Here is a 53062-nt window from a genome sequence, read left to right on the forward strand (position 1 = left end):
TCGAACATGCCGAGAGATGGCGGGAATCTACGAAAGGGATTGTGAAACGGCGAGCGAGCGAGGAGGAGTTTCCGGCGTCAGACCACGTCTCCTCGAACGGTCGCGCCCTCCTGGCGCTCGCGGTAGGCCTGGAGGGTCTCGGCGGCCTCGCTCGCCTCGTCCTCGTCCATGCCGAGCATTTCGAGGGCCTCCGGTAGGGTGGGGAGGACGAGTTCGCCCGACCGGAGCTTCCCGAACGCCTCCTCGCTACGCCTGCCGTCGACCCACAGACAGACCCCGCGGGGGTCGAGGATCTGCTCGTAGTCGTTTCGCATCCTTGCGCCCTGCAGGCGCTGGGTGACGTTGTCCTCGAAGCTCGCGTTACAGACCTCGAGGTGGATCGGCTCGTCGCGCTCGGTGAGGTGGGCCGCGAGACACTTCTCGGGGGCGGCGTAGCCGTTGTCGTTGGCTCGAACGAACTCGGGGAACTCGGCCGCCCACTCGCTTCTGATCGTTTGTCCGATCCCCTTCACGCCGTATCGCTTCTCGAACTCCCCGCTCCGGTCGCCCCCGTTGTCATCGCCCAACAGGATGTCCTTCGTGAGGTAGACGTCGAGGCGTTCGATCGGGTCGAGTCCCAGGGAGACCTCGCCGTAGACCCATATCTCGCGAACGGGGACGGGCATGGGATCGGATTCGACCGTCTCGACCAGCCGTTCGACCCGCTCGACCGCCGCGCTACGATCCATTGTCCTCTCTTGCTCGCGGGAGGCCAAAACCCTCTCGGAGCGAAACCGTCATACGCGGAGGTAGGCAAGGGTCGGCCGATGGACTGTACGAAGTGCGACCGCGAGGCAGTTATGCACGCGGCGTACTCCGGGGCCCACCTCTGTGAGGCCCACTTCCTCGAGTCGGTCGACCGCCGGGTCAGAAAACGGGTCCGCGAGGACTCACTGCTCTCCGAGGGGGCGACACCCGAGGATCCCGAGACGTGGGTGATCGGCCTTTCGGGAGGGAAAGACAGCGTCGTCCTGACTCACGTCCTCCACGAGACGTTCGAGGAGGACCCCCGCGTCGAGTTGGTCGGCCTGACGATCCACGAGGGGATCGAGGGCTATCGCGATAGGAGTCTGGACGCCTGTGTAGAACTCGCCGAAGAGATCGGGATCCGCCACGAGGTCGTCAGCTATGGCGAGGAGTTCGGCGTGCGGATGGACGATGTCGTCGAGGACGACCCCGAGAACATGGCCGCGTGTGCGTACTGCGGTGTGTTCCGCCGGGACCTCCTCTCGAAATACGCCGAAAAGCTGGGCGCCGATAAGCTGCTGACGGGCCACAACCTCGACGACGAGGCCCAGACCGCCCTGATGAACTTCCTGGAAGGTGATGTCGCCCAGATCGCGAAACACTTCGACGCCTCGCTAGGTGGGTTCGAGGAGCGCGAGGAACTCCGTTCCTCGAACGAGAGCGGACGGAGTCCGCGAACGCGAAAAGAAGGAGAGGCGTTCGTCCCCCGGGCCAAACCCCTGCGGGACGTCCCCGAAAAGGAGGTCGCACTCTACGCCCACCTTCTCGATCTTCCGGCCCACATCACCGAGTGTCCACATTCGAGCGAGGCCTACCGTGGAGAGATCCAGCGCCTGCTCTACGGGTTGGAGGAAAATCACCCGGGAACGCGCCACTCGATCATGGCCGGCTACGAAGAATTGGGGGGGATCGTTTCGGAGGAACTCGACGACCGGAGCGCCGATCTGAAAGAGTGCGAGCGGTGTGGCTCGACCACGACACGCGATGTCTGTCGGAAGTGTTCCCTGCTCGAATCGCTTTCGGCCTAAAAGGAGGAGAGCCGTCGCGTCAGCGGATGACGTCCAGCCCGTTGTTCTTCTCGCGCTCGTTGCGTCCGCCATCGCTCTGTGCGCCGGTTTCGACCCGTTCGCCGTTGATCGACGCCCGCGAGCGGTCGGCCTGTTTCTGCGTGCTCGGCCCGAGGATCTGGGCGCTCTGGACGCCCGTCATGATGGCCATCACTCGCACTTTGCCCTTGTACTCCTCCTGGATGCGCGCACCCCAGATCACGTTCGCGCTCGCCTCCAGGCGTTCGGTGATGTTGTCGGCGATGCCCTCTGCCTCCTTCAGGGTGAGGTCGGGTCCACCGGTGATGTGGACGAGTCCGCCCGAGGCACCACGATAATCGACGTCCAAAAGCGGGTGGTTCATCGCGTCGCGAACCACTTCGTCCGTTTTGTTCTTGTCCTGTGTCTCGCCGACCAACATGACGGCGACGCCGCCCTGGTTCATGATCGCGGTCATGTCGGCGTAGTCGAGGTTGATCAGCGAGGGCTGGGTGATCGTCTCGGCGATCCCCTTCACTGTCTCGGCGATGATCTGGTCCATCACCGAGAAGGCCTTTCCAATGGGCAAGTTCGGGACGTAATCGAGCAGGCGGTTGTTGTCCAGCACGATGATCGAGTCGGCCTCGTTACGCAGTTTCTCGAGGCCCTCCTCGGCTTTCACCGTTCGCGCTCGCTCGACGTTGAAGGGCGTCGAGACCATGCCGACGACGATCGCACCCTGGCCTTTGGCGATCTTCGAGACGACGGGCGCCGCGCCGGTGCCGGTGCCGCCGCCCATACCGGCAGTGACGAACACGAGATCCGCGTCACCGAGCACCTCCTCGATCGTACCGGTGGCCATCTCGGTGGCGCGCTCGCCCATCTCGGGGTCGCCGCCGGCGCCGAGTCCGTTTGTCAGGGACTTGCCGACGAGGATTTTCGTGTCGGCCTCGATCATCTGGAGGTGCTGCTTGTCGGTGTTGATCGCGACCGTATCGGCCCCGTCGACGCCGATGTTGTACAGGCGGTTGACGGTGTTGTTGCCGGCACCGCCACAGCCGACGATGACGATCCGGGGATCGCCGAACTCGTCGGCGTCACCGAGCTCGCGTTTTCGCTCCTGTTCGGCCTCGGCGTTGTCGAGCGCATCGCGGACGATGTCCTGCATCGTTACACCTTCGCCCACGGACGATCGGTTCCCTGGGCGTCCTGGCTCACGCCCCGTTCGTCGAGCATCTCCCGAACCGCGGCGCGAATCGCCTCGCTGCGGTTGGGGAACTGCCCCGTTTCGACCATCCGTTCGACCTCTTCTATCTGTTGTTCTGGAATTCGAAGTGTCACACGTTCCATGGTATCTTCCCCTGGCGTAAGACGAAGGTCGTAGTTGCGACCTTCGTGTCTTACATAGCAGCCAGACCCGCCCCATCCGTGACGAGTCGATGGCTAGCACGTAAGACGTGTCTTACATGACCATAGCGTGCTCCCACGAACTATTAAAACTACCGGCCGATGTAGGACATCAGCGGTCGAGGACGTCGGCAGCGGGGGTTCGGCGGCCACAGTTCGGGCAGAACGCCCAGTCGGTACGGAGTTCGTCGCCACACTCACAGACCGCGGGGGTGTCGGCCTTCTCACCGCAGTTCGGACAGTAAACGTGGTCCGAATCGACGGTTTCGCCACACTGGACGCAGTGACGGACGTGCGAATGTTCGTATCCGACGTGTTCGTCCGTTTGCACCGCCCGCTCCGACCCGTCGGAATGGCGTATACGGTCGTCCTCGACCGTGACGGTGACGTTTACGTCGGGAGCGAGCCGGTCGTCGAGGTGCTCGGCGATGCGCCGGTCGATCCGGTCGGTGATGAGCGTATCGAGCGAGTCCGATTCGGGAGGGGACGGTGGGGCGACTCCGAGGTACGCACGGAGCGCCTCGCGCATGACCTCGCTCTTCGAGGCGTCCATCGCCTCGATCCGCGCGACGAGGTCGTCGTCCGCGCGGAAGGTTATCTTGCTCATCGGCTAACGCGTCATACCCAGCCCGGGTATTTTAACGTTTAGGCTCGTGTCGGACGCCCGTCTTCCGCCGAGGGAGGCCACGGGTCGGGCGAATAACAATGCTTAAGTCCGAAAACGCACGACCGATAGGTGACGCCGCTCTTAGCTCAGCCTGGTAGAGCAGCCGACTGTAGATCGGCTTGTCCCCCGTTCGAATCGGGGAGAGCGGACTCGTTTTCTCGCAACTACCGAGTCCCCGGTCGGTTTCGACGCGCCGTATCACTCTAGTACCCGGCTCAGTTCCCGTCGGCGGCCAGTTCATCGGCCCCGATCTCCTCGGCGAGATAGGCCGCGCCGCGCTCGGCCAACCGATACTCGTCGGGCCCACCCGCGAGCAGGTCACGGATCGCGAGCTGCCGGCAGCGATCGGCGACGTACTCCTCGCTCTTTTCGAGGTTGGCAGCGATCTCGGCGGGCGTCGCCGCCCCGCCTCCCTCGAGCAGGGCCATGATCCGCTCGTCGGTGTGGGTCATCCAGTCGATCCGCAGGCGAGCCTCCTGTTCCCTGAACCCGCCGCGCAACAGCCGCGAGAGGAGTCCGTCGCTCATACCCGCCCTTCGGGCGCGTCGGTATTAGTCCCGCCGCTCCGAGCGGTTCGGGACGCTTAAGCGACGACCCACCGTCAGCCAGTGGCATGGCGACACGCCTTCCCGACGAGGAATTCGACGCGCGACTCGAAACCGTCCGCGAGCGGATCGCCGACGGCGAACACGACGCAGGCGTCTGGTTCGACGCGACCAGCATCGAGTATCTCACCGGTTTCGCCCATATCCAGACCGAACGCCCGGTGGTCCTCGGCGTGACCGCCGAGCGCTGTGAACTGGTCGTGCCCCGACTGGAGGTCGAGCGGGTCGAGGGAAACCCGCGGATCGACCGTCTCCACAGCTACTTCGACTACCCCGGCGGGAAGCCGATCGAAACCGCAGCGGAGATGCTACAGGGGATGGGAGCCGAGTCGGTACTGGCGGACGCAGACGGCGCGCCCGGCGTCATGGGCTACGAGGGCCCTTCGCTCTCGAAGTTCGTGGAGGTCGAACGCCAGTCGTGGGTCCCGCGGATGCGCTGGGAGAAGTCGGCGGCCGAGATCGAGCTGATCCGTGAGTCCGCGAAATGGGCGACCCTCGGACACCGGTACCTCGCGGACTTCACCGAGCCCGGTTCCCACCCCGCAACCGTGAGTCAGCGCGCCTCGATGGAGGCCTCTAGAGCCATGCTCGACACCCTCGGGGACCGGTTCGTCGAACGGGTGCGCGCGAGCGGGCCCGTCCATGCAGGCTACATCAGCGCCCACGAGACCGCCCTACCCCACGGCCACACGCCCAACCAACGCCTGCGGGAGGGCGACGTCCTCATCACGGGCGCGAGCGCGAACGTCGACGGGTATCACTCCGAACTCGAACGGACGATGTTCGTCGGGGACTATACGGACGAACAAGCCCACTACTTCGAGTTGATGCTCGAAGCTCAGACCATCGCCATCGAGGCGCTCGGGCCGGGCGTCCCCCTCGCCGACGTGGACGAAACAGTCCACAGCTACTTCGAAGAACAGGGGATCGCCGACCTCGCCCGACACCACGTCGGACACAACATCGGCCTCGGAGGACACGAGCCGCCGTACATCGACCGCGGGTGGTCGGAACACTGCGAGGACGAGAGAACGAAGAATGACGAAGCGGATGCCGTGATGCGACCGGGACACGTCTATACGATCGAGCCGGGGATCTACACCGAGACGGAAGGATATCGCCACTCGGATACGATCGCGATCACCGACGAAGGCGTCGAACCCCTCACCTACTTCCCGCGCGAGCTGGAGGCGAACGTGATCCGCTGACCGAGCGATTCAAGTCCACTTTCCTCGATCACACCTACGTGGCAGTCTCGTTCGACCTCTTCGGTACGCTCGTCCGTGTGACGAACCCCACGGATCCACCACGAGCGATCGCGACGGAGCTCGAAGCCCGCGGCGTGGCCGTTCCCGAGGACTGGGACGACGCCTACCGCACACCCCATATCGACGCGCCCGAGGGCGCCGAGGTGCCGCTTCCCGCCCACGTCGCGCGGGCGCTGTCCTCGTGTGGGGTCGCGGTCCCGGAGAACGCGGCCCGGAGAGCCGTGATCGCGGCGTTCGATCCCGACGTCGAGCGCCGGGAGGGCGCTGGTGAGGCGATCGCGGCGGCCCGTGAGTCAGGTCCCGTCGGTCTCCTCTCGAACTGCAGCGTGCCCGAACTCGTTTCCCGAACCCTGATCCGTGCGGACCTGCGCGGGGAGTTCGACGCGGTCGTGACGAGCGTGGGCTGTGGCTGGCGAAAACCACACCCGAAGGCGTTCGAGGCGATCGCCGCCGATCTGGGAGTCCCGGTCGGGGAGCTCACACACGTCGGGGATTCGCCGGAAGACGGCGGGATCGACACCTGTGGCGGACGCGCGCTCGTTCTCGACGGGATAACGCTCGACGAGGTGCCCGAACTCCTCGGGAGGCGATGAGCCTCACGCTCGCGACGCTCGCGCTCGCGGTGGGCCTCGAACTAGCATGGGGGGAGCCGCCCGCGAGGGCCCACCCGGTGGCGTGGTTCGGAAGGGCGATCGAGCGAGTCGACCGCGAGTGGGCCCACCCCCGAGCAGTGGGGCTAGCCAGCGCCCTCGTTCTCCCCGCGCTCGCGGCGGGCGCGGTCGTGGGAGTCGTTTCGCTCGCCGCCCCCCTCGATCCCTTCCTGGGGGTCGTCGCCGCCGGGCTCGCGCTGTTCGTCTCGACGAGCCTGCGGATGTTACTGGATGTCGCCCGCGACGTGATCGCCGAGAGCGAGCGCGACCTCGCGGAGGCACGCGAGTCAGTGCGGGCGCTCGCCGGGCGCAGCGCTGCGGAGCTCTCGGCGGGCGAACTCCGCAGCGCCGCCACGGAAAGCGCCGCGGAAAACCTCGCCGACGGACTGGTGGCACCCCTTTCCGCGTTCGCCCTTCTTTCGCCGTTCTCGCTGTCGCTCGCGGCTGGCGGGGCGGCGTGGGTCAAGGCGGTCAACACGCTCGATTCGATGCTCGGCTACCCGGAGAAATCGCATGGAACCGCGAGCGCCCGCCTCGACGACTGCGTCATGTGGCTTCCTGCACGGGCGAGTGCCGTCCTGATCGCGCTCGCCGGAGCGAACCCGGGTGCACTCCTCCGAGCACGCGAGTGGGCGCGCGCGCCGCCCTCGCCGAACTCCGGATGGCCGATGGCGACGCTCGCGGCGGTGCTTGGCGTGCGTCTCGAAAAACCCGGCGTCTACGTCCTGAACCCTGCTCGGGAGCTCCCAACTGTAAGCGAAGCCCGGCGAGGAGTCAGGGTCGTCGCGCTCGCGGGGGCGCTCGCCTACCTGCTTTCGGGGGTGTTCGTGTGGTCGTAGCCGCACTGCGGGGAGCGCTTGGCTTCCTCACTCGCTTGCCAATCGGCCACGAGAAGGGGGCGTGGGAGGCCTTTCGCCGGACGCCGGCGGCCTTCCCGCTCGCGGGCTACTCCATCGGAGCGCTGCTCGCGGTCCCGTTCGTGCTCCCGATTCCGGAGCCGACCACAACGTTCGCCTTCATCCTCACGGTATACCTCCTCACCGGGGTCAACCACGCCGACGGCGTCGCGGATCTGGGCGATGCGGCGGTCGTCCACGGCGACCGGGAAAAACGCCGCGAGGTCATGCGCGATACCACCACCGGCGTCGGCGCAACCCTCGCGCTCGGCGTCGTCCTCGCGGGACTGGCGCTTGCGGGACTGGCGCTCGCGGCGCTACCGGTCGTCGCGGCCGCCGGGATCGTGATCGCCGCCGAGGTCGGCGCGAAGTTCGGGATGGCCCTCCTGATCTGTCTCGGCGACCCCGCCCACGAGGGGATGGGTTCACAGTTCGTCGGTCAAGGGCAGCGGGCGCTCGCCGGTCCCCTCGCCGCGATCCTGCCCGTGGCGGTCCTCTCGACCCCGGCGCTCGTGGCCGTCGCGGGCGCGGCGCTGTCGGCCGCGGTGGTGGGTCGGTGGGCGACCCGCCGACTGGGCGGGGTAAGCGGCGACGTGCTGGGTACGGCGAACGAACTCGGGCGCGTCCTCGCGCTGCATGCGGGGGTGGTCGTGTGGACGCTCTCCTGATGTGTGGCGGACGGGGCACTCGTCTCGGTATGGGCGAGAAACCGCTGGTCGAAGTCGGCGGGGAACCGATGGTCGATCGGGTATTGGCGGCGATTTCGCCCGTCGCCGACACCGTCCACGCCACCCCCTCACCGCACACCCCCGAAACGCGGGCGCATCTCGAAGGACGGGTTCCGATCGTCGAGACGCCCGGAGAGGGCTACGTTTCCGACCTCTCGGTGGCGCTCTCCCGTGTAGAACGACCCGTCTTGACTGTGACCGCGGATCTCCCGCTCGTCCGGGCGGCGGACGTTCGGGCCGCACTCGAAGGAGACGAGAACGGATCGCTCACGGTCTGTGTCCCCGTCGATCGAAAACGGGAACTCGGGCTCAGCGTCGGGACGCGTTTCGAGCACGACGGTCGGCAGGTCGCGCCGACGGGCCTGAACGTCGTCGGGGACGGCCCGGATTCGGTTCGGGTGCTCGATCGGATCGGGCTCGCGGTCAACGTCAACACGTACGAGGACTTGGAAGTCGCTTCGTCTGTCATTTCCGAACGCTTCTAACGCTCCTCGATCATGGGAAGGTATGAAGCCAGACGCGACGGAGAGGGTCGGACGCGTTCCACACGGGGGGTGTTCCGACCCGGGGATAACGGACTTCAGCGCGAACGTCAACCCGCAGACGCCGCCGGGGATCGCTGGCGTCTACGAGGGGGCGCTCATGCAGTCGAAACGCTACCCGGCAGACGACTACTGCGAGTACCGGACCGCCGCGGGCGAGTACGTCGGCTGTCCACCCGAGGAGATCCTGCCGACACCGGGCGGGCTGGCCGGACTCCGACTCGCGCTCGCGACGACCGTCTCCTGTGGGGACTCGGTGCTCGTGCCGTCGCCGAGTTTCGGCGAGTACGCCCGCGAGGTCGAACTCCAGGGCGCGGAGGTCGAATACGTCCCCCACGACGAGATCTGTGAGAGCGACCCGACCGACCACGCGGTGGCGATCGTCTGCAACCCGAACAACCCCACCGGGACGGTCTACGAGTCGGGCGATATGCTCGAGTTCCTCGACCGGTGTCGGGAGGGTGACACCGCGTTGCTCGTCGACGAGGCCTTCTTCGGCTTTACCGACCGGCCCTCGATGGCGGGCCAGCGTGGGGTGATCGTCGTCCGGTCGCTCACGAAACTCTTCGGGCTACCGGGCCTCCGTGCGGGGTTTCTGGTCGCGAACGGCGAGCACCGCGAGCGCCTCGAAAACGCCCGGCGGGCGTGGAACCTCTCGACGCCGGCGGCGGCGGTCGGGTCCCACTGCATGGGTCAACGCGAGTTCGTCCGAGAGACCCGCCGGCGGGTGCGGACCGAACGCGAGCGGATGGTCGCGGCCCTCGACGGCGAGTACGAGGTCGCCCCCTCCGAGGCCCCGTTCCTCCTGCTCGACGTGGGCGAGCGCCCGGTCGACCGGGTGATCGACCGCGTCGAACTGGAGGACCTGACGGTCCGGGACGCCCGAACCTTCCGGGGACTCGATTCGCACGTCAGGGTCGCGATCCGCCGGCCCAGGGAGAACAACCGGCTGCTCGACGCGCTGTTGGATGTTTGAGACGCAGGTTCGTGAGGATGTCCTGCGGGTCGAACGCGAGGGGACCCGGTGGCTGAGTACGGGCTGGAACGGCGGTCCCTCCGAGGGCGCGGTGGCGTACAACGTCTCGGTGCCCGAAGGGTGGGGCGAAACCGACCTCACGAGCTACGTCGCCGCCCGATGCGAGCGCGCTGATTTCGAGCGATCGGGTCCGACGCTGCTGACCGGCGTCGACCTCGAACACGCCCGCCGCGCGCGCTACGGGCCCGTCGAGGCGATCGCCACTGCGGGCGTCTCGAACCCGGCGGCTTTGCCGATGGATCCCTCCGGAGAGGCGAGCGTGCCCGCCGGACGAGGGGTGCACGCGGGCACGGTCAACGTGATCGTCGGGACGACCCGCGCCTGCGAGGTGGGCGCACTCGCGAACCTGCTTGCCGTGGTTGCGGAGGCCAAAGCCGCGACGCTACTGGCGAAAACGGGCGTGCCGGGGACGACCACCGACGCGGTGATCGCCGCCTGCGATCCGACGGGCGATCCCGTGGAATTCACCGGCAGCGCCACGCCGGTGGGCGCCGCGGCCCGCGCCTGCGTGCGCGAGGCGGTGGCCGCGAGCCTCGACTCGCGGTATTCCGACGGGGAGCCGCCCACCCTCACCGAGGCCGAGTACGGGATCGAGACGACCGAACGCGCCGCGGTCAGTCGGATCGACCCCGAGCGCACGGACCGAACCGGAGAAGTGGACTCGCGATAACACGCGGGTATGAGCGAACCCCACGAGAACACGCCCGGCAGAGGAAAGACACCGAAAGCCCGCGAGATCGAGCCGAGCGCACCCGACGAGTTCGGGCGCGTGCAGTGTTGGTGGGGCGACGGCAAGGGTAAAACGACGGCGGCGATGGGGATGGGCTTTCGTGCCGCCGGCCACGGCTTTCGCGTGCATATGCTCCAGTTCATGAAGGGCGGGGCCGCGAGCGTTGAGGACGTCCGCGGGGAGTACAACGCGATCCGGGCGATGCCGGGATTCAGCTACGAGAACGCGGGCCACTACGGCTGGCACGGTATGCGCGACGGCAGCGAGGACACGGATCACGAGAGCGAGGCCGACGCCGGGTTCGAGCGGGCCCGCGAACTCGTCGAGGCGGCGCGGGCGGTCGACCTCACGGAGCCGCTCGACCTCGACGGTGACCCCGAGGCGGGAATGCACATGCTGCTCCTCGACGAGGTCGTCTACGCCGCCAACAGGGAGCTGGTCGATCCCGACGAGCTCGTCAAGTTGATCGAAACCAAACCGGACAACCTCGAACTCGTTCTGACGGGAGGTCACGAGAAGCCCGAGTACCTCTACGACGGTGCGGACCTCGTGACGCACGTCCGCAAGGAGAAACACCAGTTCGAGGAGGGACAGCGCGCCCGGAAGGGCACCGAGTACTGAATGGCCCGAACCCTGCTGGTCGCGGGTACGGCGAGCCACGTCGGCAAGAGCACGGTCGCGGCGGGGCTGTGTCGGGCGCTCTGGGACCGTGGGGTCCGGGTCGCGCCGTTCAAGGCCCAGAACATGTCGAACAACGCGCGGGCGGTCCCGCGGGCGACCGAGCCCACCGAGTTCGGCGAGATCGGCGTCTCCCAGTACGTCCAGGCGCGGGCCGCTCGTGTGGAGGCCACCACGGACATGAACCCCGTACTCCTCAAACCACGGGGCGACGGCGAGAGCCAGTTGGTGATCGACGGCGAGGCGGTGGAAAACGTCGGGGCAGGGGAGTACTACGAGAACGGCTGGGAGCGCGCCCGCGAGGCCGCCCGCGCCGCCCACGCACGCCTCGCCGCCGAATACGACGTGATAATCGCCGAGGGCGCGGGCTCCATCGCGGAGATCAACTTCTCGGATCGGGATCTGGCGAACGTCGAGACCGCCCGCTTTGCCGACCGGGTCGCGCCGGAAGGACGACCGGACGACCGAGCGACCGAGTCGCGAGACGCGGAGGTCCTGCTCCTCTGTGACATCGAGCGCGGCGGGGCCTTTGCGAGCCTCTACGGTACCCTCGAACTCATGCCCGAAGACTGTCGTGAACGGGTGGTCGGCGCGCTGATCACGAAGTTCCGCGGCGATCCCTCGCTCCTAGAGCCGGGGATCGACGAGATAGAGGAGCGAACGGGCGTCCCGATACTGGGGGTACTGCCCTACAACGACCCCGGTCTGCCTGCTGAAGACAGCGTCTCGCTTCCGGCAAGCGGGGAGACGGCTGTCTACGGCGACCCCTCAGGGGTGCGGATCGCCGTCCCCCACCTCTCGCGGATCTCCAATTTCACCGACCTCGAACCGCTGGCGCGCGAACCGAGGGTCGGCGTCGCCTACGGCCCGCCCGAGACGGTCCTGAATGGAGCGGACGCGGTCGTCCTCCCCGGAACCAAAAACACCGTCGACGACCTCCGAGAACTCCACGAGGCGGACTTCGGCGACCGGCTCAACGAGTTCTCGGGGCCGGTCGTCGGCCTGTGTGGGGGCTATCAGATGCTCGGCGAGCGGATCACGAACGCCGCGATCGAGGGGACCGGCGACGAGGACGTGATCGAGGGGTTCGGCCTCCTGCCGGTCGAGACGCGTTTTTCCACGGAGAAACGCGTCGAGCGCGTCGAACGCGCCCTTCGGGGGGTCGGTCCGCTCGCGGGCGCGAGCGGTCGGGTAACCGGCTACGAGATCCACATGGGCGAGAGCCGACTCACTGGCCCCACGGAGCGACCGTTCGAGGGGGAGGGGGCCGCGGCCAACGGGGTGGTGGGAACCTACCTCCACGGTCTCTTCGAGAACCGGGTCGCGAGGGATGCGTTTCTGGATGGGACCTTCGAGGGCGCTGGACGCGAACGACCCGACTCCTCCGAACGGGCGACCCCCTTCGACCGGGCTGCGACGCTGGTGACCGATCACGTTTCCCTCGACGCGCTCGGGTTCGACCGACGGAACGTTCCGGATACGGGATGATTCGGAGGCGCATTCCGTGTGTCAACGAATGGCACTAATGAAAACGAAACAACTAAAATACAGCCCGGTGTAAGAGGAGACGAGCCGAGGTAGCCTAGCCCGGCCAAGGCGGCAGATTCGAAATCTGCTGTCCTTACGGACTCGAGAGTTCAAATCTCTCCCTCGGCGTCATCCTTCGTCCGATTATACACGGAGTCGCGACTCAGCGATCTCACGCCGAACAACGGTCCCGAACGGGATATCGGCGACGCCGGGAACCGTCACGTCCCTGAACCGTTTGGGACCGTTCCCTACTCCACTCATCGCTCGCCCGAACAGCACGTCTAGACGGAGCTGCGGCTATTCGTACATGAATAGAAGTATCGACAGCTCCCGTCAAACACCCGAATACGGTCACTCTCGTCAGATCGGCACTCGGATGAAAGCGATAATATATTTATATATGAAGGATAATGGTCGAACTGATTATGTGCAGGTCGGCGGGGTCCGAACGAAGATGACTGACGACGGTGACCGTCAGAACGGTCTCGTCGGCGAGGACGAGCCGCGAGTCTATCAGACGACCCACGACTTCGAGAGCCGACGCGCACTCAGTACGACCGTCATCGAGGCCATCGAGGAGGCCGTCGACGTCGAGGGACCGTCCTCGCGGGTGCTGGCGGACGTGATCGATCCGGACTGCCTCGACGGGCTCTTTCGACCCGTCCGCCACCGGACGGACCGCGACAACGGGGTCGTCCAGTTCCCCCTCGAAGAACACCGGATCACCGTCTACGCCACCGGCGAGATAGAACTCCGGCGGATCGAGGACTAGTCGTCGGCGGGCACCGGCTCCGAACCGGCGACGAGCAGGCGATCCAGCGCGTCGACCATCGCCACGACGCTCGCGCGCGTGATGTCGGCGTCGCTGCGCGCGACCGTCACCGTTCGATCCCCGCGCGACATCGTGACCTCGACGGTCACCACGGCGTCCGTGCCGCCGGTGATCGCGTCGACGTGATAGGAATCGAGCTGGGCGTCGGCCGCCGACCCGAGCGCCTCCCGGACCGCCGAGACCGCCGCATCGACGGGACCGCTGCCGACGCCGCTTGCGACCCGCTCGTCGTCGTCGACGCGGAGCCGAACGCTCGCGGTGGGCGTCGCGCCGCCGCTCGCCGCGGTGAGGTCGAGCAGTTCGACCCGGCGTTCGCGTTCGGTTCCCCTGACGTCCTCGGTGATCGCAAGCAGGTCCGCGTCCGTGACGCGCTTACCGCGGTCCGCGAGTTCCTTGACCCGGGAGACGACCTCCTCGAGGTTCGCCCCGCTCACCTCGACGTCGTGTTCTGCGAGCGCGGCGCGCGCACCCGCCCGTCCGGTGTGTTTTCCGAGGACGAGCCGGCGTTCCCGACCCACTTTCTCCGGGGAGTAGGGCTCGTACATCCGCTCGTCCTTGAGCGTGCCGTCCGTGTGGATCCCGCTTTCGTGTGCGAAGGCGTTCTCGCCGATCACGGCCTTGTTCGGGGGCAAGGGAACGCCGGTATAGCGCGAGACGAGCCCCGCCAGATCGTATAACTGGGTGGTGTCGACCGTTTCGACCCCGTAGGAGTGATCGAACGCGATCGCCACCTCCTCTAAGGCGACGTTGCCCGCGCGCTCGCCGACGCCGTTGACGGTCGTGTGGACCAGATCCGCGCCCGCGGCGACGCTCGCAAGCGTGTTCGCCATCCCGAGCCCGAGGTCGTCGTGGGTGTGGGTACTGGTCGGCCCCAGTTCGGCCAACCGCGAGACGGCCTCTGCGGCTTCATCGGGGCCCGCGTGGCCGACGGTGTCGGCGTAACAGACCCGGTCGGCACCAGCCTCTAGTGCCCCGCCGAGCAGTTCGACGAGGAAGTCGAGGTCCGCACGCGAGCCGTCCTCGCCGATGACCTCGACCCAGAGGCCGTGGTCCGTGGCGTAGTCGACCAGTTCGACCGTGCGCTCGACGACCCCGTCGCGGGTGGTGCCGACCTTGCCCTCGATGTGCCGGTCGCTCGCGGGGACAACGAGGTTGACGCCGTCGACGCCACACTCGAGCGCGAGGTCGACGTCGCTTTGCACGCCGCGGGCGAAGCTCGTGATCGTCGCGTCCAGCCCGAGGTCGGTCACACGCGAGATGGTGCGGCGCTCGCCCTCGCCAGTGCAGGCGCTGCCGGCCTCGATGTAGGGCACGGCAGCGGCATCGAGCGCGCGGGCGATATCGGCCTTCTGTTCGGGCGACAGCGAGATACCCGGCGCTTGCTCGCCGTCGCGAAGCGTCGTGTCGAGAACGTCTACCGAGTCGAGCGATTCGAGCCGTTCGAAAAGTGGGTTATATTCGGGGGAGAATTTCGCATCCAGCCGGGTCGCCCCGACTTCCTCTATCCTCCGTAACCGAATGGTGAGGGTTGCTCTCCATTGTACCCTGACGATGGGGCAGGTCCTATATCAACGTGGTGGTCCCGTCAGATAACCGGGGTTCGTATCACTCTACTATCTCGATCCGGTCGCCGACGCGGACGCCTTCGACGGTTCCCGCCGGGAGTTCGAGGATCCTATCGGCCCGCCCGCGCCCGACGCCGGTCCGGGCGTCCAAACGGTCGACGTGGGTGACCTCGTGGTCGACGAGCCAGACCGCGTCGATCGGAAACGGGACGAACAGCATGTGCAGCGATCGGGTAACGGGCTTGCCGAACTCGAAGACCAGTGCGTAATCGTCGGGGATCGACCGGCGGAACATCAGCCCGCGGGCACGGGCGAGAAACGAGTCGGCGACCTCGACGTCGGTGGCGATAGTGATGTCGAGGTCGCGGTGAACGAGGCGCACACGGGAACTCGGCAAACCCACGGCATGAGCCTTGTGGCCGGCACGGAACCCTTTTGACCCGATCGCTCGAAAACGACCTACCGGATGGAGCGAACACCGAGCGGCACCCCGGTGGGCGTCGACGACCCCTACGAGCACGTCGAGCGCTGTGACCATCTCACGAGCGACGGCCGCTGTCGGTTCGCGATCGAGCGACCCGAGGAGGACCCCGGGTTCGCCCGCGAACGGCACGCGGAGGGGTATGTGTGTCTCGTAAGCGAGGAGGAATGCGACTGGTGTGACTGTCCGCACTTTCGATCGCGGGCGAGCGACCGGGAGTGTCGTCGCTGCGGACTGGAGGAGCGACGGATGGCCCACACGCACGAGCGTCCGCTGCTCGAGGAACACCACCTCTCGTATCCGGGGGACGGTGAAGACCCCAGCCACGAAATCACGGTCGTCCTCTGTCGGTGGTGTCACGCGCGGATCCACGACTCGTGGGCGCGCATCGACGACGACGCCTCTCCGAGCGCCGAGGCGCTCGCCGAAGCGGAAGGTCGGCGGAGCCGCGAACTCGACGAGGTGGGTTTCGAACCCGCAAGCGAGCGCTACGAGCGGTGATCCGCGCCCCTTTTGCCCGCCGACCCGCTACTGCCGGCAATGAGAATCGACGTGGTCGACAACCACGGCCAGTTCACCCATCTCGAAGGACGGGTGCTCCGCGACATCGGCGTCGAGACGGAGACGATCGACAACGAAACACCGCCGGAGGAGATCGACGCCGACGGCCTCGTCCTCTCGGGCGGTCCCGACATGGACCGGGCGGGCCGGTGCGGGGAGTACCTCGACCTCGACGTCCCCGTGTTGGGGATCTGTCTCGGGATGCAGGTGATCGCGGACGAACTCGGCGGTTCCGTCGGAAACGGCGAGTACGGGGGGTACGCCGACGTCACCGTCGAGATCGTCGCGGAGGAGGACCATCTCGTGGGCTCGCTCGCGCCAGAGACCCGCGTCTGGGCGAGTCACGCAGACGAGGTGACTGAACTCCCCGAGGGATTCGAACGCACCGCCAGAAGCGACGTCTGTGGGATCGAGGCGATGAGCGATCCCGATCGGGCGCTCTACGGCGTCCAGTGGCATCCCGAGGTCGCACACACGGAAGCGGGTGAAGAGGTCTTCGAGAACTTCCGGTCGGTCTGTGAGACCCGGTAACTACTCCTCGGCGGACTCGAACAGGTCGTCGACGGCCGACTCGGCGGCCAGCACGGCCTCTTCTGCGACCTGCTCTGCTTCGTCGTCCTCGACGTTGAGATAGACGTCGACCTTGAGGACGCCGTCCTCGAAGCGCACCGTTACGTCCAGGTCGTCGACCTCCGAGCGACGGTACCGCGAGAAGATCAGCCCTTCTGCGGCCTCGGCCGCGGTCCGTACGACCTCCTCGTCCGTCGGTTCCATCTACGCGCCGCCGGGACCGGGGCTCGGACCGCCTGCCGGGCCCGCCGGACCGCCCGCACCGCCGAGCATCTGCTGGAGTTCCTGCTGGAGCTCCTCGAACTGCGTCTGGACGCGCTCTTCCTGTTTCTTCAGCGTTTCGAGGCGGACCTCGAGGCTGTCAACCTTCTCGTCGAGTTCGTCCTCGGCGCTCTCGCGGTCGGTCTCGATCAGAAGTTCGCCGGCCTCGCGGTACATCGTGGTCCCCTCCTCGACGTCCTCGAGGGTTTCGAGGGCGCTTTGGGACTCGTTGAGCGTGGACTCGGCCTGGTTCTTCTGGGCGGCGACCTGCTGGGCCGTCTCCTGGAGGTCCTGTAGCTGTTCGAGTTTCTCCTGTGCTTCCGGCGGTAGGTTGCCCTGCATACCCCGACCGAGGCGACCCGGACTGAAAAACCCCCGCTTTGGCCCGCCGAGTGGGAGAACACCCCACGGTAGGGAGGAACCGGCGCGAGCAGTGCGAAGCGTTGATTCCACTGGAAGCCGTGCGGACAGACAATGCTCCGAGAGCGGGTAATGGCCTATCGGAGGGCCGTCCGATCGGAACTCGAAGCGGTCTCCGCGGAGAACCACCCGCCACACGACATCGCCGCGAGCTTCGCCATCGGGGTCTTCATCACGGCGCTTCCGACGCTGGGGACGGGACTGCTTCTGTTCGTCGCCATCGTCTACCTCTTCGATCGGGTGAGCAAACTCGCGCTGTTCGCCTCGGTCGTCGTCCTCAACCCGGCCGCCAAATGGGGCGTCTACGCGGCGAGTTTCTGGATCGGCACCCTCCTGCTCGGTCCGGTTCCGGGCGTCTCCCCCGCGGACGTCTCCTTCGGGGCGGGACCGGGGATCGTCGCCCGGCTCCTGCTCGGGAACGTGCTCCTCGCGGTCGTCTTCACCGTCATCGGCTACGTACTGGCGCTCCGGTTCGTCAGGGCGTGCCGAGGACACGAGATAGGGATCGCCGAACTCCTGCCGGAACGACCGTCGAAATGAGGTCGCCATCGCACCCGGGAGACATGAGACGTTCTACTCGGCGGGACGCGATCCGGTCCGGGTTCGACCGACCGTCTCGGCCACGTCGACCAGCGTCAGCCACGTGTTCATCGCCGCGCGCAACGCGACGAGGTCCTCGGCTTCGATGTGGACCGAGAGCGTCTCCCCCTCGCGCGAGAGGACCGTCCACGAGCGCTCGTCGTCGATCTCGCCGATCTCGGGGCGGATCGAGCGCTCGACGAGGCGTGCACGGGATCGGTCGTCGTACTCGAACGTCAGAAACGAGTCGTGGGGCGCGCTCACTCGACGTCGACTTCCTTGACGTCGCGGCTGCGCTCCTTGAGCAGGACGCGGTGCCCGCAGTACGGACAGCGAACGCCGCCGTACTCGTCGAGTTCGACGTCGCGTTTACACCGCGAGCACTTGTAGCTCATTCGTCCTCGGAGAGGGCCGCACGAATCGATCGCGAGACGGTACGTCCGGCGGGCGTCTCGGGTCGGTAGGTGCCGCCCGCGAACTCGTAGCCACACGCGCCACACCGCCAGATCCCGGTGCCGGCCCGCGAGACGTCGTCCCCACCACAGTCGGGACAGGTGTGCGAATCGTGCATGTCATCCTCGATGTCCGAGACCCGGCGGCGCGCGACGCGACCGTAGCGCGCACCGAAGCGCCCCGCGCTGCCGACGCCTCCCGATTTGCTTCTAGCCATAGTACCAGTCAGTACCCGCAGGGCGCACATAAGCCTGTCCTTCGCGACCGTCGCACCCCGCTCGCGACGGGTCGGTTAGTCCACCCCAAAACCTTCCTCGTCCAACAGTTCGTTGAGATCCGCCCGCACCCGCTCGCCGGTCTCGCGGTCGGGGGCAGTGGTCACGACCCTGTTTTCCTGCACGCTCGAGCCGTCCCGAAGCAGCAGTCGGACGTTGCCGTTCGCGCCCGCGCGGGTCGCCTTCGCGCGCAGCCCCGATCGCGAGCCACTACCCCCGGCGTCGATCGGCCCCGGAATCACCTTCTTGACGTGGGGGTGGCCCGCGACGTGGTGGATGACCTTCATCCCGGTTCGCCCCCCGATCAACGTCGAGTGGCTCCCGCCGATCTTCCCCTCGGGGGGCGTGTCGACGGTCGCCAGCGCGGGCTCGCCGATCCGGCCGCGCACGGCCTCGACAGGGTCGTCGTCCGCGTCGGTCACTCGATAGAAGTCGTAGTGGAGTTGGGCGCGGATCTCCGCGAGGACCTCCCGATCGCCGGCGGCGTACACCTCCTGAGGACGCTTTCGCTGGATCTCGTCTGCGACCCGGCCCGCGAAGTTCCGGCGCTCGACGACCTCGGCGGGGTCGCCCGATTCGGGGACCGTCGTGATCGTCGTCTCGCCGAGCACGTCCTCGCCGTTGAGCATCGTCAGCGTGACCCGGTCCCGGTCGATCTCACAGACCACGCTGTCGGCGTTCGCCGAGCGACAGACCAGACAGTAATCGCCCGGCTTCTCGAGCTCCGAGTGACACTCGCGACACCGCATCGCTCTCCCTACCCCGCGGTGGAATAAAACCCGACCGCTTCCGACAGCCATTCGTCCCGGGCCGCCAAGGGGAGGGCATGGAACCGACTCTCCCGAAGATCGGTCTCGGGACGATGGGCATCGAGGACCCCGATACCATCGCGCGGGCGATCGAACTGGGCTATCACCACCTCGACACCGCACAGATCTACGAGAACGAGGACGTGGTCGGCGAGGGGATCGCCCGCGCCGACGTGTCCCGCGAGGAACTCACGGTGGCCACGAAGGTCTGGGCCGATAACCTCGCGCCCGAGGACGTCCGGTCGAGTGCGGAGGCGAGCCTCGACCGACTGGGTCTCGATTTCGTAGAGCTGCTCTACGTCCATCGCCCCATCGAGGCCTACGATCCCGGGGCGACGCTCCCGGAGTTCGATTCGCTCCGCGAGGACGGGCTGATCGAGCACGTCGGCCTGAGCAACTTCTCGATCGACCAACTCGAGGAAGCTCGTGAAATCCTCGCCGGGCCGATCGCGGCCCATCAGGTCGAGATGCACCCGCTCTATGGACAGCGCGAACTGCTCGAATACGCCCGTACCGCACGGCACACGCTCGTCGCGTACTCGCCGCTCGCACAGGGGGCGGTGTTCGAACTCCCCGAGATCCGGGAGGTCGCCGAGGAACGGGGGGTCAGCGAGGCAGAAGTGAGCCTCGCGTGGCTCACGGCGAAAGACGGCGTCGTCACCATCCCGAAGGCAAGCAGCGAGGAGCACTTGGAGGCGAACCTCGCGGGTGCCGGCCTCGAACTAACCGCCGAGGAACGCGAGCGGATCGAGGGGATCGAGGAGGAGCGAAAACTGTTCGAGTGAGAGCACCTCGTCGAACGGGAATCGGAGGTATTCGAGGAGATGGAAAAGGCCGAGCCGATGTGGATTCGGGAACTAGTTGAGCGCCCAGATCGAGTAGTTCAGGACGGCGGCGAAGGTGACCCATGCGAGATACGGCACGAGCAGGGCGGCCGCACGGCGATCCACCCGAGAGAAGGCGACGATGGTCGCGCCGATCAACAGCCAGAGGACGAGGATGATCCCGAGCGCGAGCAGGAGTTCCTGAGCCGCGAAGAAGGCGGGCGACCACGCGACGTTGACGACCATCTGCAGCGCGAAAACGCCGAGGGCGACCTTCACTGCACGGTTCTCGAACCCTTGGCGGTAGACGAGGTAGGCGGCGATCCCCATCAGAGTGAACAGAAGCGTCCAGACGATTCCGAAGGCCGCACCCGGCGGGTAGAACCACGGTTTCTCGAGCGCCTGGAACCACGCGCTGTCCGGAGTGGTAAAGGGAACGCCGAGCGCACCGATCAGGTTGATCACGACCGCGGCAGCGAGCGCGCCGAGGACCTCGCGGGGAGTGATCCGGACGCCGGCAACGGAAAGCTCGGTCATAGCCGTCAGTAGGGACGCCACGACGATAAACGGTTAGCCGAGATCTCGCGGGTCGCACTTCAGGTACTCGCGGAGCACAACGGTGGCATACGAGCCGCTCGGAAGCGAGAAGTCGAAGGTGAGCGGCTCGCGCTCGACCGAGAGATCCGTCGTCAGCAGGATCGCCCTGCGGGTCCCGGTCAAGTGAAACTCGCCGGGCAACTCGAAGTCGGCAGGTGAGATCCCGGCCTCGTCGAGCACCTCACGTTCGATCTCGCCGGGTTCGTCCTCGCCGAGTTCCGTTTCGGTGCCGACGAGCGGCGCGGTGACGAACGCTCTCTTCCGGGCGATGTGGCGGTTGATCGTCTCGACGCGGTTTTCGGTCACACGCTGGGTTCGACTGATATCGGGGCGCGCGAGTCCGGCAGGAGCCTCGGCGTCGGCGAAACAGACCACGTCGCCCGCGACCGCGCGGTCGAAGGGTAGACCCCGTTCGAGGCGCTCGCTCAGGATCCGGTTGAACAGGGAGGATTGGGCGGCGTTGACGAACAGCCGCTGGAGATTGGTGGGTGCGGTTTCGAGAGCAGCGCGAAAATCCGCCTCGCTCTCCGCCCCGTCCTCGACGAGCCGATGGAGCATGGCGCGCTCGAACCCGAGTTTGCGGGGAAAGCGTTCGAGCGCCCCGTCCCAGTCATCGGTATCGCCTACGTACGCCCGCGCCGCCTGCGTATCCTCGGGCTCCGAATCACGGGGATTGGCGAGGTACTCCATGACCGCCCCGCGCCAGTCCTCGCGGGCGATCGCCAGGCCCACCCGGTGGGTGACGGGCCGGCGACTGCCGAAACGCTGCTGGCCGAAGTAGTTCGGGACCCCGACCGAGCCGCCGCCGAACGCCCGAAGCTCCTCGGTGATCGCCCCGCAGTTCTCGGGATCGGCGTCCCGAACCCGAATGCGAAACTCGTTGCCCGCCAGATCGCCGAACTGGAGAGCGCGCCCGGCACGCCCGACGACCTCGATCTCCACGTCGCGGATCTCGGGGAGGGCCGCCGGATCCGCCTTCATCACGCTGAACAGTTGAGTGGTCACGGCGCGCTTGTCCTTCGTCCCCGCCCACGAGACGCGCTCGCGGCTCGCCCCCATCGCGTCCGAGAGCCGCCGGACGAAGTCGTTGGTGTCCCAGCCCCGGAGGGTGGCCCGAACCACGAGATGCGGATAGGCATCGGGGTCGGCATCGGCCGGTTGGGTATCGAAGTCCTCGATCTCGCGGACCCGGAAGTCCCCATCGCGCTCGCGGATCGTCCCGGCGATTCCTCCGGTGCTGCTGGCGTAGTACTCCATGCCGACCTCGCGCTCGATGGGGTGGGCAGGGAGGTAGTCGTTCATACCCGTTCTCACTTCGGCGGGCGGATAAACCCTCTCAGAGCGCCTCGCAGAAACGGTCGAACGCGCCGCTTTCGGCGTGGACGTGCACGTAGGTTCCGAGGGTGCGGTACTCGGTCAGGCCGTCGTGCTCGCCGTCGATCCCGGTTCCGCGCTCGACATTGAAGGCAAAGCGGGCGTCCGGATCCACCTCGGCACTGGAGTAGTGGAACTCGTGGCCCCGGAGCGACTCGCCGGCGCGGGCTGAGAGGGTGTCCTCACGCGCCCGGAGTTCGGCGTGGTCGAGCGCCCGATACCGCTCGTGCATCTCGATGTCGGCGGGCAGAACGCCCGCCATCCCGTAGGTGTTTCCCTCGAGAGTCGTCAACGATTCGGAAAGCGCCATCATGCCGCCACACTCCCCGAAGACGGGGAGGCCCTCACTCGCACGCTCGGCGAGCGTTTCGAGGGCGGGGCTGTCGGCGAGCGCGGCGGCGTGCAGTTCGGGATACCCGCCGGGGAGGTAGACGCCGTCGCAGTCGGGCAGTGCGTCGCCCCGTACGGGCGAAAAGGGGACGACCTCGCCCCGTTCCTGCAGGCGCTCGATCGTCGCGGGATACCGAAAGCAGAAGGCGCTGTCGCGGGCGACCGCGATCCGTTTGCCGGTGGCAGGACGAGGTTCTTCGGGGTCGGGTCTTGGCGGCGCGCGTGCGACCTCGGCGAATTTCTCGCCCTTCAAATGGGCGGCGGCCTCGTCGAGCGCCGCGAGGTCGATGGGTGACTCCCCACCCATGTGGAGGCCGAGGTGGCGCTCGGGGATCTCCAACTCCTCCGTCGGCGGCACTCGCCCGAAGTACGACAGCGAATCGGGCAGCGCCTCGCGGATCCCCTCCTCGTGGCGCCCACCGTGGGCACGCTGGGCGACGATGCCAGCCACATCGATGTCGATTCCGGCGTGGGCAGCGTATTCCTGAAAGCCCAGCGCGCTCGCGGCGACGCTCTCCATGCCCGCGCTCGCATCGCAGACGAGGACGACGGGCAAATCGAGGGATTCGGCGATCCGGGCGGTGCTCGTATCGCCGTCGTACAGCCCCATCATCCCCTCGACGACACACAGGTCTCCCTCACCGCGGTAGTAGTTCCGGGCCATTCCCTCCTCGCCACAGAGCCACGGATCGAGCGTGCGCGAGGCCTGCCCGGCGACCGCGGCGTGGTGGCTCGGGTCGATGAAGTCCGGACCGGCCTTCGCCGGTTGGACGGTGTAGCCGGCCTTCGAGAGCGCGCGGATCGCCGCGAGCGTGGCGACGGTCTTTCCAACGCCCGAGGTGGTCCCCGCGAGGATGAATCCCTTCATACCGGGAGCACGCGACCCGGGAGTATCAACGCCACGGGAATTATTATCACCCGGCCCGCGCGAGAAGGACCATGCACGTAGCGATCGTCGGCGGGGGCGTCGTCGGGACAAGCCTCGCGGCCGCGCTCACGGAGCGCACCGAAATCGACGGGGTGACGTTGCTCGAACGCGGGTCGCTCGGCGGGGGTACCACCGCGGCCTCGATGGCGATGGTCCATCGCCAGCAGCCCGCGCCCCAAGCATACGACCAGCGCCTGCGCGAACTGTCGTGGAGCCGGTACGAACCCCACCTCGACGAGCTGACCCACACGGGGGTCGGCTCGCTGTACGTCGCCGAAACCGAAGCGTTCGCCGAACGGTTGGGCGAGGCGGCACCTGAACTGTGCGAACACGGTGTCGAAACCGAGTACATCGAACCCGCCGAACTCCCGGCGTTCGGAATCGAGAACGGACTCGGCGCGATCTACACGCCCGGCGAGGGGTACTTCGAACCGGGTGAACTCGTCGAGCATTTTTCGGCCCGTGCCCGCGAGGGCGGTGCGCGGATCGAAACCGGCGTCGAAGTCACGGGGATCTCCCCCGGCACGGAGGTCGAAGTGGAGACGGCGGAAGGGCGGATCACGGCCGACGCGATCGTTAACGCCGCCGGCCCGTGGGCCCCCGAGATCGACAGGCTCGTCGGCCTCGAACACCCGCTTCGCCACACCCGCGGCCCGATCCTCTCGTTCGACTGTCCGAGGAACCCCGAACCGTTCACGCTGTTCGAGCGTGGGCTGTACTGTCGAAGCCATAGCGAGGGGCTCCATGTTGGGCGGCTCGCCACCGATTTCGCAGCGGGCGAGCGCCTCGGCCCGAACGAACGCCTCCCGGTTCCCGAGTCGTTCCACGAGGAGGTCCGGAAGTTCGCCGGGACGGTGCCGGCGATCCGCGAGGGCGAGGTGATCGACGAGTGGGTCGGGATCCGAACCGTCACCCCCGACGGCCGGCCGCTAGTCGGTGGAACCGAAGTAGAGAACTACTACGTCGCGACGGGGATGAGCGGAACGGGTGTAACGCTCACGCCCGCCGTCGCGGATCTGCTCGCCGACCGGTTGCTCGGGAACGACAGGGAACTGCTCGATCCGCTCTCGCCCGCCCGCTTCGCGTAGGTTTATACGCGATGGCGGGGCCAGAGGGCGCGTGGCCCGCAGAACCCTCGTCGCTGACCGGCTCGCAAACGGCGCCTACGCGCTCTCGGAGCGCCGCGAGCCCGCCGAGCGGGAGCCCGAGGCGCTCGCGAGCGCCCTCTCGCGGCGCGCCGTCTTCGAGTCCGTGGACTTCCGAAGCCACGAGGCGGTCGTCGTCCGCGAGGACCGGGCGACGACCTACCTCGTGCTCCCGTTCTCGATCCCGACGGCCGATTCCCTGTCATCCTCAGGTGGGGCTTGTATCGCGCTCAGGCCCGAGGCAAGGGTGAGCGAAGACTACCTCAGGGGCTGGACCCACGCGATGAAGGGGGCTCTCGGCGACGCGATCGAGGCGGGTTTGCTCGACGAGTGGGCGGCGCTGGTCTACTTCGAGGAACGCGTTCGTTCGTTCACCGACACAACGGAAGTGATCGTCCCATAGCGTGATTTTTACTCTCGGAGCCGGTAGGAAGGGCAGTGACAGCGACCGAGGAGACCGTCGTGCTCTCGGAGCCGAGCGCCGCGGAGGCCCGCGATCGGCTGGCGAGCGTGATCGAACGGGGCGGCTTGTTCACGCTCTTCGGCGAGTGTACCGTCGAGTACGACGGCCGCGCGGCGAGCAGTCTGGGGCCCGGACGGCGCCACGTCATGTGCAAACCCGACGGAACGGTACTCGTCCACACCGACGAGGGCCAAAAGCCGATCAACTGGCAGCCACCGGGCAGCAGACAGGCGGTCCGAATCGAAGCGGGAAGCCTCGTCCTCGACAGTCGGCGCGAGAACCCGGACGAGGAGCTCGTGATTCGGTTCGAACGGATCGCCCACCTCGCGATCTTCGAGACCGACGGCGGAGGGGGTGCGAGCCTCTCGGTGACGGGCACCGAAGAAGACCTGAAACGCCGGATCCTCGAGGAGCCCGAACTGATCGAGGCGGGCTTTCGGCCACTGGCAACGGAGCGAAGTACGCCCGCAGGAGCAGTGGACATCTACGGCGAGGACGAGGAGGGGAGGGTCGTGGTCCTCGAACTCAAACGCCGGCGGGTCGGCCCCGACGCCGTGGGCCAGCTGAGCCGCTACGTCGAGGCGCTCGAACGCGATCTCCACGCCGGATGCGAGATCCGTGGAATCCTCGTCGCACCCTCGGTGACGGATCGGGCCCACCGGTTGCTCACGAGAAAGGGTTTGGAGTTCGTCGCGCTGTCGCCCTAATCCAACTCGCGTTTCAAGCGGTCGAGCGTCGTCAGCGCCTCGATAGGCGTCATGTTCGCCACGTCGAGCGAGCGGAGTTCCGCGGCCAGCGGGTCGTCTCCCGTGGGGTACCCAGTTGCGGGCGTCGATCCATCGGGAAACGAGTACCCCCCATCGGTCGCGTTCTCCGGAGCGTCCTCAGCGACGAGCGCGCGTGAGCGCTCGACGACGCGCTCGGGCACGCCCGCGGCGCGTGCGACCTCGATCCCGTACGAAGCGGTCGCCGCACCCCGCGAGACGTCGTGGCGGAAGGTGACGCCCTCGTCGGTCTGTGTCGCGGCGAAGTGGAGGTTGAAGGCGCCGTCGAGGACCGCTGCGAGCTCGGTGAGCTCGTGATGATGGGTCGCAAACAGCGTCAGCGCGCCGACCTCGTCGTGGACGTACTCGGTGATGGCGCGCGCGATCGCCAGCCCGTCGGCGGTGCTCGTTCCCCTCCCCACTTCGTCGAGCAGGACCAGCGAGCGCTCGGTGGCACCTCTAAGGATGGTCGCGAGCTCGCTCATCTCGACCATGAACGTCGATCGCCCGCCCGCGATGTCGTCGCTCGCGCCCACACGGGTAAATACGCGGTCGACGATCCCGATTCGGGCCCGGCTCACGGGCACGAAGCTCCCGATCTGGGCGAGGATCGCGATCAGGGCGACCTGGCGCATGTACGTGGATTTGCCGCTCATGTTCGGGCCCGTGAGTACGGCGAGACGCTCCTCGGGCGTGATTTCGGTTCTATTAGGAACGAACGACTCCTGGGCGCGCTCGACGACCGGGTGGCGTCCGCCCTCGATATCGATCCCCGGCTCCCCCTCGACCTCGGGACGGGCGTAGCCGTACTTCGCGGCGACGGTCGCGAGCGAGACGAGCACGTCGAGGGTCGCGAGCGCCTCGGCGACCGCCTGCACCCGCTCGGATTCGGCTCCGACCTGGCGGCGGACCTCGGCGAAGATCTCGTATTCGAGGTCGTCGGCCCGGCCCTCGACGGTGACGATCTCGTCCTCTCGCTCCTTGAGATCGGGCGTGTAGAAGCGCTCGGAGTTCTTCAGGGTCTGTCTTCGGGTGTAGTTCTCGGGTACCTGATCGAGGTTGGGGTTCGTGACCTCGATGTAGTAGCCATGCACCTGATTGAACCCGACCTTCAGCGAGTCGATCCCGGTGCGTTCGCGTTCCCGGGCCTCGAGCGAGTCGATCCACGCTTTCCCCTCGCGTTCGGTCTCGCGAAGCGAGTCGAGGTCCGAATCGTAGCCTCGGGCGATCACGCCGCCCTCGGTGATCTCGATCGGCGGGCTCTCGGCGATCGCCCGGTCGATCAGCTCGCGCACTTCCTCAAGTTCGTCGAGGCCCTCCCGAAGCCCGCGGAGGGTGTCGCTTTCCACCACGTCCATCGCCGCGCGGATCTCCGGGACCCTATCGAGGGTGTCCTTCAGCGCGCGCAGGTCGCGAGCGTTCGCTCGACCTCGCGAGACCCGCGCGATCAGGCGCTCGATGTCGTAGACCTTCGAGAGGAGGTCGTGAACCTCCTCGCGGGCACCGACGAGCGTCGTCCACTCGGAGACGGCGTCGAGTCGGGCCTCGATCCGCTCGGGGTCAAGCAGGGGGCGGCGCAGCCAGTCGGTGAGCTTTCGGCGGCCGAGCGCGCAGGCTGTCTCGTCGAGCACCCCAAGGAGCGTGTGCTCGCTATCGCCCCCGACCGCCCGCGGTTCGAACAGTTCGAGGCTCCGGAGCGCGACCCGGTCCAGCAGCATGTACTCGCGGGGCTCGTAGCGGGTGAGGTGGTTGAGATAATCGAGGTGGCCGTCCTGCCCGCCGCGGGCGTACTCGGCGTACGAGAGCAGCGCGCCGCAGGCACTGATCTCGGCGTCGCTCGCAAGCCGTTTCTCGGGGGCGCCGAAATAGGAGTCCAGCCGCTCGCGGGCCCCTTCGAGGGCGAACGCCGTGGGGTCGTACGGCGTGACCATACAGTCGCTGTCACCGGAGCCGTCGTTTCGGCCGAACCCGTCGAACCCCTCCAACCCGGGCCCGACGATCGCCTCCGCGGGTCCGAAGCGGCTGATCTCGTCGCGGATCGTTTCTTCCGAGTGCGACCCGGTGGCGACGAAATCACCGGTTGAAACGTCGAGGAACGCCAGCCCGTACTTCCCGTCACCGCTCTCGTCTCCCACGCGGGCTAGTGCCGCGACGTAGTTGTTGTCCTCGCTTCTGAGCAGCTCGTCCTCGGTGAGCGTTCCCGGCGTGACGATCCGCGTTACCGCGCGATCGACCACGCCGCTCGCCTCCTCGGGATCCTGAACCTGATCGGCGACCGCGACCCGAAAGCCCGCGTCCAGCAACGTCTCGATGTAGGATTCGGCGCTGTCGATCGGGATCCCCGCCATCGGATATTTTCCCGTACTGTCCTCGCGCTTGGTGAGCGTGATCTCGAGTAAGCGCGCCGAGATCTCGGCGGCCTCGCAGAACGTCTCGTAGAAATCCCCTACCTGAAAGAGCACCAACGACTCGTCGTAGCGCCCACAGAGGTCACAGTACTGGCGCATCATCGGCGTCAGCTCCTCGTAGCGCTCTTTCATTTTCTCGGGTGCGCCGAGCGCCCGTTCCATGGGAGTGGGTGGTTCCGGATGTGGAAATACCCCTCGGAATCGACCCTCGTGGGGCGATCCGCCTAACCGGATCGGGCACGTAGGGGATCCATGAGCACTTCGCAGAAACCGATTCGCGCGGAGACCGGCACGGAACTCGACGCGTTGGTCGCCGAGCACGACCGCGTCCTCGCGGAGTTCTACACGAAGGGCTGTACGCTCTGTCAGTCGATCGAACCGGTACTGGGAACTGTGGCGCGGGCCACGGACCTGACGGTCGTGATGCTCAATCCCGAGACGGACCTCTCGCTCGTCGAGGAGTACGACATCAGGAGCGTTCCGACCCTAATACTGTTCGAAAACGGCGAACAAGTGGGTCGCCTCGCGAAGGGGTTTCAGGGGGCCGAGGAGATCGTCGCGTTCGTTGAGGACGGGTCGGACGGATCGAAACGTGCGGAGTCGGGCGGGGCCTGACCCCGATGGGTGGCGCTTCGGATCCGGGGCAGCGACTGTCGTGGATCGCGGCCGTCGCTGGACCCCTCGCGCTCGCGACCGATCCCGCCGCCGCGCGCTCCGCGACGGACCTGTTCGTCGAGACGGGCGGGCCGGTCGGCTACGCACTCGTCTTCCTGTTCGCGGCAATCCCATGGTTCGAGATCTTCCTCGTGATCCCGGTCGGGATCGGCCTCGGGATGAACGTCGTCGGCGTCGCCGTCTTCGCCTTCCTCGGGAACGTCCTCTCGGTCTACGCGGTCATCGCCTTCCACGACCGGGCGCGGGCCTGGTGGGCTCGATACCGGCGGACCGAACCGAAACCGCGCGAGCGGGCCGGCGGCCGAGTCCGGGCAGTCTGGGACCGCTACGGGCTGGCCGGGCTGGCGATGTCGTCGCCGATGGTCACCGGGGTGCATCTCGCGGCGCTCATCGCGCTCGCGCTCGGATCGAGAAAGCGGGCCGTCGGGGCGTGGCTGACCGCGAGCATCGCCCTCTGGACCGTGATCCTGACCGCCGTCTCCTACTACGGGTTCGGGTTCGTCGCGGGGCTCTGAGTCAGGCGCCCTCGACCAATCGTTCGAGCTGCTCGGGCGGCACCGCCCCCCGGGCTGCGTACCCGTCGTAGGCGAACGTCGGCACGCCCGTCACCCCGCGCTCACGAGCCTCGGAAAATCGCTCCTCGAGGCGTTCGCGCAACTCGTCGTCTTCGCTGGCGTCGAGGACCTCCTCCGGGTCCAATCCGACCTCCTCGGCGACCTCCGCGAGCACGTCGCGGTCCCCGATGTCCCGCCCGTCCCGCCAGAGCGCCGCGTAGATCGCCTCGTCGAACTCCTGCCAGCGCTCGGGGTGGCGCTCTTTGACGTACAGCGAGGCGGCCTGAGCGGGCAGCGAGTCGACCGCCGTCGCGATCTCCTGGGTCATCTCGACGCCGTACTCCTCCTGCAGGCGGCGGACGTTCTCCCTCGCCTGCTCGAAGTACTCCTCGTCCTTCCCGTCGGGTACCGAGTGGTCGATCTCGCCGTCGGGGCCACGCTTGTCGCTTCGCAGGTCGAACGGATGCCAGTCGAGTTCGAGGGGATCCTCCCGGGTCGCTTGGAACTGTGCGAGGGACTGTCGGCCGAGGTAACAGAACGGACAGACGTAGTCGGCGTAAATCGTGAGCCGCTCCTCCTTGGCCGTGGTTTCGCTCATGGCGCCCGTTGGGCGGCGAGCCGGTAAAGTGGCCGGGTCGCGGCGACCGGAACCTAGAACAGCGAGAGGTGTCCCGTCACGCGGTCGACCCGGTCGTCGGCGGCGGGCCCGACCGCGAGCGCCGTTACTGTACCCGATTCGAGTTGGGTGTGGCCCGCATCGCGGATCACCGCGTGGGGGACCCCCTCTCGCTCGGCGCGGTCGGCCAGTTCGAAGATCTCGCTCTCGCCCGAGGCTTTCAGAACCACCTTCTTCTGGCCGCCGCCCTTCCAGTCCGTGCGTGCCCCCGGGTCGGTGTCCTCATAGGCCGACAGCGAGGCGTGGGCGACCTGTGCGGCCAGTTTTCCCTGTCCCATACCGATGTCCGTGCGGGCGACGATCGCCTGTTTCATATCTTCACTGGCCCGGCGAGGGTTATAGCGGTGGCTACTCGTCCGCGAGAAGGATTTTTATCTTTATAATTAATCTTGTAATTATGGATGCTCCACACACTCCGCTCGTACGTCCGAAGGCATATTTCGCCCGGGATACGGCTCCGTCGTTGGCTCGTGGGGCGCTCGTCGTCGCGCTCAACTGGCTGGCCGTCACCCTCGGCCTGCTGGTAGTGCTCTATTTCATCGTGAGTCGCACGTCTGACGCGCCGCCCGAACTCCTCGGAGGTCTCAGGCGGATCCTCCCCGAACTGGTGATCGTACTGTTGGTGGGGCTCGTGGTGACGTGGCTCGCCATCGGCGGTGTGATACATCTCCTCGCGGGCGGCGAGGAGTCGTTCGGCGAGACGCTGGCGGTCGTAGCGTGGGGGTACGCCCCTGATGTCCTGCTTGCACCGATCACCGTCGTGGCGGCGTCTCTCGCGGTGCGTGACACCACGTTCGACGCCACGAGTCCGGCGACATACACCCGGGACGTCGAGGCGTTCATCGCCGGTAGCGAGGGGACGGTCGGGATCGTCCTTGCGGCCGTCGTCGCCGTCTGGAGCGCGTACATCTGGACGTACGGGGTCGCACAGATTCACGGAATCGAAACGATCCGGGCGGGCGCAATCGCCGGACTCGTGGCGCTGGTCGGGTTCGTGCTGAGCCTGTGAAACGAGGGCTTTTATTGGCGTTACGACGTTCCATCGGACATGATCCTCTCGGACGCCGATATCCTCCGCCGTCTCGAAGCGGGCGATCTGGTGATCGAGCCGATAGACGACCCAGATCTGCAGATCCAGCCCGCGAGCGTCGATCTGCGACTCGGTCGCGAATTTTTGGAATTTCAGCGCGCGAACATCCCCTGTATCCATCCCGGTAGCGAGCGCGAAGTCTCGGAGTACGTCTCCGAGACCGTCATCGATGAGGGCGAGGAGTTCGTCCTCCATCCCGGCGATTTCGTGCTCGGCACGACCAAAGAGCGCGTCGAGATTCCACCCGATCTGCTCGCGAACGTCGAAGGGCGCTCGTCGCTAGGTCGACTCGCGGTCGTGGTCCACGCCACTGCCGGCCTGTGCGATCCGGGCTATCGCGGACAGATCACGCTCGAACTCTCGAACCTCGGTACTGCTCCGGTCGCGCTTACGCCCGGGATGCGCATCTCCCAACTGGTCTTCACGGAGATGAAAAACCCCGCCGAGCGGCCCTACGGGAGCGAACGGGGCTCGAAGTACCAGGACCAGCAGGGTCCACAAGCGTCGAGGATTCAGGGTGACTCCGAGTTCGGAGGCGACCAGCGGGCGGCCGAGCGCCAGGAGGACGAGCGAGCCTCGTCGGGCTCGTCGTCCGGGGGAGAGGAGCGATGAAGTTCATCGAGGAGGTCGTCGTCGAGGAGTTCTTGCCCACCTTTCGGTCGATGCTCGCCGAGGATCTCCGAGAGCGCGGGCTGACCCAGAGCGAGGTCGCGTCGGTGCTCGGGATCAGCCAGAGCGCCGTCTCGAAGTACGCCCACGGCGAGGTCGCCCGAAAGGACGTGTTTCTCGAGGACGAGCGCGTTCGGGAACTCGTCACGGAGGTCGGAACGGGCCTCTCGACGGGCGACATGAGCCGGGTCCAGGCGCTGATCGAGGCGGAGGTGCTGATCCGGCGGCTCGAAGCCCGCGGCGACGTGCTCGCGAGCCTTCACGAGGAGGCGATGCCCGAACTCGCGGCCTACGAGGGGGAGTTCCGGATTCACGATCCCGAAAGCGAGCTTCGAACCACCGAGCGCGTCCTCTCGTCGGTCCGACGCGGGCTCAGAACCCTCGAGAACACGAGCGGGTTTGCGGGCTTGATCCCCAACGTCGGCTCGAACCTCGTCGAATGCACGCCCGACGCCGTGACCATCGACGACGTCGCGGGGGTCCCGGGACGGATCTTCGACGTGAAGGGGCGGGCGACGGTTCCCGGCGACCCCGAGTTCGGCGTCAGCGAACACGTCGCGAACGTGTTGCTCACGGCACGGGAACACGGCAGCGAGGCGCGTGCGGCGCTGAACGTCCGCTATGATCCCTTGCTGTCGGCGCTCCTCTCGGAGGGGGGCTACACGGTCATCGAGTTCGAGGGCGAGGGCGACCTCGAGGAGTCGATCGCCGGGGCGCTCGATTCGGAGCCAGAGGCGACCGTCCTCGCCCAGACCGGCGGGTTCGGGATCGAACCCGTGATCTACGTTCTTGGGAGGGATGCCCCCAGCGTGGCCGACGCGATCGAACCCCTCCTGCGATGAGCGCCGCCGACTTCTACACCCGGTGGGCCGACCTCTACGACCCGATTGCCCGAAGGATTCCGGGGATCGCCGGACTGCGGAAACGGACCGCCGAGGCACTAAAACTCGAACTGGGGGACGTAGTCGTCGAGATGGGCTGTGGGACCGGCGCGAACCTCGCCTACCTCAGGGAGGAAGTCGGACCGGAGGGCACGGTGATCGGGGTGGACTTCTCGGCGGGCGTCCTCGAACGCGCCCGCGAACACGTCGAGCGCGAGGGCTGGGGGAACGTCCACCTCGTGTGCGGGGACGCGACACAGCCACCCCTCCAGGATGCGGACGCCGTGGTCGCCACCTTCGTCGTCGGGATGTTCTCGGATCCTGAACGCGCCGTTGAGGGATGGTGTGAGTTCGTCGGTTCGGGAGGGGGGATCGCACTGCTCAACGCGACGCAGAGTCGCCGGGCGTACGGCCCGCTGGTCAACGTCCCCTTTCGGGCGTTCGTCTACGCCTCGACGCCCGGCAGGCACGAACTCGACGATCCGACGGCACTGCTCGACCGTCGCGTCGAGACCGCCCACGCGACGGTCGAACGACGCTGTGAGCGGACGGTCCATACGGACAGCGCACTGGGGTTAGTGCGCCTGACCGCCGGCCGCGTCCTCTAAGCCCTCGAACTCGGCGATGCGTTCGCGAAAACGCTCCGGGATCGGAAAGGGCGTCTCGGTTTCGGGGTCGAGAAAGACCTGTACTGATTTGGCCGTCGCCGCCCGCTCGCCGTCGGCGAGAACCTCGTACTTCATCGGGAGGCTCGACCGACCCATCTCGGGGACGGTTATCTCGACAGTCACGGACTCCTCGAGGAGAACGGGCCGTTCGTAGGAGAGTTCCAGCGAGGCGAGAACGCTGGGGACGGCGTCGAGTCCCTCCTCGAGGACCTCCGCGAAGTACTCGGTACGGGCCTGTTCGACGTAGGTCGCGTAGACCGCGTTGTTGACGTGGCCCATCGCGTCGATGTCCCGAAATCGGACCTGAATGTCGGAGGAGAAGCTACCCATTGGGTAGTTCGAAACGGATCAGAGAGATAACTCCCGCGATTCGTCGACTGTTCTGTGGTCGTCACACCTCGTAGGACTCGGCGTGTCTCGCACAGAAGGGTGGATCTCGTAGCTGCGCCTCGATCAGTTCGGGCTGGCGGTGCGCGTTGTAGAGCCGACAGCCCGGGCGCTCGCAGAAGGCCTCGCCCGTCCGGAGGTAGTGGTACGCGCTCAGGACGTACCCTCCGAGCGCCTCGGTCGTCCGGGGATCGTCCTCGACGAGGAACTCCCCGTCGACCTCGGTTTCGAGCACCTCCCGGAGCGGGGTGTCGCCGCCGAGCAAAGCGTGGCGCTGCTGTTCTCTATAGTAGGCCTCGGGTTTCGCCGGCGCTTCGTACAGTCCCGGCACCGAGATCGGAGCCGGTTGGCCCAGCACGTTCACCCGCTTGTGCCACCGCCCATCATGTGCGCCCCACGTCGCGAGCGCGCGGTCGAGCACCGGGACGTGCAGATGCGAGAGGCCTCGTTCCTCGGCGGGGAGCGCGTCGTTGAGCGCGCGCTGGACCGCGAGGCCGTCATACAGCACGCCGCCCGCGCGCTCTGGATTCTTCAGGGCCCGCTCCTCGTAGCGGACGATCCCGAGCATCGTGTTTCCCGTCTCCCGGTCGTAGGGGTCGAGCACCCGTGCCTCGGCAAAGCGTTCGGCCAGCCCATCGTGGCCGTACAGGTCGAGAAATCGCTCGCGGATCGCGACCTCGGCATCGATCCGCTCGCGAAGCCAGTCGGCGATTCCTTCGATCTCGCAGGCCGTGGTCGGCGCGCGATACAGCGTGAGACGCTCGACCATCGTTCGGGGCTCAGTCGTCGCCCGACGCTGCCGCGGCGGCTTGCCGGTCGGTCAGTTCGACGGGGTCGGCGTCCACTTCGAGTTCGTCGAGGGCGGTCTGTGCGGCGCGCTTACCCGAGAGCAACATCGCGCCGAAGGTCGGGCCCATCCGCGGGAGGCCGTACGTGGTGGCGGTCGCCATTCCCGTCACGATCAGGCCGTCGTGGGCCAGTCCGGTGTGCTCGACGACGGCGTCCTCGCTTTTCCCGACCCACATCGAGTCGTGCCCGGGGGAATCATGACCCGGCGCGCCATACGAATCGTCGCCGGTCTGATCCATACCTGTAGAACTCGCGGCGGCGTCGCCGATGCCGGGCGCGTCGAGCACGCCCCGCTCGTGGAGCTTCTTGATCGCCATCGCGTCATGGCCCGTCGCGTCGATCACCAGGTCCGCCTCGACGGCGATGGGATCGACACAGGTAATTTCTCTGGGTAGGGCATGGACCGGCGTCCAGTTCATGACGATGCCGCCCACCCTGTGATCCTCGCGAATCACGATGTCAGTGAACTCCGTCATGTTCTGCATCTTCGCGCCGGCGTCGCAAGCGGCCTTGATCAGCCCCGAACACGCTTCGGGGCCGTTCGCGACGTAGAGCCCCTCCGACTCCTGTGCGGGCTTGTAATCGACATCGAGGTCTTCTAGTACATCTTGTGCGGGCTGGCGCACCGTCACCTTGTTCATTAGGAAGCCCCCGAGCCAGAACCCACCACCCAGGTAGTTGTTCTTCTCGACGACCATCGTCTTCACGCCCCGCTCGGCGAGTTCTTTCGCGGCCATCAGCCCCGAGGGACCGCCCCCGACGATGATGACGTCAGAATCCGAGAAGTCCATGAACTCCTCGGTCCACTCCTGTCCGATCGCCCGTGTCACATCGGCCTCGCCGACCTCACTGAACTGTTCGTACTGGCTCATATCACTAGGTCGTATTACCGAGTAGTTGAAAGGTGTTGCGGTACCTCTCGGAAGGGTGAAACGACGCCTGTAGGCGGCTATTCGACGCTCCGGATCAGGTCGAGCAGTTCCTCGCGGTAGGCAGGGGGATCGAGGTCGACGGGGAGCCCGCTCGTCGGGTACGCCCCGCCCGCGATCCGGAACTCGCCCCCGTGGATCCAGACGCCGAACCACGCTTCGATACCGGCGTCGACCTCTCGTGTTTCGAATCCGGCGGCGTACTTCGTGAGGCGGATTCGGTCCCCCGAGTCGGCCCGCACCCGCTGGGTTCGCCCGCGCTCGACGGCCTCGAACCCCTGCCTTTCGAGGTCGTCGACGAACTCCCGGCGGGCGTTCGACAGCACCATCGGGAAGACGGCCAGCGGCCCGACGCCCGCCAGCGGCGGGTCGAACGTCAATCGCGTCGCGAAGAAGAAGCGCCACGGCTGGTCGAGTGCCCCGTCGGTCGCCTCCCGAACCGCCCGGCGAATGTCGGTCCGTTCGTAGAGCGCGGTATGGCCCTCGACGTCGAGTCCGGACAGAGAGAACACGGTCTCGGAGGTCCGTTCGTCGAGGGTCCACTCGTCGAGACACTCCGAGGCCACCGTCGGGAAGGGGTCGCCGGCCATGCCGGGCGTTCGGGAGCGACCGCATTAGTCGGTGTGTATATGGATCCCGAACCCGTAGCCGGGCCAATGCGCCGCCGGGAGCTACTCGTCTCGACGGGCCTCGCGTGTACGCTCGTCGGTTGTGTCGGTGGCAAGGAGGATCCCGGTTCGTCCGAGGAGCCGGAGGAGTCGGACGAACCGTCCGCCCCCACCGAGGAACCCGACCGGCCCGAGGAGGGCGAGCGCGTCGAGATCGTCGAGAGCGGACTGGTCCGACGGGACGTCGGCACCGACGAGGAGACCGTCTCGGTTAGGGGGGTCGTCGTCCCGCGAGAGGGCGTCGAGGTCAGCTACGTCGAGGTCCGGGCGAGTTTCTACGACACGGAGGGGGGACTGCTGGATACGACGATCGAACAGGTCGAGATCGACGAGAGCGAGCGCTGGGAGTTCGAGGTCACCTATCCGCAGGTGGGAGAGCGCGCCGCCGAGGTCGGGACCTACGAACTCGAAGTCGGCACCGAACTCTGATGAGCGGGGACGACTCGACGAGGACGATGGCCCGCGAGGGGTCGATCACGTTCCTCGGCAACATCGTCGGCAAGGTATTCGGCTTCTTCATGATCGCCGTCATCACCCGGCTGGTGAGCCCGTCGGTGTACGGGCTCTTTATCCTCGCGACCTCGATCGTCCTGTTCCTCCAGGCGTTCGGGAACCTCGGGCTCCCGAAGGCGATCGACTACTTCGTCCCCCAGTACCTCAGCGACGGAGAACACGACAAGGCCCGCGGGGTCATCCTCGTCGTGTTCTCGCTCGCCCTCGTGTCCTCCGCGGTCGTCGCCGGGCTGATCGTGCTTGGGGCGCGACCTATCGCCGACGCCTTCGAGGAACCCGCACTCAGGGTGGCGCTACTCGTCTTGAGCGTCACGATCCCGTTTCTCGCGGTCTACAACGCCCTGCTCGCGAGTTTCAGCGCGATCAAGCGCCTGAAATTCCGCGTCTATACGCGCGATGTCATCCGCCCGACGGTCCGGCTGCTCGCCACCGCGGGGCTGTTGCTCGCGGGGTACGGCCTGCTCGGGGTGGTCGGGGGCTATCTGATCGGGCTGGTCGCGGCCATCCTCGCCGGGGCATACTTCCTCCGGGAGAACGCCCCGGAAATCATCGGGGCAACCACCACGCGCGTCGCCTCCCAACCCCTGCTGTGGTACTCGGTGCCGCTGGCCTTTGCCGGCATCATCTACGTCTTCTTGGGCCAGGTCGACTACTTCGTCATCGGCTACTTCTACGGCTCCGAGGAGGTCGGGATCTACCGCGTGGGCTACGCGCTGGCGGCGAACCTGATGATCTTCTCGAGTTCGGTGGGCCCGATCTTCAAGCCGCTGATCGCCGAGACGAAAAACGACAGGGAGGCGGTTCGAACGCGCTATCGGACGGCCACCCGGTGGATCGCAGGGCTGACCCTCCCGGTCGCACTCGTCGTCGTCTTCGGCGCGAACGCCTACCTCTCGGTCGTATTCACCCCCCAGTACGCGGTCGCGACCGCCGCGGTCGTGATCCTCGCGGTCGGGATCACGATCAGCGCCGCGTGTGGCGGCCCCGACGGGGGCCTGCTCCAGGGGCTCGGCTACTCGCGGCTCGTCTTTCTCAACACGGCGGTCCTGCTCGCCGTCAACGTCGGCGTGAGCGTCCTGCTCGTGCCCCGCATCGGGATCACGGGCGCGGCGATCGGGACCGCGAGCGCGCTCACGATAAACGGCCTGCTGGCCGTCGGGGAGTGTCAGCACTTCCACGACGTCCACCCCCTCACTCGGGACCTCGGAAAGGTCCTCCTCGCCGCGGTCCCCGCCGCCGCCGGTGCGAGCGCCGTTGTCCTCGTCGTCGAGTCGCCGCTTCTCGTGGCGGTCGCGCTTCCGGCGGCCGTCATCACCCTCTACGTCAGTACCCTTCACCTGACGAACGCCTTCACCGCCGAGGACGGCGAGATCGCCGCCCGCATCAGTCCCGCGCTCCGTCGGGCGATAACCCTGAGTCGCCGGTAGGCGATCGGATCGCCCGTTCTGCGTCCGCGAGAGCGGCCTCGGCGTCGAACGCCGCGATCACGTCATCGAGATCCGCGTCCGACCCGCGCAGGTCGCGGGCGTGGCGCGCGATGTTCGGAATCGCGCGAACGACGTTGTCGATGATCGGTACCGTCGCCACCTGCGCCGAGCGCGAGAGGGGGTTGAGGTCGATCACGATCTCGACCTTCCCCATCGCCCCCAGCGCCTCCGCACGGTCGCCGTCCTCTAAGGGCACGAGCACCGCGTCGGCGTCGCGAATGCCGTCCGCATCCACTTTCGCGCGCTCGTGCGAGAGGTCCGGGATTCGCGCGTCGGCGGTCAGACCCTTGACCTCGCTCGCGCCGTGGTCGCGCAGGTGCTGTGCGATCGCCCGCACGCGCTCGTCGGTACGGCCAAAGAGGTTGACCTCGATGTCTGCGCCGACCGCCTCGGCGAGAGCGACCACCTCGGCGGGACAGAGCGCGGCGACGTTGCCGTTGACCGAGAGGACGGGATGACGCGCCGACAGCAGGTGGGCGGCCGCGGCGCGGGCGGCGGCGTCGGCGCTCTCGATGGTTCGCTCGCCAAGCAAGTAGTCGAAGGCCTCGCCGCGACCCTGTGCGATCAGCCCCTGTGTGCTCGTGATCCCCTTCTCGACGCCCTCTTCGATCCGGTGGCGGGTCACCAGCGAGTCGTGACGCGGGTGATCGACCGGGATGTCGGTCATACCCGTTCTCGACCAGGGAGTTACAAATCGCCTGCGTTGTCCGATCGCGGTGGCCCTGCGGCGGCCGTCGGCGGAGTCGGTTCGTCCAGAAGGGCCGCACCCGCGGCGTGGGTGTGACAGACCGACGGGTCGTAGCCCGCATCCGAGAGCCCCGTATCGAGCGCGAAGACGGTCTCCCCGAGCATCGCCATCGAGGCCTCGCCGCCCGTCGCGGAAACGTCCTCGATGGCCTCACGAACCCGGTCGGTGAGCAGGTCGGCCTTGCGAGCGAAGCGCCGCGAGGCGTACAGTAGGGTCGAAAGGGTCGGATCCTCCGTGAGAATCGAGAGCGACTGGAGGCCGGCGTCGGTCAGCCGAGCGGTGTCGCCCGAGAGCACCGACTCCGTCGAGAGCTCGCCGAAGGTCAGATACTCGATCCGAGTGCTCGCGGGGATCGCGTCGAGGCGGTTGTGCTCGGGCCCGCCGGGATCGAGCCGGATCGGAACGCCGCCGCGGGATTGGGCGACGACGTCGCCCAGACCGGTCCCCGAGCGGACCTCCGCACTGTGGGCGAGGGTGACGAGTTCGTTCTCCGAGAGCCGGCGATCGAACGCCTGGTTGGCGGCGAGCGCGGTGCCGAGCGCCAGCGCTCCCGAGACGCCAAAGCCCGCACCCAGCGGGAGCTCCGTGGTCGCCTCGACACGGGCGGTCGCTGAGAGAGAATCGAGCACTCGATCGACAGGTTCGACGACGAGTTCGGAGCCGTCGAGGGTCGTCCGGGTGCGGGTATCGGGCGTAACTCGAGTAACTCGAACGGTCACGCCGTCGGAAAGCGTCAGTCCGGCTCCTCGTGACCCGGCCTTCGTCGGGTCCTCGTCGGGATGGCTACTGAAGAAGCCGGTGACGTGTCCGGGAACGAACGCCGTCACCCCATCGTCGCTCATTGAGCGCCGTTCGCGGGCCCGCGGGTTAAGCGTTATACTCTCTCGCGCAGAACGCGGGTGATCCGGTCGCTTGAGGTCCGTCCGATCGCGTGGACGCCCCTCGCGGTCGATTTGCCGGCCTCGGCGGCCAGATCCCACGCCACGCGCTGGACGTGCTCGGCGGGGTTGCGCGACCACCGACCCGGATGCACGAGCAGGTAGAGGCGTTCACAACCGTCGGACTCGAGGCCCGCGATCAGGTCGTCGGTCGTCGAGATGCGCCCGAAGTCGGCGACGGTCGTCCCCCAGTCGCGACCCGTATCCGAGACGTAGGAGGGTTTCCCGGCGTCGTCGCTGTTGGTATCGACCGAGAGATACGATTCGGCGAGCAGGCCGTAGTCCTCGATTTCGTATCCGTTGCTCCACATGTCGAGGTTGTGATGGGGCGAGAGCGGGCTCCCGTGGGGACAGATCGTCGTGACGTCGGTGTGCTCGCGGAACTGCGCGAGGTTTCGCCCGAACCGTTCGTGTGCCGCCTCGAGGTCCCCGCGAGTCTTGACGAGGTCCTCGTAGTGATAGCCGACTTCGTGGCCCAATTCCGAGACCTCGGCGACGGTTTCGGGGCTGAACGTCGATGTACGGAAGTAATAGGAGGTCGGTACGTCGCGTTCGGCCTCGACGCGCGCCATCGAGCGCGCCGTACTGACCTTGCGGTCGACGTCGTGGCGAACGACGATGTACGGGGAGTCGTGGTCCGATCGCGTTACGTAGTCGTGGAGGGTGTAGAACGTGTACCCGTTGTCAAGCGCCGCGTCGAGCAGTCGCCCGTAGTGGTCGAAGGTGAAATCACGGACATTCATTCGGGTTCTATATCTCAATTCCATAGCTCCGAATATATATATGTGTCCTCTAACTGATGGTAAGGAGTGGCTACCAGTATGGCGTCTGAACGGGCTATAGAACGGTTCCACCGCGTTTAGATCATCTGTAATACATATTAGGCGATGGTTATGACACCGTAACAACCCGTATCAGTAATCGAGCCAGTCGTCGCGCATCCCTGCGACGTCCTCGGAGAGGTAGATCCGCGCGTCGGGGTGCTGGTCGGCGTCCTGAACGAGTTCGCCGTCCCGTCGACGGCGTTCGAGGCGCTCTTTGGCGTCCCCGCGTTCGACCCCGTCGATGACGACGATCGCGTCCAGAAGCAGTGGTTCGGGGACGCCCGTTCCGATACCGCCCTTCGGAGCGTCGGGTTCGGTGTCCGCCGATGCGGTGTCGTCCCCGATAACGGCGACGTACTCGCGGATGTCGTCGCTGTCCCCGAGTCGGTCGTGCCAGCGCCGAGGAAACAGGCTCACCCGACCGTCACCGATCTCGTAGTAGGCCTCGGCGTCGTGCCACCCCTCGTCCGTCGAGAGCCCCTCCTCGATCGTCGAACGAAGCTGTCCCTCTCCGAAGGGAAGGGCGGCGTCGTCCGCGACCGCCCGGTCGTAGGCCTCGATCGTCTCGTGGCTGATCCCGGGTCCCTCCGGGCGGTGATACCGTTCGACGATTCGGATCAGCTCCCGGTCCGAGAGGGTTTCGCCGTACTGTCGCGCCTCCTCGAGTACATGTGCGTTCGGATCAGTCATCGTCTCGATGTCGGGGCGACCGGCGAATAAAACCTCTGCCGGCAGAATTCAGGCCGCCAGCCGTTGGCGATCCTGCGAGACCCCCTTCGTCTCGCTGTCTCTCACCCTCTTCGCCTACGGGCTCAGACGTTGGCGATCCCTCGGAAACAGAACGGCCTCGCGGATGTTGCCCAGATCGAGCATCGTCATCACGAGGCGTTCGACGCCGTAGGCCCACCCGGCGTGGGGCGGCATCCCGTACTTGAACATCTTCGTGTAGTACTCGAACTGTGCGGGATCGAGCCCCTGCTGTTCGAAGCCTTCGACGAGGTGGTCGTAGCGGTGTTCGCGCTGGCCGCCCGAGACCAGTTCCATGCGCGGGTGCATCAGGTCGAAGCCCTTCGAGAGTTCGCCGCCCTCGTGGTCCTGGATGTAGAAGGGCTTGATCTCGCTTGGCCAGTCCGTCACGAAGTAGTGGCCGCCGACGTCCTGCCCGAGGGCTTTCTCTGCCTCGGTCGGCAGGTCGTCGCCCCAGACGAGCTGCTCGTCGAGTTCGCCCGTGGCGTTGATCCGCTCGATGGTCTCCTCGTAGGAGAGGCGCGGGAACCCCTCGTCGGGCACCTCGAAGTCGTCGTAACCGAGCGTCTCGAGTTGCTCCTCACAGTTCTCGGCGACACCCTCGTAGGCCGCAAGCAGCGTGCGCTCGCAGGCGTCCATCGCCTCCTCGTGGTCGATGAAGGCGCTCTCGAAGTCGATCATCGTCGCCTCGTTGAGGTGGCGGGGCGTGTTGTGCTCCTCGGCGCGGAAGATCGGGCCGATCTCGAAGACCCGTTCGAGCCCGGAACCGACCATCAGCTGCTTGAACAGCTGCGGCGATTGGTTCATAAAGGCCTCCTTACCGAAGTAGGTGATCGGGAACAACTCCGTGCCGCCCTCGGTACCGGTGGCGACGATCTTGGGGGTGCTGATCTCCGTACAGCCGATCTCCCGAAAGCTCTCGCGCACGGCGCGGAGGACCTCCGCACGGATCTCGAAGATCGCTTTGGTCTCGTCCTTTCGCAAGTCGAGCGTCCGGTTGTCGAGTCGCGTCGAGAGTTCGGCGTCGACCTTGCCCGAGGGGTCGAGCGGGAGTTCGGGTTCGGCCTCGGCGATCACGTCCAACTCGTCGGGCGTGATCTCGACGCCCGTGGGGGCCCGCGGTTCTTCCTCGACCGCGCCCGTCACCGAGACGACGCTCTCTCGCGAGAGGCCGAGGCCGGTTTCGACGAGGTCGTCGTCCATCTCCTCTTTCTCGAACTTGATCTGGATCTTGCCGCTCTTATCCCGAAGGATGAGGAAGGCGATACCCCCGAGATCGCGGATCTCGTGGACCCAACCCGCGACCGTGGCGGTCTCGCCGGGCTCGGCCTCGGCGGTGTAGGTTCGGTTTTCCATACGGAGCGTTGAGCAAAGCGGGACTTAAGCCCGGCCATTTCGCTCACCCGGCCGGCGGGAATCGAGCCGTGTTCAGACGTTCCACGTCCAGCGGGCGTCGAGCACGTATCGGTAGACCCCGCTTACGAGTATGGCGATGACGTTCGCGATCAGGTACGCGACCCCCGACCACGTGACGATGCCGTAGAGTACGCCGAGTTGGATCGGGATCGCCGATCCCCGCACCACGTTGGTCTTTACGAGCCCGTGGAGGTACTCGCCCCAGCCCGTGTTCTTCACCGCCCGAAACGTCCAGAGGTTGTTGAGGATATACTGAAAGATGATCGTGATCTCGATGGCGATCGTCGCCGCAAGCAGGTAGTGGACGCCGGCGTACTCGACGAACCCACCCAGAAGCAGCGTCTGGAGACCCGCAGCCACCGCTCCGACGATGGCGAAGCGACGGATCCGGACCGCAAAACGCCCGTCGACCGCCTGTCTGAGCAGTGCCCGAACCATCGGTTATCGGTAGCCAAGCGCCTCGAGTCGCGTTTCGACCGCCTCGTCCGTCGAGACCGGAGCCGCCCCATCACCGGTTTCGAGCGACCGTGCGTGCTCGCGGATCAGCGGGCGGAGCCGTTCGATTGCCGCCGTCGCCTTTGAATCGGGATCGGTCGAGCGGTCCCGTTGTTGGGTGGGATCCGAGGGGCGGTGATACAGCTCTCCCGTTTCGGTGTCCGTGTTCTCGATGTAAGTCCATTCGGCGGTACGCGCGCTCACCAGCAGGTCGCCGTCGTCGAGGTCGCGCGGAATCGGCTGTTGGGTGACCTCCTCGCCGCGGACCGTCACCGAGAGCACCGGCTCCTCGATCGGGGGCTCGCCGGCGTGGACCGATCCGACGAGCGAGTCGCCCGCCCACGATCTCGGGGGTGAAACGCCGAGCAGATCACAGACCGTCGGCGGGACGTCGTCGAGTCCGACCGTGCCCTCGATCCGCCGGGACTCCGTTCCGGGCGCGTCGATGATCAGGGGCACGCGAACGAGTTCGTCGTAGAGCTTGGGGTAGTGAGCGAGGTGGCCGTGGTCCTGGAACTCCTCGCCGTGGTCGCCGGCGACGACGACGGCGGTCTCATCGCGGAGGCCGTTTTCAGTCAGCGCCCCGAGCACGCGCCCGATGCTCGCATCGACCTGCCGCACCGTCGCCTGATAGAGCGTCCGCAGGTCCGCGAGGGTTCGCTCGCCGACGTCCTTGCCGAGGCCCGCCCGGGCGTGGGCCAACAACATCTGCGGGGTACCGAGCGTCGAGTCCGAAACCTCCCGGAAGTGCCGCGGTGCGGGCGCATACGGCGTGTGGGTGTCCATGTAGTGGATCCAGAGGAAGAAGGGGTCATCGCGGTCCTCGACGAACGTCTTGGCCCGGCGCTCGACGTCGAGCATCCGCGAGGGATCCATGAAGGGGTGGTCGTCGTCGCCGCCCCGAGCCCGCGAGAGGAGGCGCCGCACCGGCGAACTCGCGAGTTGGAGCCACGCCTCGACGGTCGGGTGGGCCGCGAGATACCGCCCGTAGAGCGACCCGGCGTCTGCGACGAACGACTCGAACTCGTCGAACCCGTCGTCGTACCCCCAGTGGTCGGTGAGAAACCCGTTCGCGGCGTTGAACCCGCCCGTGGCGATCCCGGCATCCGAGAGCGTCTCGGCGAGCGTCTCGCTCTCGGTGACGCCGATGGCTCCCGAGTCGGCGAAGACGGGACGGGACGCGAGCAGCCCCGGGAACGAAAACGGCGTCCAGTTGCCGGTCGCAAAGGCGTGCTCGAAAACGGCTCCACGGTCGGCGAGGCGCCCCAACACCGGCGTGCGATACTCGTCGGTGTACGGTTCGACCGCGTCCGTACGGAGCGAGTCGACCGTGATGAGGACGACGTTGGTCGGATCTGTAGTACCTGTCATACGGAACGCGACCGGTATCAATCCGGCGATCGTCCCGAACCCCCGACGGAACGACGGTGTTCGTCCGGAGACGCCGAACTCGACCGGTCTGCTGGGCGACAGTAGCGGTGGTACCCTACTTAACCTTCTGATATCGGTGGCCTATCCGCTGTTGGGGACCTCCGTTCGGGCGTCTTTCGCACCCTCGACCGTCTCCTCGACCGCCCCACAGCCCTCGTCGTGCAACAAGTTGCCGACGACGACGACGTCGGCATGCTCGGCCATCGCCTTCGCTGAGTCGTAGTCGTGGATGCCGCCGCCGTAAAAGAGGGTCGCCTCGTCGAGTGCCTCCCGGGCCGCCCGGACCTTCTCCGGGTCGCCGAAGGTCCCCGAGTACTCGATATAGACGATCGGTTGGCCGAACATGTGCTCGGCGAGTTCGGCGTAGGCAGCGACGTCCTCGGCCGATTGATCGCAGTCCGCCCCCGTGAGTTCGGCGACGCTCGCCTCGGGGTTGAGCACGATATACGCCTCGGTGAACGTGCGATCCCAATCGATGTCGTCGAGACGAACCCACTCCTTGTGTGCGCCGACGACCCACGAGACGTCGCCCGCGTTGAATACAGTCGGAACGAGATAGCCGTCCAACGCCTCGTCCTCGACGACGACCGCGGGGTTCGACGGCTCCTGATACAGCGAGACGTCGTACTTCGCACAGGCGTCGATCACCCGCTGCATCTTCTCCTCGGTCATGTCCAGCGTCCCCCCAATCTCGATGGCGTCGGTCCCCGTCCGGCAGACGTCCTCGAAGGTATCGCCGGGGGCGAGGTCCTTGTCGGGATCGACCTTGACGATGTGATCCCAGTCGGTCCACGGCGCGCTCATAGGAACTCAATTCTAAGGACGCGCTAAAACCCCTTCGGTGGGTCCGAGAGAATCGAGTAGCCATCGTTTTCCTCCCGCAGTCGAATCCACCGATATGACCGACGAACCCGACCGCAACGTCTACGGCACCGAACTCCGACCCTGTAGTGCCGAGCCCGAGACGGGCTTCCTGCGCGACGGACACTGTCGGCATCTCCGGCGGGATCCGGGTCGCCATGAGGTCTGTGCGGTGCTGACCGAGGAGTTCCTCCAGTTCAGCAAGAGCCAAGGAAACGACCTGATGACCCCCCAACCCGAGCTGGACTTCCCTGGGCTCGAACCGGGCGACCGGTGGTGTCTCTGTCTGCCCCGGTGGATCGAGGCCCGCGAGGCCGGACACGCACCACGGATCGTGCTCGAAGCGACCCACGAACGGGTGCTCGACGAGATCGACCCCGATACGCTGCGCGAGTACGAGTTCGATCCCCGAGACGAGAGCGACTGACCGCTCAACCGGCTTTCGCCTGCCACTTGCGGACGCGCTCCTCGCTGATCCCCTCGACCTCGTCGGCGACCATCTCGGCCTCCGCGTTCTTGAGATCGGTGACGCTCTCGACGCCCGCCGCCGCGAGCTTCTCCGCGGTCTTCGCACCGACGCCCTCCAGCGACTCAAGATCGGTCCCCGAGTCGTTCTCCCGCTCCTGGTACTCCCGATAGTTACAGATCGGACAGCCGAGTTCCCACGGTTCGTCGCCCGAGTGCACCAGCAGTTCGGGCAGGCCGTGTTCCTCACAGTGTTCGTCGGTGATCTCGATCTCGCCACGGCGCGGAAGGGGAAGGGAGTACTCGCAGTCGGGATAGCGAGTACAGCCCACGAGGCGCGAGCCGTTGCGGAGCTGTTTGATCGCGAGTTCGCCGTCGTGTTCGGCACCGCAGTTGGGACACACCCCGATGATCCGGTCCTTCTCGGCGTCGGCCTCGTCGGCTTTGCACTGGGGACAGCCGTGGACGAACGTGCCTCGGCCCGCGAGCATCTTCACGTGGCGCAGGTCGTGTTCCTCGCAGGTCTCGTCGAGGATCAGTGGTTTCCCCGTATTGGGCAGGGGAAGGGTATACTCGCAGTCGGGATAGCCGTCACAGCCCACGAAGTACGAGCCCCGCCGGGACCGCCGAATCAAGAGATCGTGGCCCGATTCGGGACACGGCCCCAGCGTCTTGTCGGCCTTCAACGATTTCTGGATGTGGTCGCCGATCTCCTCGCGAGACTCCATCAGGTCGTCGAACACCCGTTCGAGCATCTCGCGGGACTCCCCTGCGACCTCGTCCAGGTCCTTCTCTCCGGTCGCGATCGCATGCATGTCGTCTTCGAGCTGGGCGGTCATCGCCTCGCTCACCACGCGGTCGGCGTACTCCTCGCCGGCCTCGACGACCGCCGTCGCCAGTTTCGTCGGCCGCGGCGGGTCGTTCTCGATGTAGCCCCGGTCGTAGAGCTTCTCGATCGTGTTGTGTCTCGTACTCTTCGTTCCGATCCCCATCCCCTCCATCGTCTCGATCAGGCGCGACTGGCCGTATCTCCTCGGGGGCTGGGTCTCCTTGTCCTCGATCCGGACCTCGGTGATCGCGAGTGATTCGCCCTCCTCAACGGCAGGAACGAAGTTCTCGTTCGTGCTGAAGTAGGGGTAGACGGCGTGATAGCCCGGCTCGACGAGCCGTTTGCCGTTGGCTTTCAGGCGATGTTCGCCCACCCCGAGAACGACCTTGAGGTGCTCCCAGCGCGCGGGATCGGCGACGGTCGCGAAGAAGCGCCGCACGACGAGTTCGTAGACCTCCCATTCCGCGTCGGAAAGCTCGCCCTTCGTCGGCAGCTCCTCGGTCGGGTGGATCGGTGGGTGGTCGGTCGTCTCCTCGTCGCCCTCCGTGGGGCTGATCTCCTCACGCTCCAACAGCGTTTCCGCGTCCTCGCCGAAGGTGCGGTTCCCGGTGAACGCACCGAGCAGTTCCCGGGGATCGAGGTCCTCGGGATACACCGTGTTATCAGTACGAGGATAGGTGATGTAGCCCGCCGTATAGAGGTCTTCCGCGATGCTCATCGCGCGTTTCGCCGAATAGCCGATCGAACTCGCCGCACGAATGAACTGGGTGGTGTTGAACGGGGCAGGCGGGTCGTCGGTGCGGGTTCTGCGCGAAACCGACTCGACGCCGGCCTCGCTGGCTTCCTGTAGCGCGCCGTAGACGGCCTCGGCGCGCTCCTCGTCCCAGACGCGTTCGGCCTCGTTGCCCTCGTCGTCGAGATAGTAGTACTGCGCGTCGAAGCTCTCCTCCCCTTTGACGAGGTCCGCGAAGATCTCCCAGTAGGCCTCGGGGTCGAACGCCTCGATCTCGCGTTCCCGGTCCACGATCAGCTTGAGGGTGGGCGTCTGGACCCTCCCGACGGAAATGAAATCGTCGCCTAGTTGGCGTGCCGAAAGCGAGAGGAAACGGGTCAGCGCCGCGCCCCACACGAGGTCGATGACCTGCCGTGCCTCGCCCGCCGCCGCCAGATCGAAGTCGATCTCGGCGGGGTCGTCGAAGGCACTTTTGACTTCGCCCTCGGTGATCGAGGAGAAGCGCACGCGATCGATCTCGGCGTCCTCGTTGACGTCGCGGACGATCTCGTAGGCCTCCTTGCCGATGAGTTCGCCCTCCCGATCGTAGTCGGTCGCGATCGTCACCCGGTTCGCGTCCCGGGCGAGCAGCCGGACGGTGCGGACGATGTTCTCCTGAGTGGGGGTCTTCTCGACGTCGGCGTCGATCAGTTCGACGGGTTCGACGTCGCGCCAGTCGCTGTATTCCGAGGGGAAGTCGACGGCGACGACGTGGCCCGACAGACCGATACAGCGTGTCCCGCCCCAGCGGTAGACGTTGACGCCGTTTCGCCGTTCGACCTCCGCGGAGTCGCCGCTGAGAATGGCGGCGATCCGGCGGGCGGCGTTGTCCTTCTCGGTGATTATCAGTTCCATGACCCGGTTTGGCGGCGATACGCCGAGACGGAGCCTAAACGTTTCGCGTCGAGAAGGGGTCGGCACGGATATCGGCGAGTCGTTGGGATCGGAACCCCCTTGCCCGGAGGGCGATAACGGACGACGGAATGGGACGGGGAAACGAGGTGGCGCGGGAGATCGTAGCGGAGGCGCGCCGACACAACCTCTCGTTTCTGGCGGGCAGCCTCGCGTTCTACGCGTTCGTCTCGCTGTTGCCGCTGTTGTTGCTCGTCCTGCTCGCAGCCACGCTGTTCGCGGGCGACACCGTCGCGAACTACCTCGTAGCGCTGACGCGTCTGTATCTCAGCCCGGCGGGTCAGAACCTGATCGCCAACGCCATCACCGACGCGGCGGGCTGGGCCGGAGGATCGCTCGTCGGCCTTGTGGTGTTGGTATGGGCGGCCTTTCAGATGTTCCTCGGGCTCGACATCGCGTTCGGACAGATCTACGAGACCGAACCGGCCGAACAGCCCATCAGAACGCGGGTTCGAGACGGTCTCGTCGTCCTGTTCGCGGTCGTGCTCACGCTCGTCGCCGCCGTCGGGACGGTGGCCGCGTTCACGCTCCTCCCGGATTTCAGGTTCTCGGGCGCGATCGACATGCTGTTGCTCGTCTGTGGGCTTCTGATCGCCTTCTACCCGCTGTACTACGTCTTTCCGAACGTGGACGTCACGCCGCGGGAGGTGCTGCCGGGTGCGGTGTTTGCGGCCGTCGGTTGGACGCTGCTCCAGTCGCTGTTTCAGTTCTACGTCTCGGTGACGACGCTGGCGGCCGTCTTCGGCGTGATCAGCGGCGCGTTGCTCTTCTTGCTCTGGCTGTATTTCGGTGCGCTCATCCTGCTTTTGGGGATCGTCCTCAACGTGGTGGTGGCGGGCCGGGCTACGTAGTGTTCTCCTCGACCTCCCAGTCGAGGGTGACGGTGACCGTCTCGCGCTCGCCGCCCAGCATCGGCGAGCGCTCCTCGACAGTGATGTCGTACTCGATGACCGAGGCGGGATCGAGCGCGACGCTCTTGTTGCCGACCGTGATGTCCGCCGGCCCCTCGCCGCGGATCTCCCGGGCCAGCGTCTGGAGGTTGTCTGCGACTTCGTTGCGCGAGAGGTCCTGCTCGTCGGACGTTTTGTCTGACATACACGTACGGGTTCGACCGCGAGCGACATAGTGGTTTACCCGGCAACAGGTGTGTCCGGTGGCGATCGAATCCGACCCTGGGGCCGCCCCGATAAACGGTAAAGGGGGTGGGACACCAACGCCAACCATGACACTGTACGATCACGTCCTGGTCCCGGTCGACGGCAGCGACGAGGCGACGCACGCGGCGAGACGTGGCCTCGAACTCGCCCGTCAGTTCGGCGCGACCGTCGACGTCCTCCACGTCGTCGGGCGAAAGACGCTCCGGCTCACGGAGACGGCCGACGAGAGGAGGCGGCTTCGAGAGCGCGGCGAGCGTGTCCTCGACGAGATCGAGGAACTCGCCTCGGAACTCGACCAGCCCGTTACGACCGAACTGACGGAGGGAACGCCCGCATCACGGATCGGCGAGTACGCCGAGGAACGAAACGCCGACCTCGTCGTCATCGGGAGGCAGGGGGTGACGGGGCTCGGAAAGCGACTGCTCGGCGGCGTCACCGAGGGGGTCCTCGCCACCAGCGACGTCCCCGTGTTCGTCGTCCCCCACGGGGACCGGACCACCGAAGACGAAGACGCGGACTACGCGCGCGTTCTTCTCCCGACGGACGGGAGCGAGAACGCGACAGCGGCCGCTCGACACGCCGCGACGGTCGCACGGACCTACGGGTCGACTGTTCACGTCCTAAACGTCGTTGACCTCCAGGCGTCGGGTGGGCTGTTCAGCGCGGGCGGCCTCGAACGGGAGTTCGTCGAGCGGCTCGAATCAGAGGGTCAGGAGGCCATCGAGGAGGTCGCGGACGAGGTCGCGGGGACGGCCTCGGGAGTCGAGGTCCGAACCGCCGTCGAGCGGACGACCTCGTTCGAGGGTGCCGCTGCGGGGATCCACGAGTACGTTACCGACAACGACATCGACCTCGTCGTCATGGGGTCGCACGGGCGGTCGAACCTCCAACGCCAGGTCATCGGGAGCGTGGCCTCGACCGTCCTCCGGACGGTTGACGTGCCCGTAGTGGTCGTCACGCGACCGTCGCCGTAGGCAGGGAACCTCGGGCGTAGCGCTCCGGGAGGCGACCGGACCGAAACAATTACCGATCGCGGCTCCGTGAACGGAATCGATGGCAACCGAAGAAGCGGCCACGACGACGGAACTGGAGATGGTAGAACCGATGGGCGAGGCCTGCATGATGGGCGTACAGTTCGCCTTCGACGCCGCACTCGCGCTGTTTTAGGTCCTATCCTTCGAGGCGCTCGCGTAGCAGTCGGTTTACCTGTCCGGGGTCGGCGCTCCCGCCGGTCTTGCCCATCACCTGGCCGACGAGGAAGTTGATCGCCCCCTCGTCGCCCGACTCGATGTCGTCGACCGCCTCGGGGTTCTCCTTGATCGCCGCCGCGACGGCGGCGGCGACCGCGTCGTCGTCGGTCTTTCCCAACCCCTCGTCCTCGACCACACTGTCGGGGTCGGCCCCCGAATCGAGCATCTCCCGGAGGACGACCTCGCGGGCGTTCTTCGCGGTGATCTGCTCCTCCGCTACTAGCTCGACGAGTCGACGGATCTCATCGAGGCGGTCCGCGACGTCGGTGATCGCCATGTCGCGGTAGTTGAGCTCCCCCAGCAGATCGTCTGCGACCCATGTCGCCGCCAGATTGGACTCGAAATCACTGGCTAGATCCTCGTAGAAGTCCGCGACCTGTTTCGTCGAGGTGAGTTTCGAGGCAGCCTCCTCGCCCAGCCCGTACTCCTCGCGAAAGCGCTCGCGGCGGGCGTCGGGCAGTTCGGGGATCTCGATCGCCTCCTTCCAGTCGGCCACCCGCAGTACAGGGAGGTCGGCCTCCCGGAAGTACCGGTAGTCCTTCTCCTCCTCTTTCGAGCGCATCGAGACGGTGATTCCACGGGACTCGTCCCAGTGGCGCGTCTCCTGTTCGATCTCGCGGCCTCGACGGACGGCGTTTTTCTGTCGCGTTACCTCGTAGGCCAGCGCCTTTTCGGCACCCTTGTGACTCGAGATGTTCTTCACTTCCGTCCTGTTGGCCTCCACGAGCGTCTCCCCGTCGATCGATCCGTCGGCCTCGATTTCGTCGCCGGACACCAGCGAGATGTTGGCGTCGATTCGAAGCGAGCCGTCGCGCTGGCTGTCGAAGATCCCCAAGTATTCGAGGACCTCCTCGAGTTTGGCGAGGAACACGCGGGTATCGTTCGGGCTCCGGAAGTCGGGCCGGGTGACGATCTCCATCAGCGGGATCCCGGCGCGGTTGTAGTTCACGAGGGTGTGATCGGCGGTCTCGATGTTCCCACCTTCGTGCTGGAGGCTTCCCGGGTCCTCCTCGAGGTGAGCGCGCTCGATTTCGATCGCGCGGCGCTCGCCCTCGACCGCGATCTCCAGAACGCCGTCCTGACAGAGTGGGGCGTCGTACTGGGTGATCTGGAAGTTCTTCGGTAGGTCGGGATAGTAGTAGTTCTTCCGGTGAAATCGGGTCTCCTCGGGGATCTCGGCGTCGATGGCCTTCCCGAGCTTCACGGCAGACTCGACGGCGGCCTCGTTTATCACCGGAAGTGCCCCCGGGAGACCGAGACAGGTGGGACAGGTGTGAGTGTTGGGCTCGGCGTCGGCCAGATCGGTCGAACAGCCACAGAACACCTTCGTGTCGGTCTCGAGCTGGACGTGGACCTCCAGGCCGATCACGACCGCGAAATCGCGCTGTTGGGTCGCCTGCGCAGTCATTGGCCGGGCTTCGGCGTCGATCGCATAAAGGCTACCGGGACCGACTCCGACCCGAACGGTTATCTGACGAACAGGTGTCTGACGCAGGTTTATGTCCGGCGAGCGAGGTAATAGGGGTATGCCGAACAGAGTCGAGGATCTCGAGACGCGGGTCGAGGAGCTCGAAGCCACGGTACGAGGACTGACCGAGGAACTCGTCGAGGCCAACGAGCGCCTGCGCGAACTCGAATCCGAGCACGAAGAGGAGACGGAGATCGAAGAACGCGAGGTCGGAGTCGAAACCGATAGGAGCGAGGAGACGAAATCGGAAGACGACGCGGCCAACGACATCATCGTCGCGTAGTCCGCGCCGCCCCCATCATGCACATTCGAGAGCTCGTCCTCGAGAACTTCAAGAGCTTCGGCCGGAAGACCCGCATTCCCTTCTACGAGGACTTCACCACCGTCAGCGGCCCGAACGGCTCCGGTAAGTCGAACATCATCGACAGCGTGCTGTTCGCGCTGGGCCTCTCGCGA

66 protein-coding genes and 2 tRNA genes (2 of these 68 running past the window's edge) are annotated in these 53062 nt (G+C 66.5%); 33 read left to right on the forward strand and 35 right to left on the reverse strand.

Going from position 1 to position 53062, the window contains the following annotated elements; all coding sequences use genetic code 11:
* Together HAPAU_RS00520 and HAPAU_RS00525 are read right to left on the reverse strand one after the other, a co-directional pair.
* Positions 1-8, reverse strand: partial view of a DUF4442 domain-containing protein gene (locus HAPAU_RS00520; RefSeq protein ID WP_066378191.1) — the 5' end (the start) only. It extends 460 nt beyond the left edge of the window; 8 of the gene's 468 nt are visible here — the first part of the coding sequence; the start codon lies at positions 6-8; its stop codon lies beyond the left edge, outside the window.
* A 69-nt stretch (positions 9-77) separates the two neighbouring features.
* Positions 78-728: a DUF7095 family protein gene (locus HAPAU_RS00525; protein WP_066378193.1), complete on the reverse strand. Its 651-nt coding sequence runs from the start codon at positions 726-728 to the stop codon at positions 78-80.
* Positions 729-806: 78 nt separating this feature from the next.
* On the opposite strand from HAPAU_RS00525, the gene ncsA reads away from it, so the two are divergent.
* Positions 807-1814 (forward strand): tRNA 2-thiolation protein NcsA, encoded by a 1008-nt coding sequence (gene ncsA / locus HAPAU_RS00530; RefSeq protein WP_066378201.1) that lies wholly within the window; start codon positions 807-809, stop codon positions 1812-1814.
* 19 nt (positions 1815-1833) lie between these two features.
* Here the strand turns inward: ncsA and ftsZ are convergent, their stop codons facing one another.
* The 3 genes from ftsZ to HAPAU_RS00545 form a co-directional block, all read right to left on the reverse strand.
* On the reverse strand, positions 1834-2979 hold the full coding sequence (ftsZ, locus tag HAPAU_RS00535; protein ID WP_066378203.1) for a cell division protein FtsZ: 1146 nt from the start codon (positions 2977-2979) through the stop codon (positions 1834-1836).
* A 2-nt stretch (positions 2980-2981) separates the two neighbouring features.
* Positions 2982-3161 carry a ribbon-helix-helix domain-containing protein gene (locus tag HAPAU_RS00540; protein ID WP_066378206.1) on the reverse strand — a complete coding sequence of 60 codons (180 nt, stop codon included), beginning with the start codon at positions 3159-3161 and terminating at the stop codon, positions 2982-2984.
* A 169-nt stretch (positions 3162-3330) separates the two neighbouring features.
* Positions 3331-3825 carry a double zinc ribbon domain-containing protein gene (locus HAPAU_RS00545; protein WP_066378210.1) on the reverse strand — a complete coding sequence of 165 codons (495 nt, stop codon included), beginning with the start codon at positions 3823-3825 and terminating at the stop codon, positions 3331-3333.
* A 135-nt stretch (positions 3826-3960) separates the two neighbouring features.
* Between HAPAU_RS00545 and HAPAU_RS00550 the strand changes: the two genes are divergently transcribed.
* A tRNA-Tyr gene (locus tag HAPAU_RS00550) sits at positions 3961-4034 on the forward strand.
* A 66-nt stretch (positions 4035-4100) separates the two neighbouring features.
* Here the strand turns inward: HAPAU_RS00550 and HAPAU_RS00555 are convergent.
* Positions 4101-4412, reverse strand: a complete 312-nt coding sequence (locus HAPAU_RS00555) for a phage repressor protein (RefSeq protein WP_066378226.1) — start codon at positions 4410-4412, stop codon at positions 4101-4103.
* Positions 4413-4498: 86 nt separating this feature from the next.
* On the opposite strand from HAPAU_RS00555, the gene HAPAU_RS00560 reads away from it, so the two are divergent.
* The 11 genes from HAPAU_RS00560 (at position 4499) to HAPAU_RS00610 (ending at position 13320) form a co-directional block, all read left to right on the forward strand.
* Entirely contained in the window at positions 4499-5698 is a 1200-nt protein-coding gene (locus tag HAPAU_RS00560; RefSeq protein WP_066378228.1) for a M24 family metallopeptidase, read from the forward strand.
* Positions 5699-5736: 38 nt separating this feature from the next.
* Positions 5737-6351, forward strand: coding sequence for an HAD family hydrolase (locus HAPAU_RS00565; RefSeq protein WP_066378232.1), 615 nt, complete (start codon positions 5737-5739; stop codon positions 6349-6351).
* On the forward strand, positions 6348-7247 hold the full coding sequence (cbiB, locus tag HAPAU_RS00570) for an adenosylcobinamide-phosphate synthase CbiB (protein WP_066378234.1): 900 nt from the start codon (positions 6348-6350) through the stop codon (positions 7245-7247). The genes HAPAU_RS00565 and cbiB overlap by 4 nt, the downstream gene beginning before the upstream one ends.
* Positions 7238-7972 (forward strand): adenosylcobinamide-GDP ribazoletransferase, encoded by a 735-nt coding sequence (cobS, locus tag HAPAU_RS00575; protein ID WP_066378235.1) that lies wholly within the window; start codon positions 7238-7240, stop codon positions 7970-7972. Before cbiB ends, cobS begins: the two co-directional genes overlap by 10 nt.
* Positions 7972-8517, forward strand: coding sequence for an NTP transferase domain-containing protein (locus tag HAPAU_RS00580; protein WP_066378239.1), 546 nt, complete (start codon positions 7972-7974; stop codon positions 8515-8517). Before cobS ends, HAPAU_RS00580 begins: the two co-directional genes overlap by 1 nt.
* A 22-nt stretch (positions 8518-8539) precedes the next feature.
* Positions 8540-9550 (forward strand): aminotransferase class I/II-fold pyridoxal phosphate-dependent enzyme, encoded by a 1011-nt coding sequence (locus HAPAU_RS00585; protein WP_066378242.1) that lies wholly within the window; start codon positions 8540-8542, stop codon positions 9548-9550.
* Complete coding sequence (locus HAPAU_RS00590; RefSeq protein ID WP_066378244.1) at positions 9543-10280, forward strand: adenosylcobinamide amidohydrolase; 738 nt, start codon at positions 9543-9545, stop codon at positions 10278-10280. The genes HAPAU_RS00585 and HAPAU_RS00590 overlap by 8 nt, the downstream gene beginning before the upstream one ends.
* 9 nt (positions 10281-10289) lie before the next feature.
* Positions 10290-10961: a cob(I)yrinic acid a,c-diamide adenosyltransferase gene (locus tag HAPAU_RS00595; protein WP_066378247.1), complete on the forward strand. Its 672-nt coding sequence runs from the start codon at positions 10290-10292 to the stop codon at positions 10959-10961.
* Complete coding sequence (locus HAPAU_RS00600; protein ID WP_066378248.1) at positions 10962-12506, forward strand: cobyric acid synthase; 1545 nt, start codon at positions 10962-10964, stop codon at positions 12504-12506. It begins immediately after the preceding gene.
* An 83-nt stretch (positions 12507-12589) separates the two neighbouring features.
* Positions 12590-12674: transfer RNA gene (locus tag HAPAU_RS00605), tRNA-Ser, on the forward strand.
* 328 nt (positions 12675-13002) lie between these two features.
* Positions 13003-13320, forward strand: coding sequence for a HalOD1 output domain-containing protein (locus tag HAPAU_RS00610; protein ID WP_066379359.1), 318 nt, complete (start codon positions 13003-13005; stop codon positions 13318-13320).
* On the opposite strand, the gene HAPAU_RS00615 is transcribed toward HAPAU_RS00610, so the two are convergent.
* The gene (locus tag HAPAU_RS00615) at positions 13317-14861 is read right to left on the reverse strand and encodes a (R)-citramalate synthase (RefSeq protein ID WP_066378250.1); all 1545 of its coding nucleotides are present in this window, start codon (positions 14859-14861) and stop codon (positions 13317-13319) included. The genes HAPAU_RS00610 and HAPAU_RS00615 overlap by 4 nt on opposite strands.
* A gap of 124 nt (positions 14862-14985) precedes the next feature.
* Positions 14986-15327, reverse strand: coding sequence for a DUF192 domain-containing protein (locus HAPAU_RS00620; RefSeq protein WP_066378251.1), 342 nt, complete (start codon positions 15325-15327; stop codon positions 14986-14988).
* An 84-nt stretch (positions 15328-15411) separates the two neighbouring features.
* Between HAPAU_RS00620 and HAPAU_RS00625 the strand changes: the two genes are divergently transcribed.
* Together HAPAU_RS00625 and HAPAU_RS00630 are read left to right on the forward strand one after the other, a co-directional pair.
* Positions 15412-15927 carry a DUF7097 family protein gene (locus tag HAPAU_RS00625; protein WP_066378258.1) on the forward strand — a complete coding sequence of 172 codons (516 nt, stop codon included), beginning with the start codon at positions 15412-15414 and terminating at the stop codon, positions 15925-15927.
* Between the two features lie 39 nt (positions 15928-15966).
* Positions 15967-16518, forward strand: coding sequence for a GMP synthase subunit A (locus HAPAU_RS00630; protein ID WP_066378260.1), 552 nt, complete (start codon positions 15967-15969; stop codon positions 16516-16518).
* Here HAPAU_RS00630 and HAPAU_RS00635 read toward each other — a convergent pair whose 3' ends face one another.
* Both HAPAU_RS00635 and HAPAU_RS00640 read right to left on the reverse strand, forming a co-directional pair.
* Positions 16519-16761, reverse strand: a complete 243-nt coding sequence (locus HAPAU_RS00635) for a DUF3194 domain-containing protein (protein ID WP_066378261.1) — start codon at positions 16759-16761, stop codon at positions 16519-16521.
* A complete protein-coding gene (locus HAPAU_RS00640) occupies positions 16762-17160 on the reverse strand; it encodes a prefoldin subunit beta (RefSeq protein ID WP_066378263.1) in 399 nt (132 codons plus the stop codon). It lies immediately after the preceding gene.
* Between the two features lie 150 nt (positions 17161-17310).
* On the opposite strand from HAPAU_RS00640, the gene HAPAU_RS00645 reads away from it, so the two are divergent.
* The gene (locus HAPAU_RS00645) at positions 17311-17778 is read left to right on the forward strand and encodes a DUF2062 domain-containing protein (RefSeq protein WP_245634000.1); all 468 of its coding nucleotides are present in this window, start codon (positions 17311-17313) and stop codon (positions 17776-17778) included.
* A 33-nt stretch (positions 17779-17811) separates the two neighbouring features.
* On the opposite strand, the gene HAPAU_RS00650 is transcribed toward HAPAU_RS00645, so the two are convergent.
* From HAPAU_RS00650 to HAPAU_RS00665, 4 genes are read right to left on the reverse strand one after another with little or no spacing between them, the layout of a single operon-like run.
* Entirely contained in the window at positions 17812-18081 is a 270-nt protein-coding gene (locus HAPAU_RS00650; RefSeq protein WP_066378267.1) for a KEOPS complex subunit Pcc1, read from the reverse strand.
* The gene (locus HAPAU_RS00655; RefSeq protein ID WP_066378269.1) at positions 18078-18212 is read right to left on the reverse strand and encodes a DNA-directed RNA polymerase subunit P; all 135 of its coding nucleotides are present in this window, start codon (positions 18210-18212) and stop codon (positions 18078-18080) included. The genes HAPAU_RS00650 and HAPAU_RS00655 overlap by 4 nt, the downstream gene beginning before the upstream one ends.
* The gene (locus HAPAU_RS00660; protein WP_245634001.1) at positions 18209-18517 is read right to left on the reverse strand and encodes a 50S ribosomal protein L37ae; all 309 of its coding nucleotides are present in this window, start codon (positions 18515-18517) and stop codon (positions 18209-18211) included. The genes HAPAU_RS00655 and HAPAU_RS00660 overlap by 4 nt, the downstream gene beginning before the upstream one ends.
* 45 nt (positions 18518-18562) lie before the next feature.
* Entirely contained in the window at positions 18563-19294 is a 732-nt protein-coding gene (locus HAPAU_RS00665; protein ID WP_066378272.1) for a DUF2103 domain-containing protein, read from the reverse strand.
* 77 nt (positions 19295-19371) lie between these two features.
* On the opposite strand from HAPAU_RS00665, the gene HAPAU_RS00670 reads away from it, so the two are divergent.
* On the forward strand, positions 19372-20139 hold the full coding sequence (locus HAPAU_RS00670; RefSeq protein ID WP_066378273.1) for an aldo/keto reductase: 768 nt from the start codon (positions 19372-19374) through the stop codon (positions 20137-20139).
* Between the two features lie 72 nt (positions 20140-20211).
* Here HAPAU_RS00670 and HAPAU_RS00675 read toward each other — a convergent pair whose 3' ends face one another.
* Genes HAPAU_RS00675 through HAPAU_RS00685 form a run of 3 tightly spaced genes read right to left on the reverse strand, consistent with a single transcriptional unit; the run spans position 20212 to position 23407 of the window.
* Positions 20212-20715: a TspO/MBR family protein gene (locus tag HAPAU_RS00675; protein WP_066378274.1), complete on the reverse strand. Its 504-nt coding sequence runs from the start codon at positions 20713-20715 to the stop codon at positions 20212-20214.
* Positions 20716-20748: 33 nt separating this feature from the next.
* Positions 20749-22077 carry a tRNA pseudouridine(13) synthase TruD gene (truD, locus tag HAPAU_RS00680; protein ID WP_066378277.1) on the reverse strand — a complete coding sequence of 443 codons (1329 nt, stop codon included), beginning with the start codon at positions 22075-22077 and terminating at the stop codon, positions 20749-20751.
* A gap of 34 nt (positions 22078-22111) precedes the next feature.
* Entirely contained in the window at positions 22112-23407 is a 1296-nt protein-coding gene (locus tag HAPAU_RS00685; RefSeq protein WP_066378279.1) for a cobyrinic acid a,c-diamide synthase, read from the reverse strand.
* Positions 23408-23478: 71 nt separating this feature from the next.
* Between HAPAU_RS00685 and HAPAU_RS00690 the strand changes: the two genes are divergently transcribed.
* The 3 genes from HAPAU_RS00690 to nucS are packed head-to-tail and all read left to right on the forward strand — an operon-like array spanning position 23479 to position 25782.
* The gene (locus HAPAU_RS00690; protein WP_066378281.1) at positions 23479-24555 is read left to right on the forward strand and encodes an NAD(P)/FAD-dependent oxidoreductase; all 1077 of its coding nucleotides are present in this window, start codon (positions 23479-23481) and stop codon (positions 24553-24555) included.
* A 31-nt stretch (positions 24556-24586) separates the two neighbouring features.
* Positions 24587-25015 carry a DUF6735 family protein gene (locus HAPAU_RS00695; RefSeq protein WP_066378283.1) on the forward strand — a complete coding sequence of 143 codons (429 nt, stop codon included), beginning with the start codon at positions 24587-24589 and terminating at the stop codon, positions 25013-25015.
* Between the two features lie 35 nt (positions 25016-25050).
* Positions 25051-25782, forward strand: coding sequence for an endonuclease NucS (gene nucS, locus HAPAU_RS00700; RefSeq protein ID WP_066378285.1), 732 nt, complete (start codon positions 25051-25053; stop codon positions 25780-25782).
* Here nucS and mutS read toward each other — a convergent pair.
* Entirely contained in the window at positions 25779-28409 is a 2631-nt protein-coding gene (gene mutS, locus HAPAU_RS00705; RefSeq protein WP_066378292.1) for a DNA mismatch repair protein MutS, read from the reverse strand. The two genes, nucS and mutS, sit on opposite strands and share 4 nt — an antisense overlap.
* A gap of 90 nt (positions 28410-28499) precedes the next feature.
* Here mutS and HAPAU_RS00710 point away from each other — a divergent pair, with 90 nt between their 5' ends.
* Positions 28500-28862: a thioredoxin family protein gene (locus tag HAPAU_RS00710; RefSeq protein ID WP_066378294.1), complete on the forward strand. Its 363-nt coding sequence runs from the start codon at positions 28500-28502 to the stop codon at positions 28860-28862.
* A 5-nt stretch (positions 28863-28867) separates the two neighbouring features.
* On the forward strand, positions 28868-29437 hold the full coding sequence (locus tag HAPAU_RS00715) for a small multi-drug export protein (protein ID WP_084383638.1): 570 nt from the start codon (positions 28868-28870) through the stop codon (positions 29435-29437).
* A gap of 1 nt (position 29438) precedes the next feature.
* Here the strand turns inward: HAPAU_RS00715 and HAPAU_RS00720 are convergent, their stop codons facing one another.
* On the reverse strand, positions 29439-30074 hold the full coding sequence (locus HAPAU_RS00720) for a DsbA family oxidoreductase (RefSeq protein WP_066378296.1): 636 nt from the start codon (positions 30072-30074) through the stop codon (positions 29439-29441).
* 53 nt (positions 30075-30127) lie between these two features.
* On the reverse strand, positions 30128-30466 hold the full coding sequence (gene pth2 / locus HAPAU_RS00725) for a peptidyl-tRNA hydrolase Pth2 (RefSeq protein WP_066378298.1): 339 nt from the start codon (positions 30464-30466) through the stop codon (positions 30128-30130).
* Between the two features lie 83 nt (positions 30467-30549).
* On the opposite strand from pth2, the gene HAPAU_RS00730 reads away from it, so the two are divergent.
* Genes HAPAU_RS00730 through HAPAU_RS00745 form a run of 4 tightly spaced genes read left to right on the forward strand, consistent with a single transcriptional unit; the run spans position 30550 to position 33400 of the window.
* Positions 30550-31161, forward strand: a complete 612-nt coding sequence (locus HAPAU_RS00730) for a YIP1 family protein (RefSeq protein ID WP_084383639.1) — start codon at positions 30550-30552, stop codon at positions 31159-31161.
* A 39-nt stretch (positions 31162-31200) separates the two neighbouring features.
* Complete coding sequence (dcd, locus tag HAPAU_RS00735) at positions 31201-31854, forward strand: dCTP deaminase (protein ID WP_066378305.1); 654 nt, start codon at positions 31201-31203, stop codon at positions 31852-31854.
* Entirely contained in the window at positions 31851-32753 is a 903-nt protein-coding gene (locus tag HAPAU_RS00740; protein WP_066378307.1) for a thiamine-phosphate synthase family protein, read from the forward strand. The genes dcd and HAPAU_RS00740 overlap by 4 nt, the downstream gene beginning before the upstream one ends.
* Entirely contained in the window at positions 32750-33400 is a 651-nt protein-coding gene (locus HAPAU_RS00745) for a class I SAM-dependent methyltransferase (RefSeq protein WP_066378308.1), read from the forward strand. The genes HAPAU_RS00740 and HAPAU_RS00745 overlap by 4 nt, the downstream gene beginning before the upstream one ends.
* Here HAPAU_RS00745 and HAPAU_RS00750 read toward each other — a convergent pair.
* The 4 genes from HAPAU_RS00750 to HAPAU_RS00765 all read right to left on the reverse strand — a co-directional run bounded on the left by HAPAU_RS00750 (position 33368) and on the right by HAPAU_RS00765 (position 36215).
* Positions 33368-33790, reverse strand: coding sequence for an acyl-CoA thioesterase (locus HAPAU_RS00750; protein ID WP_066378309.1), 423 nt, complete (start codon positions 33788-33790; stop codon positions 33368-33370). The two genes, HAPAU_RS00745 and HAPAU_RS00750, sit on opposite strands and share 33 nt — an antisense overlap.
* 61 nt (positions 33791-33851) lie before the next feature.
* The gene (locus HAPAU_RS00755; RefSeq protein ID WP_066378310.1) at positions 33852-34616 is read right to left on the reverse strand and encodes a DUF7001 family protein; all 765 of its coding nucleotides are present in this window, start codon (positions 34614-34616) and stop codon (positions 33852-33854) included.
* Positions 34617-34626: 10 nt separating this feature from the next.
* Entirely contained in the window at positions 34627-35568 is a 942-nt protein-coding gene (locus tag HAPAU_RS00760; protein WP_066378311.1) for a sulfide-dependent adenosine diphosphate thiazole synthase, read from the reverse strand.
* A 77-nt stretch (positions 35569-35645) separates the two neighbouring features.
* Entirely contained in the window at positions 35646-36215 is a 570-nt protein-coding gene (locus HAPAU_RS00765; protein WP_066378312.1) for a hypothetical protein, read from the reverse strand.
* 39 nt (positions 36216-36254) lie between these two features.
* Between HAPAU_RS00765 and HAPAU_RS00770 the strand changes: the two genes are divergently transcribed.
* On the forward strand, positions 36255-36722 hold the full coding sequence (locus HAPAU_RS00770) for an FxLYD domain-containing protein (protein ID WP_245634002.1): 468 nt from the start codon (positions 36255-36257) through the stop codon (positions 36720-36722).
* Positions 36722-38233: a flippase gene (locus HAPAU_RS00775; protein WP_066378315.1), complete on the forward strand. Its 1512-nt coding sequence runs from the start codon at positions 36722-36724 to the stop codon at positions 38231-38233. The genes HAPAU_RS00770 and HAPAU_RS00775 overlap by 1 nt, the downstream gene beginning before the upstream one ends.
* Here the strand turns inward: HAPAU_RS00775 and HAPAU_RS00780 are convergent.
* The 8 genes from HAPAU_RS00780 to HAPAU_RS00815 all read right to left on the reverse strand — a co-directional run bounded on the left by HAPAU_RS00780 (position 38190) and on the right by HAPAU_RS00815 (position 45696).
* Positions 38190-38960, reverse strand: a complete 771-nt coding sequence (locus HAPAU_RS00780; protein WP_066378316.1) for a 4-phosphopantoate--beta-alanine ligase — start codon at positions 38958-38960, stop codon at positions 38190-38192. The two genes, HAPAU_RS00775 and HAPAU_RS00780, sit on opposite strands and share 44 nt — an antisense overlap.
* Positions 38961-38980: 20 nt before the next feature.
* Positions 38981-39883: a pantoate kinase gene (locus tag HAPAU_RS00785; RefSeq protein WP_066378318.1), complete on the reverse strand. Its 903-nt coding sequence runs from the start codon at positions 39881-39883 to the stop codon at positions 38981-38983.
* A gap of 32 nt (positions 39884-39915) precedes the next feature.
* Positions 39916-40722, reverse strand: coding sequence for a hypothetical protein (locus HAPAU_RS00790; protein ID WP_066378320.1), 807 nt, complete (start codon positions 40720-40722; stop codon positions 39916-39918).
* Between the two features lie 171 nt (positions 40723-40893).
* Positions 40894-41493 carry a hypothetical protein gene (locus HAPAU_RS00795; RefSeq protein WP_066378322.1) on the reverse strand — a complete coding sequence of 200 codons (600 nt, stop codon included), beginning with the start codon at positions 41491-41493 and terminating at the stop codon, positions 40894-40896.
* 114 nt (positions 41494-41607) lie between these two features.
* The gene (gene aspS / locus HAPAU_RS00800) at positions 41608-42906 is read right to left on the reverse strand and encodes an aspartate--tRNA(Asn) ligase (protein WP_066378324.1); all 1299 of its coding nucleotides are present in this window, start codon (positions 42904-42906) and stop codon (positions 41608-41610) included.
* Between the two features lie 72 nt (positions 42907-42978).
* Positions 42979-43404 carry a GtrA family protein gene (locus tag HAPAU_RS00805; RefSeq protein ID WP_066378325.1) on the reverse strand — a complete coding sequence of 142 codons (426 nt, stop codon included), beginning with the start codon at positions 43402-43404 and terminating at the stop codon, positions 42979-42981.
* Positions 43405-43407: 3 nt separating this feature from the next.
* Complete coding sequence (locus HAPAU_RS00810) at positions 43408-44832, reverse strand: sulfatase-like hydrolase/transferase (RefSeq protein WP_066378326.1); 1425 nt, start codon at positions 44830-44832, stop codon at positions 43408-43410.
* 141 nt (positions 44833-44973) lie between these two features.
* The gene (locus HAPAU_RS00815) at positions 44974-45696 is read right to left on the reverse strand and encodes a phosphoglycerol geranylgeranyltransferase (RefSeq protein ID WP_066378328.1); all 723 of its coding nucleotides are present in this window, start codon (positions 45694-45696) and stop codon (positions 44974-44976) included.
* 94 nt (positions 45697-45790) lie between these two features.
* Between HAPAU_RS00815 and HAPAU_RS00820 the strand changes: the two genes are divergently transcribed.
* Entirely contained in the window at positions 45791-46180 is a 390-nt protein-coding gene (locus HAPAU_RS00820; RefSeq protein ID WP_066378330.1) for a DUF2237 family protein, read from the forward strand.
* A gap of 4 nt (positions 46181-46184) precedes the next feature.
* Here HAPAU_RS00820 and HAPAU_RS00825 read toward each other — a convergent pair whose 3' ends face one another.
* Positions 46185-48674, reverse strand: a complete 2490-nt coding sequence (locus HAPAU_RS00825) for a DNA topoisomerase I (protein WP_066378332.1) — start codon at positions 48672-48674, stop codon at positions 46185-46187.
* Between the two features lie 128 nt (positions 48675-48802).
* On the opposite strand from HAPAU_RS00825, the gene HAPAU_RS00830 reads away from it, so the two are divergent.
* Positions 48803-49582, forward strand: coding sequence for a YihY/virulence factor BrkB family protein (locus HAPAU_RS00830; RefSeq protein ID WP_066378333.1), 780 nt, complete (start codon positions 48803-48805; stop codon positions 49580-49582).
* On the opposite strand, the gene HAPAU_RS00835 is transcribed toward HAPAU_RS00830, so the two are convergent.
* A complete protein-coding gene (locus tag HAPAU_RS00835; RefSeq protein ID WP_066378335.1) occupies positions 49575-49826 on the reverse strand; it encodes an amphi-Trp domain-containing protein in 252 nt (83 codons plus the stop codon). The two genes, HAPAU_RS00830 and HAPAU_RS00835, sit on opposite strands and share 8 nt — an antisense overlap.
* Positions 49827-49959: 133 nt before the next feature.
* Between HAPAU_RS00835 and HAPAU_RS00840 the strand changes: the two genes are divergently transcribed.
* Positions 49960-50862 (forward strand): universal stress protein, encoded by a 903-nt coding sequence (locus HAPAU_RS00840; protein WP_066379363.1) that lies wholly within the window; start codon positions 49960-49962, stop codon positions 50860-50862.
* A 196-nt stretch (positions 50863-51058) separates the two neighbouring features.
* On the opposite strand, the gene gatB is transcribed toward HAPAU_RS00840, so the two are convergent.
* Positions 51059-52546, reverse strand: coding sequence for an Asp-tRNA(Asn)/Glu-tRNA(Gln) amidotransferase subunit GatB (gatB, locus tag HAPAU_RS00845; RefSeq protein ID WP_066378337.1), 1488 nt, complete (start codon positions 52544-52546; stop codon positions 51059-51061).
* 118 nt (positions 52547-52664) lie between these two features.
* Between gatB and HAPAU_RS00850 the strand changes: the two genes are divergently transcribed.
* Together HAPAU_RS00850 and smc are read left to right on the forward strand one after the other, a co-directional pair.
* On the forward strand, positions 52665-52889 hold the full coding sequence (locus tag HAPAU_RS00850; RefSeq protein WP_066378339.1) for a DUF7518 family protein: 225 nt from the start codon (positions 52665-52667) through the stop codon (positions 52887-52889).
* Between the two features lie 17 nt (positions 52890-52906).
* Positions 52907-53062: the 5' portion of a chromosome segregation protein SMC gene (gene smc / locus HAPAU_RS00855; protein WP_066378341.1), read on the forward strand. The gene runs 3426 nt beyond the window's last position; 156 of the gene's 3582 nt are visible here — the first part of the coding sequence; its start codon is at positions 52907-52909; its stop codon lies off the right edge, out of view.

The sequence above is a fragment of the Halalkalicoccus paucihalophilus genome, assembly GCF_001593955.1.
In the GTDB taxonomy this organism is placed as follows: domain Archaea; phylum Halobacteriota; class Halobacteria; order Halobacteriales; family Halalkalicoccaceae; genus Halalkalicoccus; species Halalkalicoccus paucihalophilus.

Coding starts and splice junctions, on each gene's coding strand:
- HAPAU_RS00525 (WP_066378193.1), bottom strand. CDS start 728: ATGGATCGTAGCGCGGCGGTCGAGCGGGTCGAACGGCTGGTCGAGACG.
- ncsA (WP_066378201.1), top strand. CDS start 807: ATGGACTGTACGAAGTGCGACCGCGAGGCAGTTATGCACGCGGCGTAC.
- ftsZ (WP_066378203.1), bottom strand. CDS start 2,979: ATGCAGGACATCGTCCGCGATGCGCTCGACAACGCCGAGGCCGAACAG.
- HAPAU_RS00540 (WP_066378206.1), bottom strand. CDS start 3,161: ATGGAACGTGTGACACTTCGAATTCCAGAACAACAGATAGAAGAGGTC.
- HAPAU_RS00545 (WP_066378210.1), bottom strand. CDS start 3,825: ATGAGCAAGATAACCTTCCGCGCGGACGACGACCTCGTCGCGCGGATC.
- HAPAU_RS00555 (WP_066378226.1), bottom strand. CDS start 4,412: ATGAGCGACGGACTCCTCTCGCGGCTGTTGCGCGGCGGGTTCAGGGAA.
- HAPAU_RS00560 (WP_066378228.1), top strand. CDS start 4,499: ATGGCGACACGCCTTCCCGACGAGGAATTCGACGCGCGACTCGAAACC.
- cbiB (WP_066378234.1), top strand. CDS start 6,348: ATGAGCCTCACGCTCGCGACGCTCGCGCTCGCGGTGGGCCTCGAACTA.
- HAPAU_RS00580 (WP_066378239.1), top strand. CDS start 7,972: ATGTGTGGCGGACGGGGCACTCGTCTCGGTATGGGCGAGAAACCGCTG.
- HAPAU_RS00585 (WP_066378242.1), top strand. CDS start 8,540: ATGAAGCCAGACGCGACGGAGAGGGTCGGACGCGTTCCACACGGGGGG.
- HAPAU_RS00590 (WP_066378244.1), top strand. CDS start 9,543: ATGTTTGAGACGCAGGTTCGTGAGGATGTCCTGCGGGTCGAACGCGAG.
- HAPAU_RS00595 (WP_066378247.1), top strand. CDS start 10,290: ATGAGCGAACCCCACGAGAACACGCCCGGCAGAGGAAAGACACCGAAA.
- HAPAU_RS00600 (WP_066378248.1), top strand. CDS start 10,962: ATGGCCCGAACCCTGCTGGTCGCGGGTACGGCGAGCCACGTCGGCAAG.
- HAPAU_RS00610 (WP_066379359.1), top strand. CDS start 13,003: ATGACTGACGACGGTGACCGTCAGAACGGTCTCGTCGGCGAGGACGAG.
- HAPAU_RS00625 (WP_066378258.1), top strand. CDS start 15,412: ATGGAGCGAACACCGAGCGGCACCCCGGTGGGCGTCGACGACCCCTAC.
- HAPAU_RS00630 (WP_066378260.1), top strand. CDS start 15,967: ATGAGAATCGACGTGGTCGACAACCACGGCCAGTTCACCCATCTCGAA.
- HAPAU_RS00635 (WP_066378261.1), bottom strand. CDS start 16,761: ATGGAACCGACGGACGAGGAGGTCGTACGGACCGCGGCCGAGGCCGCA.
- HAPAU_RS00640 (WP_066378263.1), bottom strand. CDS start 17,160: ATGCAGGGCAACCTACCGCCGGAAGCACAGGAGAAACTCGAACAGCTA.
- HAPAU_RS00645 (WP_245634000.1), top strand. CDS start 17,311: ATGGCCTATCGGAGGGCCGTCCGATCGGAACTCGAAGCGGTCTCCGCG.
- HAPAU_RS00655 (WP_066378269.1), bottom strand. CDS start 18,212: ATGAGCTACAAGTGCTCGCGGTGTAAACGCGACGTCGAACTCGACGAG.
- HAPAU_RS00660 (WP_245634001.1), bottom strand. CDS start 18,517: ATGTGCGCCCTGCGGGTACTGACTGGTACTATGGCTAGAAGCAAATCG.
- HAPAU_RS00665 (WP_066378272.1), bottom strand. CDS start 19,294: ATGCGGTGTCGCGAGTGTCACTCGGAGCTCGAGAAGCCGGGCGATTAC.
- HAPAU_RS00670 (WP_066378273.1), top strand. CDS start 19,372: ATGGAACCGACTCTCCCGAAGATCGGTCTCGGGACGATGGGCATCGAG.
- HAPAU_RS00675 (WP_066378274.1), bottom strand. CDS start 20,715: ATGACCGAGCTTTCCGTTGCCGGCGTCCGGATCACTCCCCGCGAGGTC.
- truD (WP_066378277.1), bottom strand. CDS start 22,077: ATGAACGACTACCTCCCTGCCCACCCCATCGAGCGCGAGGTCGGCATG.
- HAPAU_RS00685 (WP_066378279.1), bottom strand. CDS start 23,407: ATGAAGGGATTCATCCTCGCGGGGACCACCTCGGGCGTTGGAAAGACC.
- HAPAU_RS00690 (WP_066378281.1), top strand. CDS start 23,479: ATGCACGTAGCGATCGTCGGCGGGGGCGTCGTCGGGACAAGCCTCGCG.
- mutS (WP_066378292.1), bottom strand. CDS start 28,409: ATGGAACGGGCGCTCGGCGCACCCGAGAAAATGAAAGAGCGCTACGAG.
- HAPAU_RS00710 (WP_066378294.1), top strand. CDS start 28,500: ATGAGCACTTCGCAGAAACCGATTCGCGCGGAGACCGGCACGGAACTC.
- HAPAU_RS00715 (WP_084383638.1), top strand. CDS start 28,868: ATGGGTGGCGCTTCGGATCCGGGGCAGCGACTGTCGTGGATCGCGGCC.
- HAPAU_RS00720 (WP_066378296.1), bottom strand. CDS start 30,074: ATGAGCGAAACCACGGCCAAGGAGGAGCGGCTCACGATTTACGCCGAC.
- pth2 (WP_066378298.1), bottom strand. CDS start 30,466: ATGAAACAGGCGATCGTCGCCCGCACGGACATCGGTATGGGACAGGGA.
- HAPAU_RS00730 (WP_084383639.1), top strand. CDS start 30,550: ATGGATGCTCCACACACTCCGCTCGTACGTCCGAAGGCATATTTCGCC.
- dcd (WP_066378305.1), top strand. CDS start 31,201: ATGATCCTCTCGGACGCCGATATCCTCCGCCGTCTCGAAGCGGGCGAT.
- HAPAU_RS00740 (WP_066378307.1), top strand. CDS start 31,851: ATGAAGTTCATCGAGGAGGTCGTCGTCGAGGAGTTCTTGCCCACCTTT.
- HAPAU_RS00745 (WP_066378308.1), top strand. CDS start 32,750: ATGAGCGCCGCCGACTTCTACACCCGGTGGGCCGACCTCTACGACCCG.
- HAPAU_RS00750 (WP_066378309.1), bottom strand. CDS start 33,790: ATGGGTAGCTTCTCCTCCGACATTCAGGTCCGATTTCGGGACATCGAC.
- HAPAU_RS00755 (WP_066378310.1), bottom strand. CDS start 34,616: ATGGTCGAGCGTCTCACGCTGTATCGCGCGCCGACCACGGCCTGCGAG.
- HAPAU_RS00760 (WP_066378311.1), bottom strand. CDS start 35,568: ATGAGCCAGTACGAACAGTTCAGTGAGGTCGGCGAGGCCGATGTGACA.
- HAPAU_RS00765 (WP_066378312.1), bottom strand. CDS start 36,215: ATGGCCGGCGACCCCTTCCCGACGGTGGCCTCGGAGTGTCTCGACGAG.
- HAPAU_RS00770 (WP_245634002.1), top strand. CDS start 36,255: ATGGATCCCGAACCCGTAGCCGGGCCAATGCGCCGCCGGGAGCTACTC.
- HAPAU_RS00775 (WP_066378315.1), top strand. CDS start 36,722: ATGAGCGGGGACGACTCGACGAGGACGATGGCCCGCGAGGGGTCGATC.
- HAPAU_RS00780 (WP_066378316.1), bottom strand. CDS start 38,960: ATGACCGACATCCCGGTCGATCACCCGCGTCACGACTCGCTGGTGACC.
- HAPAU_RS00785 (WP_066378318.1), bottom strand. CDS start 39,883: ATGAGCGACGATGGGGTGACGGCGTTCGTTCCCGGACACGTCACCGGC.
- HAPAU_RS00790 (WP_066378320.1), bottom strand. CDS start 40,722: ATGAATGTCCGTGATTTCACCTTCGACCACTACGGGCGACTGCTCGAC.
- HAPAU_RS00795 (WP_066378322.1), bottom strand. CDS start 41,493: ATGACTGATCCGAACGCACATGTACTCGAGGAGGCGCGACAGTACGGC.
- aspS (WP_066378324.1), bottom strand. CDS start 42,906: ATGGAAAACCGAACCTACACCGCCGAGGCCGAGCCCGGCGAGACCGCC.
- HAPAU_RS00805 (WP_066378325.1), bottom strand. CDS start 43,404: ATGGTTCGGGCACTGCTCAGACAGGCGGTCGACGGGCGTTTTGCGGTC.
- HAPAU_RS00810 (WP_066378326.1), bottom strand. CDS start 44,832: ATGACAGGTACTACAGATCCGACCAACGTCGTCCTCATCACGGTCGAC.
- HAPAU_RS00815 (WP_066378328.1), bottom strand. CDS start 45,696: ATGAGCGCGCCGTGGACCGACTGGGATCACATCGTCAAGGTCGATCCC.
- HAPAU_RS00820 (WP_066378330.1), top strand. CDS start 45,791: ATGACCGACGAACCCGACCGCAACGTCTACGGCACCGAACTCCGACCC.
- HAPAU_RS00825 (WP_066378332.1), bottom strand. CDS start 48,674: ATGGAACTGATAATCACCGAGAAGGACAACGCCGCCCGCCGGATCGCC.
- HAPAU_RS00830 (WP_066378333.1), top strand. CDS start 48,803: ATGGGACGGGGAAACGAGGTGGCGCGGGAGATCGTAGCGGAGGCGCGC.
- HAPAU_RS00835 (WP_066378335.1), bottom strand. CDS start 49,826: ATGTCAGACAAAACGTCCGACGAGCAGGACCTCTCGCGCAACGAAGTC.
- gatB (WP_066378337.1), bottom strand. CDS start 52,546: ATGACTGCGCAGGCGACCCAACAGCGCGATTTCGCGGTCGTGATCGGC.
- HAPAU_RS00850 (WP_066378339.1), top strand. CDS start 52,665: ATGCCGAACAGAGTCGAGGATCTCGAGACGCGGGTCGAGGAGCTCGAA.